General features: G+C 68.3%; 36 protein-coding genes (1 of these 36 running past the window's edge). 12 read left to right on the top strand and 24 right to left on the bottom strand.

Going from position 1 to position 57,671, the window contains the following annotated elements; translation table 11 throughout:
- On the top strand, nucleotides 1-1,889 hold the 3' portion of the coding sequence (locus VEC57_15750) for an AAA family ATPase (protein HYC00588.1). It extends 865 nt beyond the left edge of the window; 1,889 of the gene's 2,754 nt are visible here — the last part of the coding sequence; its start codon lies off the left edge, out of view; the stop codon is at nucleotides 1,887-1,889.
- A 15-nt stretch (nucleotides 1,890-1,904) separates the two neighbouring features.
- On the opposite strand, the gene VEC57_15745 is transcribed toward VEC57_15750, so the two are convergent.
- From VEC57_15745 to VEC57_15735, 3 genes are all read right to left on the bottom strand, one after another.
- Nucleotides 1,905-6,542 (bottom strand): glycosyltransferase, encoded by a 4,638-nt coding sequence (locus VEC57_15745; protein ID HYC00587.1) that lies wholly within the window; start codon nucleotides 6,540-6,542, stop codon nucleotides 1,905-1,907.
- A 22-nt stretch (nucleotides 6,543-6,564) separates the two neighbouring features.
- Nucleotides 6,565-7,470, bottom strand: a complete 906-nt coding sequence (locus tag VEC57_15740) for a hypothetical protein (protein HYC00586.1) — start codon at nucleotides 7,468-7,470, stop codon at nucleotides 6,565-6,567.
- Between the two features lie 190 nt (nucleotides 7,471-7,660).
- Complete coding sequence (locus tag VEC57_15735; GenBank protein ID HYC00585.1) at nucleotides 7,661-9,064, bottom strand: hypothetical protein; 1,404 nt, start codon at nucleotides 9,062-9,064, stop codon at nucleotides 7,661-7,663.
- Nucleotides 9,065-9,313: 249 nt separating this feature from the next.
- Between VEC57_15735 and rapA the strand changes: the two genes are divergently transcribed.
- Nucleotides 9,314-12,274 (top strand): RNA polymerase-associated protein RapA, encoded by a 2,961-nt coding sequence (gene rapA / locus VEC57_15730; GenBank protein ID HYC00584.1) that lies wholly within the window; start codon nucleotides 9,314-9,316, stop codon nucleotides 12,272-12,274.
- A 120-nt stretch (nucleotides 12,275-12,394) separates the two neighbouring features.
- Here the strand turns inward: rapA and VEC57_15725 are convergent, their stop codons facing one another.
- From VEC57_15725 to VEC57_15690, 8 genes are all read right to left on the bottom strand, one after another.
- Nucleotides 12,395-13,693, bottom strand: a complete 1,299-nt coding sequence (locus VEC57_15725; protein ID HYC00583.1) for a DUF1329 domain-containing protein — start codon at nucleotides 13,691-13,693, stop codon at nucleotides 12,395-12,397.
- A gap of 201 nt (nucleotides 13,694-13,894) precedes the next feature.
- The gene (locus VEC57_15720; protein ID HYC00582.1) at nucleotides 13,895-14,194 is read right to left on the bottom strand and encodes a hypothetical protein; all 300 of its coding nucleotides are present in this window, start codon (nucleotides 14,192-14,194) and stop codon (nucleotides 13,895-13,897) included.
- A gap of 30 nt (nucleotides 14,195-14,224) precedes the next feature.
- Nucleotides 14,225-14,440, bottom strand: coding sequence for a hypothetical protein (locus VEC57_15715; GenBank protein HYC00581.1), 216 nt, complete (start codon nucleotides 14,438-14,440; stop codon nucleotides 14,225-14,227).
- 114 nt (nucleotides 14,441-14,554) lie between these two features.
- The gene (locus VEC57_15710) at nucleotides 14,555-15,634 is read right to left on the bottom strand and encodes a DUF1566 domain-containing protein (GenBank protein HYC00580.1); all 1,080 of its coding nucleotides are present in this window, start codon (nucleotides 15,632-15,634) and stop codon (nucleotides 14,555-14,557) included.
- Between the two features lie 44 nt (nucleotides 15,635-15,678).
- Complete coding sequence (locus tag VEC57_15705; protein ID HYC00579.1) at nucleotides 15,679-17,811, bottom strand: hypothetical protein; 2,133 nt, start codon at nucleotides 17,809-17,811, stop codon at nucleotides 15,679-15,681.
- A 23-nt stretch (nucleotides 17,812-17,834) separates the two neighbouring features.
- Nucleotides 17,835-19,013, bottom strand: coding sequence for a nuclear transport factor 2 family protein (locus VEC57_15700; GenBank protein ID HYC00578.1), 1,179 nt, complete (start codon nucleotides 19,011-19,013; stop codon nucleotides 17,835-17,837).
- Nucleotides 19,014-19,027: 14 nt separating this feature from the next.
- Nucleotides 19,028-23,473, bottom strand: coding sequence for a transglutaminase-like domain-containing protein (locus VEC57_15695; GenBank protein HYC00577.1), 4,446 nt, complete (start codon nucleotides 23,471-23,473; stop codon nucleotides 19,028-19,030).
- 69 nt (nucleotides 23,474-23,542) lie between these two features.
- Nucleotides 23,543-24,376 carry a TIGR03619 family F420-dependent LLM class oxidoreductase gene (locus VEC57_15690; GenBank protein HYC00576.1) on the bottom strand — a complete coding sequence of 278 codons (834 nt, stop codon included), beginning with the start codon at nucleotides 24,374-24,376 and terminating at the stop codon, nucleotides 23,543-23,545.
- Nucleotides 24,377-24,537: 161 nt separating this feature from the next.
- Here VEC57_15690 and VEC57_15685 point away from each other — a divergent pair, with 161 nt between their 5' ends.
- Entirely contained in the window at nucleotides 24,538-28,059 is a 3,522-nt protein-coding gene (locus VEC57_15685; protein HYC00575.1) for a G8 domain-containing protein, read from the top strand.
- 173 nt (nucleotides 28,060-28,232) lie between these two features.
- Here the strand turns inward: VEC57_15685 and VEC57_15680 are convergent, their stop codons facing one another.
- The gene (locus tag VEC57_15680) at nucleotides 28,233-29,573 is read right to left on the bottom strand and encodes a hypothetical protein (GenBank protein HYC00574.1); all 1,341 of its coding nucleotides are present in this window, start codon (nucleotides 29,571-29,573) and stop codon (nucleotides 28,233-28,235) included.
- A gap of 161 nt (nucleotides 29,574-29,734) precedes the next feature.
- Nucleotides 29,735-31,774: a (Fe-S)-binding protein gene (locus VEC57_15675; protein ID HYC00573.1), complete on the bottom strand. Its 2,040-nt coding sequence runs from the start codon at nucleotides 31,772-31,774 to the stop codon at nucleotides 29,735-29,737.
- 145 nt (nucleotides 31,775-31,919) lie between these two features.
- On the opposite strand from VEC57_15675, the gene VEC57_15670 reads away from it, so the two are divergent.
- Both VEC57_15670 and VEC57_15665 read left to right on the top strand, forming a co-directional pair.
- Complete coding sequence (locus VEC57_15670) at nucleotides 31,920-32,522, top strand: DUF192 domain-containing protein (protein HYC00572.1); 603 nt, start codon at nucleotides 31,920-31,922, stop codon at nucleotides 32,520-32,522.
- A gap of 64 nt (nucleotides 32,523-32,586) precedes the next feature.
- Nucleotides 32,587-33,981 (top strand): cytochrome P450, encoded by a 1,395-nt coding sequence (locus tag VEC57_15665; protein ID HYC00571.1) that lies wholly within the window; start codon nucleotides 32,587-32,589, stop codon nucleotides 33,979-33,981.
- Nucleotides 33,982-34,014: 33 nt separating this feature from the next.
- Here the strand turns inward: VEC57_15665 and VEC57_15660 are convergent, their stop codons facing one another.
- Both VEC57_15660 and VEC57_15655 read right to left on the bottom strand, forming a co-directional pair.
- Nucleotides 34,015-34,542 carry a hypothetical protein gene (locus VEC57_15660; GenBank protein ID HYC00570.1) on the bottom strand — a complete coding sequence of 176 codons (528 nt, stop codon included), beginning with the start codon at nucleotides 34,540-34,542 and terminating at the stop codon, nucleotides 34,015-34,017.
- A 239-nt stretch (nucleotides 34,543-34,781) separates the two neighbouring features.
- Nucleotides 34,782-37,622, bottom strand: coding sequence for an ELWxxDGT repeat protein (locus VEC57_15655; protein HYC00569.1), 2,841 nt, complete (start codon nucleotides 37,620-37,622; stop codon nucleotides 34,782-34,784).
- 338 nt (nucleotides 37,623-37,960) lie between these two features.
- Between VEC57_15655 and VEC57_15650 the strand changes: the two genes are divergently transcribed.
- Nucleotides 37,961-39,775, top strand: a complete 1,815-nt coding sequence (locus VEC57_15650) for a pentapeptide repeat-containing protein (GenBank protein ID HYC00568.1) — start codon at nucleotides 37,961-37,963, stop codon at nucleotides 39,773-39,775.
- Between the two features lie 137 nt (nucleotides 39,776-39,912).
- On the opposite strand, the gene VEC57_15645 is transcribed toward VEC57_15650, so the two are convergent.
- Nucleotides 39,913-40,401, bottom strand: coding sequence for a hypothetical protein (locus VEC57_15645; protein HYC00567.1), 489 nt, complete (start codon nucleotides 40,399-40,401; stop codon nucleotides 39,913-39,915).
- A gap of 125 nt (nucleotides 40,402-40,526) precedes the next feature.
- Nucleotides 40,527-43,403 carry a choice-of-anchor Q domain-containing protein gene (locus VEC57_15640; GenBank protein HYC00566.1) on the bottom strand — a complete coding sequence of 959 codons (2,877 nt, stop codon included), beginning with the start codon at nucleotides 43,401-43,403 and terminating at the stop codon, nucleotides 40,527-40,529.
- Between the two features lie 240 nt (nucleotides 43,404-43,643).
- On the opposite strand from VEC57_15640, the gene VEC57_15635 reads away from it, so the two are divergent.
- Nucleotides 43,644-46,241, top strand: coding sequence for an ABC transporter permease (locus VEC57_15635; GenBank protein ID HYC00565.1), 2,598 nt, complete (start codon nucleotides 43,644-43,646; stop codon nucleotides 46,239-46,241).
- Between the two features lie 105 nt (nucleotides 46,242-46,346).
- Nucleotides 46,347-47,387, top strand: a complete 1,041-nt coding sequence (locus tag VEC57_15630; protein ID HYC00564.1) for a 3-oxoacyl-[acyl-carrier-protein] synthase III C-terminal domain-containing protein — start codon at nucleotides 46,347-46,349, stop codon at nucleotides 47,385-47,387.
- A 21-nt stretch (nucleotides 47,388-47,408) separates the two neighbouring features.
- Here the strand turns inward: VEC57_15630 and VEC57_15625 are convergent, their stop codons facing one another.
- The 3 genes from VEC57_15625 to VEC57_15615 all read right to left on the bottom strand — a co-directional run bounded on the left by VEC57_15625 (nucleotide 47,409) and on the right by VEC57_15615 (nucleotide 51,023).
- Nucleotides 47,409-48,113 carry an ABC transporter ATP-binding protein gene (locus tag VEC57_15625; GenBank protein HYC00563.1) on the bottom strand — a complete coding sequence of 235 codons (705 nt, stop codon included), beginning with the start codon at nucleotides 48,111-48,113 and terminating at the stop codon, nucleotides 47,409-47,411.
- A 1-nt stretch (nucleotide 48,114) separates the two neighbouring features.
- The gene (locus VEC57_15620) at nucleotides 48,115-48,663 is read right to left on the bottom strand and encodes a PadR family transcriptional regulator (protein HYC00562.1); all 549 of its coding nucleotides are present in this window, start codon (nucleotides 48,661-48,663) and stop codon (nucleotides 48,115-48,117) included.
- 386 nt (nucleotides 48,664-49,049) lie between these two features.
- Nucleotides 49,050-51,023 (bottom strand): hypothetical protein, encoded by a 1,974-nt coding sequence (locus tag VEC57_15615; protein HYC00561.1) that lies wholly within the window; start codon nucleotides 51,021-51,023, stop codon nucleotides 49,050-49,052.
- Nucleotides 51,024-51,308: 285 nt separating this feature from the next.
- Here VEC57_15615 and VEC57_15610 point away from each other — a divergent pair, with 285 nt between their 5' ends.
- The 4 genes from VEC57_15610 to VEC57_15595 all read left to right on the top strand — a co-directional run bounded on the left by VEC57_15610 (nucleotide 51,309) and on the right by VEC57_15595 (nucleotide 55,036).
- A complete protein-coding gene (locus tag VEC57_15610) occupies nucleotides 51,309-52,664 on the top strand; it encodes a carboxyl transferase domain-containing protein (GenBank protein HYC00560.1) in 1,356 nt (451 codons plus the stop codon).
- 215 nt (nucleotides 52,665-52,879) lie between these two features.
- On the top strand, nucleotides 52,880-54,244 hold the full coding sequence (locus tag VEC57_15605) for a hypothetical protein (protein HYC00559.1): 1,365 nt from the start codon (nucleotides 52,880-52,882) through the stop codon (nucleotides 54,242-54,244).
- A gap of 133 nt (nucleotides 54,245-54,377) precedes the next feature.
- Complete coding sequence (locus VEC57_15600) at nucleotides 54,378-54,584, top strand: hypothetical protein (GenBank protein HYC00558.1); 207 nt, start codon at nucleotides 54,378-54,380, stop codon at nucleotides 54,582-54,584.
- Between the two features lie 203 nt (nucleotides 54,585-54,787).
- Nucleotides 54,788-55,036, top strand: coding sequence for a hypothetical protein (locus VEC57_15595; GenBank protein ID HYC00557.1), 249 nt, complete (start codon nucleotides 54,788-54,790; stop codon nucleotides 55,034-55,036).
- Nucleotides 55,037-55,276: 240 nt separating this feature from the next.
- Here VEC57_15595 and VEC57_15590 read toward each other — a convergent pair whose 3' ends face one another.
- The 4 genes from VEC57_15590 to VEC57_15575 all read right to left on the bottom strand — a co-directional run.
- The gene (locus VEC57_15590; protein HYC00556.1) at nucleotides 55,277-55,918 is read right to left on the bottom strand and encodes a GNA1162 family protein; all 642 of its coding nucleotides are present in this window, start codon (nucleotides 55,916-55,918) and stop codon (nucleotides 55,277-55,279) included.
- A gap of 8 nt (nucleotides 55,919-55,926) precedes the next feature.
- Nucleotides 55,927-56,367, bottom strand: coding sequence for a DUF4810 domain-containing protein (locus VEC57_15585; protein HYC00555.1), 441 nt, complete (start codon nucleotides 56,365-56,367; stop codon nucleotides 55,927-55,929).
- Complete coding sequence (locus VEC57_15580) at nucleotides 56,367-57,041, bottom strand: CsgG/HfaB family protein (protein ID HYC00554.1); 675 nt, start codon at nucleotides 57,039-57,041, stop codon at nucleotides 56,367-56,369. Before VEC57_15580 ends, VEC57_15585 begins: the two co-directional genes overlap by 1 nt.
- A 199-nt stretch (nucleotides 57,042-57,240) precedes the next feature.
- Nucleotides 57,241-57,671: murein L,D-transpeptidase catalytic domain family protein (locus VEC57_15575; GenBank protein HYC00553.1), on the bottom strand; the 431-nt coding region annotated here is incomplete at its 5' end.

The following is a 57,671-nucleotide window of genomic DNA, read 5'->3' as shown; positions in this document are numbered from 1 at the left end:
ACCCCTCGGCCCTGGAAGATGCCGAAGCCGCCGCGATCGTCGCCGTGTCGGGCGGGCGCCTGCGCTTCTCGCATCCGCTGCTGCGCAGCGCTGCCTACCACCGCGCCGGCGCGCCGCAGCGCCGCGCCGCCCATCGCGCGCTTTCGGCGATCGTCGAAGGCGATCGAAGAGCATGGCACCTGGCCGAGAGCGCGGCAGGCGCCGACGAGGAAGCCGCCGCGGCCCTGTCCGATGCAGCCGCACGCGCTTCGGCGCGGCGCGGATACGTCGAAGCCTCGTTGGCGTACGAGCGTGCCGCCGCCCTGTCGATCGACAAGGAGCTGCAGGCGCGGCGCCTTCTGCGCGCCTGCAATGCGCGCATCGCCGCCGGCCAGCTCCAGCGCGCGCTGGCGCTGCTGGACGCCGCCGTCGCGCTCGGCACCGGCGTCGGCTTCAGCCCGCGCACGCTGCACACGCGCAGCCTGTTGCTGCTGGGCGTGGGCGAGGTCGACACGGCGCTCTCGCTGCTGCGTACGCTGGCCGAAGCGGCCGAGACGGCGGCAGACGCGCCGATGGCGGCGTTCGTCACGGCCGATGCCGGCATGGCGGCGTTGCTGGCCGGCGACGTGCGCGAGCTGCTGCGGCTCGGTGGCCGGGCTGCCGAGCTGCTCGGCCAAGGCGGCGATGCGCTCGTCAAGGCGCAGGTCGGCGCGTGCCTGGCGGCCGGGCTGATCTTCCGCGGCCGCATGGCCGAAGGGCGCGCGGTTCTCGAGCGCGTCGAGCGCGACGTGCTCGACGTGCACGACCAGGAGCTGGCGCTGCGGACGCACTCGATGATCACCCATCTGCGAACGGCGCTGGAGTGCTACGAGCAGGCGCACGAGCACGCGGCGGCGGTTCTGGACTCGCTCGAGAGCATCTCCGCGCATGCCGCGCGCTCTGCGCCGCTCGGGCACGCGGCCGACGCCGCGCACAGGCTGGGCCTGTGGGATCTTGCCGAGCGGCAGTCCGATGAGGCCATCATGATCGGCGAGGAGACCGCCAACGGCGATGCGCTGCCGCGCGCGCTCATCGTGCGGGCACGCATCGCCGCCGCGCGCGGCGACGAGGAACGGGCACGCGCGTGCATCGAGCGGGCCCGGCGGCTGACCGATGGGCACGGCAATCGGACGATGCAGTCGTACGTGCTGACCGCGCTCGGGCTTCTGGAGCTGAGCATGGGCCGCGCCGACAGCGCCATCTCGGTGCTCGAGCAGGTCGAGGAGGTGGCCGTCGAGCGTGCGGGCCTGCTTCACCCGAGCATCCTTCCGTGGCGCCCGGATCTGGTCGAAGCGCTCGTGCTGACGGGACGCGTTGCCGATGCCGTCGCGGTCACCGAGAAGCTGCGGCTCGAAGCCGAGGAGACCGGGAGCGCGGTCGGCGCTGCGCTTGCGGCAAGATGCGAAGGAATGATCGCTGGCGACGGCTTCGAGGCGTGTTTCGAACGCGCCCTGGCTCTGGAAGCGCAGCGGCCGATGCCCTTCGAGCGGGCGCGCACGCTGCTGCTGTATGGCTCGCGACTGCATCGGGCGCGGCGGCGCATGCAGGCACGGCGATGCCTGAAGGAAGCCGACGGGATTTTCGAGAGGCTCGGCGCCCGGCCGTGGCGTGAACGGACGGCCGCGGAGCTGCGCGCGGCCGGTGCGCGGCGCCGCGGCGGCGCGACGGCAGCATCGGCCGAGCTGACCGAGCAGGAGCTGCGCGTGGCAACCGCTCTGGCGCGTGGCCTTACCATTCGCCAAGCCGCGGCCGCTTTGTTCCTCAGCCCGAAGACCGTCGACTCCCACCTCCAGCAGGTCTACGCCAAGCTCGACATCCACTCGCGAGCCCGCCTGGCGCTGATCGCCGCCCAGCGCGGCTGGCTCAGCTGATCTCGGTCTCGCCCGCTACGGCTTCCGACGCGGCGGCCAGGAAACCGCATTCTCCGGATTGGACCCCAGAGCTGCGAGGCGGACCTTCATCGTCTGGGCAATGCGGCGGCGGTCGTAGCGTTCGAGGATCTCGGCGCGTGCGCGCCCGCCGATGCGGCGCGCCTCCTCGCGATGCGTGTAGACGTGGCGCATCAGACTGCGCAGGTGCTCGACCGACGGCGCGGCCCACCGCTGGCCGCGGAACAGGCCCGGACGCGCCCATCCCTCCTCGGGCAGGTCCACCAGCTCGAAGTCGATGAGATAGGAGTTGCCGGCGTTCATGAACTCGGTGTTGCCGCTCCAGCCCGTGCCGATCGTGGGCAGCCCGCACGCCATCGCCTCCATGTACGGCCTTCCCCATCCCTCGCCGCGCGACGGCAGCACGAACGCATCGGCCGCAGCATAGAGAGCCGGCATCTTCTTCGGCGACAGCGCCAGCGGCAGCACCACGATGCGCGCCGTGGCCGCAGGGTCGCGGCCGAGCGCATCGCGCAGGTACGACAGCACCGCCGGCGCCGGATCGCCCGGCATGCCGGCGGCGCTCGTGCTGATCGCCAGCACCAGCGTGACGTCGTCGCTGGCCGCGAACTCGTCGCCGAACGCGCGCAGCAGGACGTCCCAGCCTTTTCGCGGGCTCCACGCGAAGACCGACAGGAACACGAAGCCGCGAGCGTCCGGGATCAGCAGAGGCTCGGCAGCGGCGCCGTACAGATCGGCATCGATGGCTTCGGGAATCACCACCAGCCTGCCGGCATCGACGCCCGCGGCAGCGAACGTCTGCGCGTTGAAGCGGCTCGGCACCCACACCTCATCCATCGCGTTGCAGCGCTCGACGCGGTCCTGCGGCAGCGAATCGGTCTCGAACATGGTCCGGCCGACATTGGCCAGCGCCTGGGGATGGCGCCAGAAGCGGATCGCCTGATGCTGGATGACGTGCACGAAGTCGGACGGCAGCCCTGCGCGTGCCAGCTCGGCAATGCGCGCGACCTCGTCTCCCGGCAGATCCGATGGCACGTGCCGCCACGGATACGCGTTCACGTAGACGTCGACGCCGGCCTCATCGAGCGCCAGCACGTAATCGCGCGCCTCGTTGGCGTATCCGCTGCGATCGAATACGGGCGCGGACCACAGCACCGCCGGCTCCCGCGCGCTGCGGACGCGGCCTGCCGGCGGCATCTGCCACGCTGCCGCGCGCGCGGCGATGACGTCGCTGCCGTCTTCCTCGCACCGTGCTTCATCGTCGCACCACAGGCTCGGCGCCCATCGCTCCAGAAACGCAGCCGCGGCCTCGCGCTCCAGGCGTGGCCCCGGCCGCGCACGCTCGTCGTGAACCAGCGTGCTGCGCGGGCAGTAGACGATCTCCAGACCGAGCTCGCGCATGCGCTGGCACAACGCCGCATCGGCATGGGTTCCTTCGAGCGCTTCGTCGAAGCCGCCGACGGCCAGCAGGCTCTTGCGGCGGATCAGCATGCCGGTGCCGGCGACGGCGCTGACGGCACGCGCTTGCCCGGCAGCCGGCGCCGCAGGCTCGGCTCCGCGATGGATCGGATACGGCAGAAGATCGGGCCCGTAGACCAGCCCCGCGTGCAGCAGCGTACCGTCGCGCGCCACGAGTCTGCTTCCGACCACTGCGGTGCCCGAGCTGGCGCGCAGCTCTTCGACCAGAGCGTCGGCCCATCCCGGCTGCGGCCACACGTCGTCATCGACGAAGACCAGGTGCTCGCCGGCGGCCGCGCCCGCGCCGGCGTTGCGTGCCGTGGCATCACTGGCGGTCTCGGAGACCGAGACGACGCGCACCGCCGCGGCAACCGCGCTCGCGATTGGCAGTGCGACGCTGCCGCACATCACCACGACCAGCTCGAAGGCAAGACGCGGGGAGTTCGTCTCGATGCGCCGCACACACGCGGCTGCACGGTCGGCACCGCCGCGCGCCACGAGGATCACCGATATCGACGGCGCTTGGGCCACGGGCGACCGCGCCTCAGCCGCCGGCGTCTGCACCTCGGCCGCGGGCGACGGCGCCTCGGCCGCCGGCGTCTGCACCTCGGCCGCGGGCGACGGCGCCTTCGACCGTGCGACCTCGATGCCGCTTTGCTGCAGCCGCTCGATGACGATGTCCGCGACCTTGCCGTGCCGGAACCGGTCCAGCACCGACTGGCGCGCAAGAGCGCCTCGACGTGCCGCCGCGTCGCGGTTCTCGAAGACCGTGCGCATCAGCGTGCGCAGATGATCGAGCGACGGCTCGGCCCACAGCGTCTGCTCGGGCGTGTGGAAGTGCACCGGCAGGCTCGGATCGTTGTGCGGCACGAGCGTGTATTCGATGAGATACGAGTTGTGCTCGTCCATGAAGTCGGTGTTGCCGCTCCACCCCGTGCCGATGGTGGGCAGCCCCGACGCCATCGCCTCCATGTACGGGCGCCCCCAGCCTTCTCCTCGAGACGGCAGGACGAACGCGTCGGCGCTGCGATAGAGGCGCGGCATCGTGGCGCCGTCGACCGTGCCCGGGCACAACACGACGCGCGGCGCCCGCGCCGGGTCGCCGGTGTGCTCGCGAATGAAGTCGGTCAGCTCCCTCAGCGGCGAGCGCAGCGAGGGCGACACTCGCAGCAGCAGCGTGACGTCCTCCTCGCAGCGGAACTCGTCGAGATACGCTTGCAGCAGCAGCTTCCATCCCTTGCGCGGTCCGAGCAGGAAGACGGAGAGGAACACGAACCCGGTCACGTTCTCGACGGCCAGCGGGGCCACCGACGGCCCGTACATGCGCTCGTCGATCGTCTCCGGAATCACGAACACGCGCTCGGCGTCCACGCCCGAACGCACGAATGCCTCCAGGTTGAAGCGGCTCGGCACCCAGATCTGGTCCATCTGATTGCAGCGCGGCACCCAGCCGTTCGGAATGCGGTCGGTTTCGTTCATCGTACGGCCGATGGCGATATGTTCCTGCGCCTGCCGGCGAAAGAAGATCGCCGGCCGCGAGACGATGCTGACGAAGCTCTGCGGCGCGCGCTCGACCAGGAACGGATCGAAATCGACGACTTCATCGAGCGAGCTGGGATTGCCGTGGGCGAACGGGCTCGCCAGCGTCTGCACGCCTGCCCGCTCCAACGCCGTCAGAAAGCCGCGCGTGCTCTCGGCGTATCCGCTAGGACCGAAGACGTAGCCCGACCACAAGAGCGCAGGCCTGCCCTGCACGCGCGAGCGCAGCTGCAGGCCCGGCGGCCGCTCGGCAACGGAACGATCGAGCTGGATGGCCTCGAGCGCCGGCGACCACTTGTCGCCGAAGTAGCGGCGGTCGGAGGCGGCGGTAGCGTCATCGACGTCGGTTGCCGCGGCGCGCACGACGCCCTCCGAGCAGCACAGCACGGGGCGGCCGTGCGCGCGCAGCCGCAGGCACAGGTCGGCATCGAAGCTGCGCACGCGCAGCCGCTCGTCGAACCCGGCCATCTCGATGAAGCGCGAGCGCTCCATGACCATGCCGTCGACGCCGACGGCCGGCACGCCGCTGACCGCGCCGACCGGCGCCTGGCGCAGCGGGAACGGCTCGTGGCGATACGGCAGTGCGACCGCATCGATGCCCTGGCCGTATTCGGCCGAAACGGCCGCATCCAGCGCCGCCGCGTGCAGAGCGGCGTCTGCGTGCAATGCGCCGTCCGCCTGCAACGCCTGGCCCGCCTCCCTTTTCGGCCCGACGGCGCCCGCGCGCGGATTGGTCTGCAGCGCCTGGATCATCGCGGTCAGCCATCCCGGCTGAGGAACGGTGCCCGCATCGAGGAAGGCGATGTAGCGGCCGCGCGCCGCGCGCACGGCGGCATTCAAGTCGCTCGGGGTCTTGCCCTCGGCCACCACCACCTGCAGCGACAGGCGCTGCGCCTCTTCGCCAAGCGCCGCCATCGTCGCATCGGTCGCGCCGACCGGTCGCACGATCACCGAACACACCGGGATCCAGGCGGCCGCTTCCGCGTAAACGGCATTCACGAAGATCCGCGGCGCCAGCGACTCTTCGAGCTCCTCGACGCGCAGGCCCCTCTGGTGCACCAGCGGCAGCGGCTTGTCCGGCGTCGCATGCTCGAGGTCGAGGCGCAGGCCCGTCACCTCGCAGCCGCTGTGCCGCAGCAGCTCGATCACGCCGCGACGCGTGAAGCCGCGCACACCGTGCGCGCTGCCCGCAGTGCCGCCCGCCGCGCCGCCCTGCGCGCTGGTCGATGCCAGCGCCAGAGCGCGTGCATGAGCGGCAGACGGTGCTTCCACAATCAGATGTCCGCCCGGAACCAGGAGCCGCAGCGCCGAAGCAAGCGCGAGCGCCGGGTCGGCGGCGCGCTCGAGCAGGTCACTTGCAATGATGCAGTCGAAGGAGCCCGGGGGAAGGCGGGAGGTGTCGGCCGCCGCGACGACCTCGTCGCAGTGCTCCCGGGCCTGGCGCACCAGCGTGGCGTCGCCGACGACGCCGATGACGTGGCGGTCGGGCCTGCGCAGCTTCAGCAGCAACGCGGCGACGCCGCGGCCGCAGCCGAGATGGAGGATGCGGCGCGCGCAGGAAGGGACGAGATCCGCCACGCGGGCCAGGTCTGGATCGCGCGCGGCCGAAGGAGCGGCGCGCGGCGGCGTCAACGTCACGCGAGCTCGTTGCCGGCGCCGCTCAGTTCACGACCAGAAAGCCGAAATTGACGGGCACCTTGGCTCTTCCCGAAAGAACGACGGTGAAGCCACCATCGGCAACTTCGACGTGCTTGAGACGCCGACCGCCGATGGGATCGCTCGACAGCGTCACCAGCACGATGCTGCTGGCGCTGACGCTGCGATGATCGACGGCCACACGGTCGGCACCGGCAGGAACCGTTCCCTTGCCGGCGCTCGAGAACGACGCGCGGCCGCGAACGTCGAGAGCCAGACCGTCGACGCTCGAGTTGCGCGCCAGGATGCCGGGCATGTTCGGGTCCATCGCGAAGCCGACGACGCCGGCCAGGTTGCCCGGGTCGTTGGGGTCGCCGGAGAATCCGGCCAGGCCGATGATGCCCGAGACGGGCATCTCTTCGTTCGGGTCGATGGCCAGATCGCCGCCGGTCTGGCCGAGCACACCAAAGCCGTGCAACGAGCGCCCGCCGACGCCGATGGCTTCGATGGATGCGCCGTACACGCCGATCTGGATGGGGGAGTTGGGGTCGGACAGGAACGGCGTTCCGGTCTGTCCGAGGACGCCGATGCTGCTGGCCGAGTTGCCTTCGACGCCGATGCTGCTGCCGCCATCGCCGCGCAGGGCCGAAGTGAACGTGAAGTCGGGCGGCGAGTTCGGGTCAACCGTATCGTGGGTGACCACTAGACCCGGCACCTGCCCGGGCACCCGCAGCGTGGTGATGCTGCTGCCGCTGTTGACGCGGCCGATCAGGAGAGCCGAACCATCGGCGGCGTGTGCGGCCCTGGGCTCGCCGGCCACGCGACCGACTGCCGCCGCGCCGGCAATGAGCAGGCCGCCGCGCAGGATCTCGCGACGCGTGCTGCGGGCCTCGATCTGGTCCTGTTCGTCCTGCGGCGTCTGGCGCTTCATCGGTTCCCTCCGGGCGCAGCGGCCCCGTGCACAAGCCCCCTGAGACAGAGACGCCCGGACCCGGACGTCCAGTGCGGACCTTATGCGGCGTCCCAATGACCGTCAATACGCCGACCGCGCTGTTTGGTTGCTGAACCGCCGCTCAGGACGCCATCTGCCGCGCGCCTCGCAAAAGCACAGGCAGCTTGCGCTATGGCGCAGCGCTCACGCGCACGGTCACGGTCGCAGTGGCCGGCTCGAAGTCGGTGCCGCTGGCATCCGCGATCGTGACTGCGAAATCGGCGGCCACCGGCGCCTGCGCCGGCGCCCGATAGCGGCAGCGTACCAGCGTCAGCGGTGCATCGAGGCCTTCGAGACTGACGAAGCCGATGGTCAACGTGTCGTTGCTCTCGAGGTCGTTGTAGGCGCGGTTGTTGCCCACGCGCGAGCGGCAATCGACGTCGCCGAAGCTGCCGACGAACTCGCCGGGCGAGCCCTCGTAGCCCACGTCGAACTGCAGGGCGCCCAGCGGTGCACTCGCCTGCGTCAGGTCGAAGTAGATCGTGTACAGCTCGGAATCCGGGACGGCCAGGGTCGTGCTCGTGCTGGAGGTGGTCGTGCTGACGACCGTCGTCGGCGGCGCCGGCTCGACTTCGGGCTCCACGTCGACCTGGATCGGATTGAAGTCGGGATCGGCGGCATCCTCGACGACGATGCCGAAATCCTCTTTTACCGGCGCTTCGGATCCGTACGCGAATCTGCAGGTCGCCAGCCGCACCGGCGCCTGCACGCCCTGCAGGCTGACGAAGCCCATGCGCAGCGTCTTGTTGACGTCGTCGTCGTTGAACGACACCAGCGAGCCGGGAACGTGACTGTTGCATTGCGGCGCGCCGGCGGTGCCCACGAAGGTGCCTTTGGCCGAGGAGTAGTCGACGGCGATCTGCAGCGCGCCGATCAGCCCGCTGGCGGACGCGATGTCGAAGTCGACCACCAGCTCCTTGCCGGCAACGAGCGTGGTGGTTGTCGAGGGCGGGTTGGTGGTGGGAGTGGAAGTCGTCGTCGTGTACCCGTGCAGCGTCGAGGACGAGGTGGAGGTGGTCGTCGTGGAGGCGCACGGCAGGACGTGGCGGCAATTCTCATCGACGCAATCGACGCTGCCGTTGCCGTCGTCGTCGACGCCGTTGAGGCACTGCTCGCAGGCGCTGCGGTCGTCGGCGAGCGCGACGCAGATCGGCGGGAATGGATCGCAGCGATCGGCGCAGCCGCAGAGCGAGCTCGTCACGCGCTGAACGTTGGCGGGGTCGACGCCGCGAAATGCGCAGGAGAAGAGCGAGGCCGCCTCGGGGACGATGCATCCGAGAATCGTCACTTGCAGCGCGCCGTCCTGCTCGCCTGCCAGGATGCGGCATCCGGCCGCGACCAGCGCCTCGTCGAGCATGCACGCCTCGGCGGGCGCGCCTGCCACGTGCTCGGGGCCGACCTGCACGCGCACCGTCAGCGTGCGACAACCTCCGTTGCCATTGCTTCCGAAGAAGACGGTGGTCGTCGAGCCTGTACCTCCATTGCAACTGGCCAGCATCACGAGAGCTGTGGCCGCCGCGGTCGCTCGAAGCATGTCGCCCCCCTCCGACGGCACCCCAAGCTTGCTCCGCGATCCCCGGCACCGGCGGGTCGGAGCGAAGTGCCGCATGTGAGGTGGATATGGCCCGTCGGTCCGACCCGCGTCAACTCCGGCATGCACCATCAGCCAGTCTGGATGATGCGATCTTGCGAACTCGAAGGTCCTCGTCGAAAACCTCACGCTGCGCGACCGTTGCCGGCGTCCATTCGCGGTGGGCGTGCGCGGCGCGTGCCAAGGCAGAACGTGAACGGCGACACCGCCAGACGCATCGTGCGCGGCCAGCGATGGATGAACGATGCCGAGCCGGAGCTCGGGCTCGGCATCGTCGTCGACTGCGATGACCGCAGCGTGCTGCTTCACTTCGATGCGGCCGGCGAAAGCCGCCGCTACATGCTGCGCTCGGCCCCGCTGCGACGCGTGCGCTTCGGCGCCGGCGACACGATCCGCGACGACGGCGGCGGCGTCCACAGGGTCGAGGCGGTCGAGGAACGCGAGGGCCTGCTGCACTACCGCTGCCGAAACGGCGAGGTGCCCGAGCACCGCCTCTCCTCGCAGATGGTCCTGACCGGGCCACGCGAGCGCCTGCTGGCGGCACGCGTCGATCCGGCAAGGACGTTCGAGCTGCGCGCCGAGACGCTGGCGCGACAGCACGACATCCGGCGCAGCGGCGTGCGCGGTCTGGTCGGCCCGCGCGTGGAGCTTCTGCCTCACCAGTTCTTCGTCGCCGACGAGGTCACCCGCCGCCTTCTGCCGCGCGTTCTGCTCGCCGATGAAACCGGCCTCGGCAAGACCATCGAAGCCGGCCTCGTGCTGAGCCGCCTCGTTCTCAACGGACGCGTGGCTCGGGCGCTCGTCCTGGTGCCGGATGCACTGACTCACCAATGGCTGGTCGAGCTGCGGCGCCGTTTCCAGCTGCGCTTTGCCGTCTTCGACGAGGAACGCTGCCAGGCGATCGAGACGAGCACGCCCGGCGCCAATCCCTTCGCCGAGGAGCAGCTCGTGCTGGCGGGCATTTCGCTGGTGGAACGGAACGAAGTGCGCGTGGCGCAGGCCGCCGACGCCGGCTGGGACATCGTGATCGTCGACGAAGCGCACCATCTGGAATGGACGCGCGAGCAAGCGAGCGCCGGCTACCGCGCCGTGGAGAGGATCACCGCCGCGACCGCAGGGCTCCTGCTGCTGACGGCGACGCCCGAGCAGCTCGGCGAGGAGGGACATTTCGCGCGCCTGCGGCTCCTCGATCCACACCGGTACGCCGATTTCGAATGCTGGCTGGCCGAATCGAGCGGGTATCGCGAGGTCGCTTCCGTGGCCTCCGATCTGATCGTAGGGACCGCGCTTTCTTCCTCGGCGGTGCAACGACTGGCGCAGACGCTGGGCGCCGACGAGCGCGACGTAGCGGCACGCATCGCCGATCCTGCGCTGCGCCGGCGACTGCTCGAGGAGCTCATCGACCGGCATGGACCGGGCCGGGTGATGTTTCGCAACACGCGCGCCGCCGTCGGCGGCTTTCCTGCCCGCGAAGTCCTGCGCATCCCCCTGGGCCGCGGCGGCGCCGAGCGGCACGAAAGCGCGCACGGTGCAGTGCCGGACGCGCTCACAGCACGGCTCCAGGCCGAGCTCGCCAGCGACCTCGCGAGCACGGCCGCGCCAGACGCTGTGCCCGACGCCCAGCGCGCCATCGGCCTTGCCGGCACAACCGCCGGCAGCGCCGGCCTCGGCGACGATCCGCGCATCGACTGGCTGCTCGAGCTGCTGTCGTCGCCGGAAGCGCGCAAGGTCGTGGTGATCTGCCGGAGCGCGTCCAAGGCCGAGAGCATCGATGCCGCCATCGCCGCGCGCGTTCGCGTCGCGACCGCCCTGTTCCACGAGGGACTGACGCTGCTGCAACGCGACCGCAACGCCGCGTGGTTCGCGCAGGCCGACGGCGCCCGCCTGCTCGTGTGCTCGGAGCTCGGCAGCGAAGGCCGCAACTTCCAGCATGCGCAGCACCTGGTGCTGTTCGACGTGCCGCTCGACCCCGACCTGGTCGAGCAGCGCATCGGACGGCTCGACCGCATCGGTCAGCGAGGGGTCGTGCGGGTCTATGTTCCCTACGTTGCCGGGTCCGGGCAGGAAGTGCTGGTACGGTGGCTGGACGAGGGCGTCGACGCATTCCGGCGGCCGACGCTGATCGCGCATCCGCTGCTCGAACGGTTCGGCGAGCGGGTCTCGGCGCTGGCGCTGGCGGCTCCGGCCATGGATCCGGAGCGTTTGCGTGCAGACACCGACGAACTGGTGGCGCAGACCGCCGAGGCTGCGGCGTCGCTTCTCGAACGTGTCGAGCAGGGGCGCGACCGGCTGCTGGAGATGGCATCGCTGCGGCGCGACGTTGCCGAGCCGCTGCTCGCCGCCATTCGCAGCATCGATGCCGATGAAGCCTTCGAGGAATGGTTCCTTCGCCTCCTCGAGCACTTCCGCATCTATTCCGAAGAGATCGCACCGCGCGCGTACCTCCTGAACCCGGATGCAATGCACAGCCCGGAGTTTCCCGGCCTCGAGCGCGGCGAGACCGCGCTGACGTTCGACCGTCACACGGCGCTGGTGCGCGAGGATCTGCAGTTCGCCACCATGGATCATCCGCTGCTGGGAGACGCGATGGAGCTGCTCGTTGCCTCCGAGGCCGGCAACGCCTGCTTCGTCCTCCTCGAGGAGGATGCGCCGCCGCGCCTGTATCTGGAGGCGGTGTTCGTGCTGGAGGCGGCGGCACCGCCGCGCCTGCACGTCGACCGCTTCCTGGCGCCGTCGCCCGTGCGCGTGCTCGTCGACCAGCATCGCAACGTGCCGGCGCCGGAGGAGGATCCGATGACGCCTGCCCTCGCCGCCGCCCGAGCCGACGGCCGCGCCAGCTGGCTGAGCGCGCAGAAGGCGACGTTGGCGCCACTGATCGGCCGGCTCTACCTGCGCTGCGAGCAGCTGGCGGAGGAGAGCGCAGCCAGGCTGCGGCAGGCCGCGCAGGAAGCGATGAACGAGCAGCTATCGGCGGAGCTGGCGCGCCTGACGGCGCTGGCCGCGGTCAATGATCACGTGCGCCGCGAAGAGCACGCGGCACTGGAACAGCAACGCCGCGAGCTGGCCCAGGCCATCGATGCCGCGCGCATTCGCCTGGATGCCCTGCGCCTGCTGTGGCGCGGCCCGGTACGCGACGGCGCGCCGCGGCTGTGACTTGCAGGCGTTCGCGAGCGACGCACCTGGCGCGATAGCCGCGTCCGGCTGCCCTAGACGCGCGAGAGCCCGCCGTCACCCATGGCGAAGGCGTTTCGCGATCATCGCGGCTGGACGCGGCTACCCGCGCCCAGCCGCGATGATCGCCGCGACGTCGAAAAAGCCTTCGTTGGTCCCTTCCTTCTCGCCCAGGTTCACGTACCAGCCCTGCTCGCCGGGGAAGCGGTGGCTCGGCAAGGCGCAGAAGGTGCCGTGCTCGAGCTGCATGTCGATCATCGTGATCGACGGCCGGTAGCCGTACTCCCAGTCCATGGCGTAGCGCGCGCCTCGCAGCGGCTCCTTGGCGAAGCGGTAGTTGTTCACCCACATCTTCCAGAGCTGCCCGCCCGCATCGTACATGTCGGTGAACGGAATCCGCTGCGTCTCCTTGTCCAGGTAGATGACGCGCTTGGAGTACGCGTACTGCGGCAGCTTCGAGACACCCTCGATGATCCAGACCTCGCGCGGCTCCCATTTGTCGTCGTGCAGGAAATCTCCCGACGGCTCGCCCCATACCACCGGAAGGCGCTCGGCGTGCATCGTGCCGAGAACGGTCTTCTCGCCGAGGTACTTCCATTTCATCCAGGCGATGTTGCCCTGATAGCCCTCGTAGCTGTCGGCATCGGTGTCCTGTCCGAAGAGCGCATCCGAGCGCTGCGCCGACGACAGACGCCGCACGCGGCGAAGCTGCGGCAGGTACAGCCAGGTGTCGTCCTGCCGTGCCGGATCGAGATAACGCGTGAACGTGAAGCCCGTACCCTTGAGGTCGAACGGCTCGATCAGCGGGTACAGCGCTTCCTTGAACCGCGCGGCGTCGCGATTGGGCATGGCCGGCTTGGGATCGACGACGAGACGTCCCGTGAAATAGAGGCGGCGGATGTGATCGATGAGGAAGTGCCGCTCCACCCGCAGCGGATTGCCGTCCTCTCCGAGCGCTCCGGTGTCGCAGTCGAAGTTGCGGATGTCGGAGTCGTCGATGCCGATGGCCGTGGAGAAGTTGAACATCAGCTTGTCGGCGATGCGCGGGTCCTTCTCGTCGACGGACGGGAATGGCATGCCGGCCACGTAGTTCTCGAGCCGCAGGCCGTCGGGCGACAGCACGACCTGGTCGGAGAACTTCTCGGTGGCCTCCTGATAGGGCGGCGGGTGGGCGATCTTCTTGTAGGCAACGACCGGCAGATTGGCGCCGCGCTCGACGGCCCAGCGAAGGCCGGGGCCCAGGAACTCCTCGTACTCGTGCACGTTGTGCCGGGTGACGACGGTGCCCGGACGCGGCGGTTCGGAAGCGGCGTTGACGACCGATGCGGTGAGCAGCGCCAGGGACAGACTCGATGTGAGCAGCCACAGGCTGCGGCGCCGGAATGAGCCGATGCACTCCATGACCCCTCCTGGCAGCGCGGACACCCCGAGCGGATACGATTGCGGCCGCGGCGAGCCCGGTCCCCGGTGCCGAAGCGCTGCTGGAGCCACACAATATTCGCCTGCAGGGCGCCTCACAAGACCGCCGTGCCGCTGTGCGTCGCTACGCGGTGCGGGCGCGGTGGGTGCGGTGCGATGCGGACCGAGACGGCCGAGAGAGCCCTACTGCGGCGTGCGCTCCGGGAGCACGCAGAACGCGCCATCGCTGAAGCCCATCTCCCGGACGCCGAACGCGCGGTTGAAGCGCGCGCGATGGTTCTCCCAGGCGATCAGCGAGGCGACCTCGACGATCTCGGCTTCGCTCAGATGCCGGCGCAGCCGCTGGCGCAGGTCCTCGGAGACATCGGCCGGCGTCGAGGTCATGGCCACGGCAAGGTCGAGCACGGCGCGCTCGACTTCGTCGAACAGCGGGCTGTCCTGGTAGCGGGGCAGCGCCGCCAGCTTCTCATCGGTGATGCCCATCTCCCTGCCGACGGCAGAGCCGATATCGATTCAAAAGGGACAGCCCACCAGAGCCGACGCCTTGATCGCACCGAGCGTCTTCAGGCGCGGGTCGACCTTGCTGCTCAGCAGCACGGCCAGCTCGTAGGCGTAGACCGCGAAGGCGACCTTGCCGTGGTGGGCCAGAACACGGCGCAGATCCGCCCGGTTGCGGCTGGCCTTCTGGAAGACGCGTCTGTAGATCCGCAGCTTCTCGCGCAGCTTCATGCGTGCCACCTCTCTTTCCCCTCCACGAACCAGCCCGCGTTTTGGATACGTCAGGTCTCGAATTTTCGTTTTCTACTCCGGTGGGTGGACCCGGACGTCATGGGATTTCGACGTTCAGTCGGGGCCACGGACGGCCCGCACGGCGCGGCGGCTGGTCTTCGAGAAGTCTTCGGCCTTGCCGCGCGAGAAGCTGACGGCCCAGGCCAGGCTGTCGTTGGCGATGCTGGTCGTGGAGGACCAGTACTCGTCGGCGACCGTGCAGCTGCAGCTGGTGGGCACGCAGTCGGAGACGCAGGCCGAGTCGAAGGCGGGATGCACCGACGGGTCGCTGCGGCTGAAGTCGATGAGGCTGTCGAGCTCGCGGCGATTGGGAATGCGCCAGTCGTTGTGTCCGGCGTAGCCGGCGCCGCCGTTCTCGTTGTTCACGCGCTCGATCCAGTCCCAGATCGTGCCCGAATCCAGGCTCGACCAGGCATAGGTGGTATCGGCGCTGTGGTCGCCGCTGATCTCGAAGCCTTTCTTCTCCCACATCAGCCCGGTGTTGGTGTCGGTGATGGTGCCGTCGCCGTTGTCGACGAACGCGAGCGCGCCGCCCGTCTGCAGCGCGCCGTCATCGGGAACCGGCTGATCGGGCATGCCAAAGGTGTCGGTCTGGTACGAGACGGTCTGACCCGTGGCCGGGTAGACGCTTCGCCCGGTGCATTCGCTGAGGTCGTAGAGCAGGCACGACGGACGGCAGGAGATCGTGCCGCCAAGGTATCCAAAATCGGCGCAGGTAACGCCGCCGAGCTCGGCCCCGTCGCAGGTCTCACGGCCATTGAGCTCGCCATCGCCGCACGTGGGCAGCGTTCCGGTCGCCAGCAGCGAGGCGATCGTGCTGGTATCGTCGACGATCTCCTCCTGGATCGTGTCGCCGTCGCCGAAGGTGGGACAGTTGCTGCCGCCGATCAGCTCGATGGCGGTCCACTTGCGGTCGAAGGACGTGTCGCACTTGGTGAAGTCGGTGGCCGTGCCCTTCTTGACCGACTTCGACACCGTCTTGAGGCGGCAGGCGCCGTAGGCGCGCGAAGCGTCGAGCTTCTTGACCTGACAGGAGATGGCCGGGTCGGTGTCGGCGCGCGCATCGGGGCGCGGCAGCAGGAGCGCCACGATGGCGCCGCTCACCAGCAATGGAAGCAACCTGGAATCGCGCATCGAAACCTCCCTACGAAAACCGCCCGTGAGCCCGTCGTCGCGGCTCACGGCAGCGTGGTCGTGGTGGTCGTGGTCGTCGTCGTCGTCGACGGCCCGGCCACTGCGGCGGCGGCCGGACAGTTCGGCGTCAGGGCGTGACCGACGGCGGTGCGCAGGATCGCCAGCGCATCCTGCGCAGTGACGGTCCCGCTGCCATTGAAGTCGCACAGCGCCAGCGCGCAGGTGGCCGTTCCCACCGCGGTGCGCAGCGCGCCCAAAGCATCACTGGCGGTGATCGTTCCGCTGCCGTTGAAGTCGCCGCACAGCTGCTCGGGCAGCGTCGTCGTGGTGGTCGTGGCCGTGCACTGCGGAATCGCCGTTCCGGCGCACTGGCCGCCGGCGCAGACGTCGTTCTCGGTGCACTCGTCGCCGTCGTCGCACGAATCGGTGTTGGGCGTGTGCGTGCACCCTGCGACCGCGCTGCAGGAGTCGTCGGAGCAGGGGTTGGTGTCGGCGCAGGCGGTGTCATTCGGCGAATGCGTGCAGGCGTCGGCAGCTTCGTCGCAGCCGTCGAGCGTGCAGGCATGCGCGTCGACGCAGCTGCGCGAGCCGGCGATGCAGCCTTCGCTCGTGCTGCAGATTTCGTCCCCGTTGCAGAAGGATTCATCCGCGCATGCGGCATGGTTGGCGACGTGCGTGCAGGAATCGCTGAGCTCATCGCACGCATCGATCGTGCACGGCACGTGGTCGTCGCAATCGACAACGGGTGCGCCGTCGACCGACTCGCTGGCCAGGCAGCCTTCGTTCTCGTCGCAGATCTCGCTGCCGTTGCAGTACAGGCCGTCGTCACACGCCGAGTCGTCCCGCGCATGCAGGCACTCGTCGAGCTCCTCGCTGCACGCGTCTTCCGTGCACGTCACGCCATCGTCGCACTGCGGGACGTCGACCGTGCTGCACCCCTCGATGACGTTGCAGATCTCGTGGCCGTTGCAGAAGAGGCCGTCATCGGGCGCGAACAGCGCGTGCAGCGCAAGCGCGGTGGCGTAGGCATCGCCCTCGTTCCAGCACCCGCTCCCCTGCTGCTCGTCGGCCAGATACTGATGGGCGGGGTCGAGCACCGAGGGCGTCGTGCGTCCGCCCGCCTTCAGAGCCAGTACCGCCAGGGCCGTTTCGTAGACGGTGCTGCCGCCGTCCTGCCCGAAGCCGCCGCCGTCGTGCTGGCGATCCTCGATCCAATCGAGCGCCTCGGCCACGATGGCCGGGGCGACGAACGCACCGCCGAGTCGGGCCAGCGTGCGCACGACCTGCGCGGTAATGCCGAGCTGCCCCGACTCGCCGCGCCGTAGCCCCCAGCTCCCGTCGCCGTTCTGCGCCGCGGCCAGGTAGGCGAGCGCGGCCGTGATGCGAGCGGTGTCGAAGCCGGCGCTCTGGAACCGTACTTCGAGCGAGTAGGTGTTGGGGCTTCCCGAGAGGCTCTGGAGTCGCAACGTGTACGTTCCAGCCTGCGACGGCAGGCCGCCGAGCGACGTCGGCGAGCTGATGTTGCTGAGATCGGCCTGCAGGGTGCCCGAGCTCGGCGTATCGATGAACAGCCGCACGCTGCCGGTGACCTGGCGCACCAGAAGGGCAAGCCCGCTGGCGCCGGCCGGAAACTCGAACGAATGCTGGCTTTGCGTCGGAGCCGTGACGACCGCTCCGGCAATGGTCAGCGCAAGCGGCATGTCCGCCGCGCGCAGCGCATCGATGGCCAGCGCGGTGGTCAATGAGTCGGTGCCGAATACCTCGGTGACTCCCCAGCCGCCCTCGGGATGATTGGGCTCGCTCGGGTTTCCGCCCGACGATCCGTTCTGGTTCGCCAGCAGCGTCGCAAGATCGCCGTCCTCGGTGATCCCGGCGGCCAGCAGCGACGCCAGTCGGCGGGCGCGAAAGTCGTTGTTGGTGGCGGACTGGTTGGCCAGACCGTCGACGCCATTGGCGTACGTCTGCGAATCCGTCCGGCCTATCGCGCGCAGCGTGTCCAGCACGGCGGCGGTGTCGCGCAGGCCGGTGCCGTCCAGCGCGCCCCACGTTCCCGATCCGGCGCCGCCGCCCTCGGCCTGCAGGTCGGCCAGGCACTCGACGCCATCGCCGATGATGTCGGCGCGGGCGATCGAAACAGTGCCCATCACGCAGGTGGCGAGCGCTGCAATGAAGGCCATCGAGGCCGCTGTCGACAGCCGTTTCAGAACCCTACCTCCGAAATGCGCCAGGCGCCGCCCTCGCGGGCCAGCCGCATCGTGCGCGACGTCACCGCAGGCTGCGCATTGCTCGCCGTCACCAGAACGTCGGCCGAAGCCGCCTCGCCGCCGAACGACGTGCGCACCACCTCGATCGTCAGCTCGCCGAGCGCAGAGAATGCGCTCTCGAGCTGGCGGACGGCGGCCTCATGATCGGCGTCGCCCGCGCCCTGATCCCACTTGCGGCGCAGGTCGTGGCTGATGACGAGGAGCTGCATGAGGCGCGCGGCGTCGCGTGCGTTCCAGGCCCGCTGCCAGGCGTTGACGATCTCGGCGATGGATCGGGAAGCTTCCTGCACGGCCGGCGGCGGCACCGACGGCGAAGCGGTAGCAACGAAGGTCTTGCCGGGCAGCGTCACGACCTCGGCGGTTCCGGCGGCCGCACGCGTCTGCGGGCCTGCCGACTTCTCATGGATCTGCAGCGATCGCTCGATGACGGGCGCGTAGACGCTGGCGGGATAGCGCTCCACGATCTCGGCCAGAGCGGCGGCCTCGCGCGATCCCGCGTCGGCGAAGCCGGAATGGAGGAAGCGCGCCGACGCCTCGTTCTGCAGCATCCTCCAGACCTGCGCATCGGTGCCGGAAGGCGCGCGCATGCGGATGGCGATGGTGTTCGTGAACAGCCGCTGCGACGGAGCGACGTTCACCACCTCGGCACGCACCTGGTAGGTCCCTGGCTGATCGAAAGCGTAGAAGTACGGCAGGTCGCTGTCCTCGTGGGTGACGACGTGGAAGAGCACGCGAACCTTGATCGTGAACGCATCGCCGGGCGCCAGCGGCGCCTCCGGGACGTGCGTGTGCTTGATGCCGATGTCGGGGCCGACGTAGCGACGCGGCTCTTCGCCCTGGCGGCCGATCCACGGCAGCACCGCGCCGGTGGCCGCATCGGTGGTGCGTCGGACGACGATCGGCGCCGCGGTCTCATTGGCCACCCGCACCGACAGCAGCACGGGCTCGCCCAGCGTGTATTCGGCGCGATCGGAGGTCAGCGTGAGCGTCAACGCGGCGGCCGGAGCGGCCGGTGTCACCGCCGCTGCCGTCGCGGCGGCGGGCATGGCGAGCAGGGCGAACGCGGCGGTGATCCGCTGGATCGCGCGCGTGCGGTGCCGTGCTCTCCGCATCATGCTCATCGACCCGCTCACGGATGGTCCAGGTTGCGGATCTTCCGCAGGCTGATGTCGGAGAACGTCAGCGGCCCGACGTTGCAGCCGCCGCCGTCCATCAAGGCGGTGTCGGTGTGGGCGCCCTTGAAGAGGTGGCCGAGCTCGTGCGATCCCACGTCCGGCTCGTTGCATGCCGGGCCCGGCGACTCCTTGGTCGCCTCCAGGAAGACGCTTGCGCCCTGGCCGTTCAGCTCGTCGACCTGGCCGAAGGTCGTGCTTCCGGCTCCGTCGCCGTCCTCCTCGGTCTGCATCTGATAGGCGCCGAGGAAGTAGACCGTCCAGAAGTCCTTGTCGGCTTCATACGCGGCAGCGTCGAAGTCGTAGGTCGCCAGCAGCAGCGACTTCTCGTCGGCGCCGTCGGGCGTGTTGGCCACGAATGCCACCGAGCTGTTATTGTCGCCGATGTCGAACGTCGGCCGCACGTATGCGTAGGCGAAGACGTTCTTGCTGCCATCGTCGCTGTCCTGGATCTTGCCGATGCTGGCCATCGCCACGTCCTCGCCGTCGTCGCCGTCCTGCGAGGTGCCGTCGTTGCCGTTGTAGTCGTCGTCGTCGACGAGCGTGAATGCGCCGGCGGTCGGGATGGTCATGCCCAGGTTGTTGACCGTCACCTTCATGTTCATGCCGTCGGTGTTGCCGACCACGCGAAACGCGTTCATGCCCCGGCGCAGCAGGCCGTTGGCGAAACGGTTGGTTGCCGAGGGCGTCTCCGTGAAGTTCTGGTCGGTGGTCACCGTGCTGGTGCCGTTGCCGTTGTTGGTCACCGCCGTGATGCTTCCGGTGATCCTGTTGCTGGCCACGTTGCCCATCGAATCCCGCTCGACGTGCACGCGCCGCCACACCGTGAGGCGCTCGGATGCCAGCGGCATGAGGCGGGCGTTCATCGTGGCGCCCTGCTCGTCCGTGTTGGCCTCGGCAATCGCGTCGGTGAGGTTGTCGATCATCTTCTTGTTCGTGCTGGCGAAGATCTTGAAGTTGTCGCCCGGCTGCATGGTCGTCGTGAAATCGACCCACACCTCGTTGCTGCCGGTCGTGGCCGGATCCTGATCGCTGAGCATCCCCTCGGCCGGCGTGCCCATCGCCTCGCCGTGGTTGGCGTCGATCAAGCCCGTGGGATCGGCGACGTCGAACGAAACCAGGTTCACCTTCATCTTGCCCGCAGGCACGGCCATGCTGAGCGTGGCACGTACCTTGACGCGATTGCCGCGGTCGGCTGCGTCCTTGGTGGGTTTGCCCGCGAAGATGCGCCGCCCGCCGGGCTTGTCCGGATGCGCGTTGCCGGTCAGCGCCGCTCCGCCGGTATCCAGCAGCGCAACGTCGGTAACCTCGACCACGTGCAGGTCCATGTCCTCGCTGCGATCGATCTGGCCGTCGGGCGCCGTGACGATGAAGCGAACGTGGTAGCTGCCGGCATTGATGTAGCTGCCGCCGTTGTTCTTGCCGTCGAACGTGGCGGTGAGGATGCCCGAGCTGTTCGGCTCGGTCTGCGTCTTGATCTCGGCACCGTTGGCGACCTTCATCTGCACCTGCTGCGGCGTGAAGCCGACCGGCAGGATGAGGTATCGAATGCTGGCGGGGTCCGGATCGCCGGCCACCGGCGGGCCGGTGTAGCCGCGTGCCATGTACTGGTCGCTGAGGAAGTCGATGATCTGCACGTCGAAGACCGTGAATGCCAGCGTCTCTCCCGTTCCCCAGCCGGCATGAAAGACGAAGTTGCCCGGCGGGTACTGGAAGTGCGGAATGTAGGTCTCGCTGACCGTGACCTCTTCTTCCTCCGGATCGCAATAGTAGACGGTGTAGTCGACCTCGAATGACGATGGCGTCACGCCCATCGGCCCGCCGTTGGCGCCCGGGTACGGGAAGTACGAGTTCGGTTCAGGTGACAGGATGACGGCGATGATGTTGCAGACGTCCCGGCCGAACACGGCGAAGAACAGCTGCCACGTCGATGACCAGGAATCGACGGTGGCGCCGCCGCTCTGGCCGCCGCTGATGATGTAGCCGGCCGCTCCGGTATCCGGATCCATGTCGATGTAGCCGGTGCCGGTCCAGTTCAGATAGGTGATCTGCGTGCGCGGGATCGTGACCTCGTGTCCCTGCGCCAGCGCGCCGTTGACGGCGGCGACGACGGGGGCCGGCTGCGACATGGCCGGGCAGTCGGTGGCGATGCTGGTGACGATTCGACAGATCTCGATGCCCATGTCGCTGGCCAGCTCGAGAATCTTGATGGTCGAAACCGCTTCCTCTCCATAGAGATCTTCAAAGACACGATTCTCGCCGATGGAGGCGTCGGCGCCGGTCAGGACGAAGTACGGCTTTTCCTTGCTCTCGTCGCCGTCGATCGCGAACGGGCCGATGATCTTGCGATCGGCATCGACGATCAGGCCCTTCCATTCCCACGCCACGGGAATCTGGCTGAAGTTGTAGAAGACCTGCACGACGTTTTCGACGATGGCTTCGGAAACCGCCGTCTGCACCACCATCTGCTGCGTCTGCGCCACCTGCAGGCCGGCGCGATCGACGCGGTCGAGGTAGTTCATCGCGGTGCGGTAGAGCTTCTCGCCTGTGAGACCGTCGGTGTCGGGCAGCTCTTCGTCGTCCGGCGGCACCAGCGCCTCGTCGGGGACGCGCCACGTGTCGATGCCGATGCCCTGGTAGGTGCCCGCCGTGATGAAATTCTGCACGAGCGGCACGACATTGCTCTCGCCGGCGGGCGTCAGGAAGTGCATGTCCGAGTTGTGCAGCACGCCTGCGCCGATGCTCGTGCCCGTGGCGACCGCCGCTCCTTCGACGCGCAGCACGGGCTTCAGCGCGATCAGGTTGGGCGGCGTTGCGTACAGATCGCCGTAGGTCTCGATCGTCTCCGCATCGCCCGCGGTTGCCGGATCGTAGGATATCGTCACGCGACGGCTGGCGATCGCCGGCAGGTCGAGCGTGTGGTCGAGGAGCGTCGTGTTGCCGTTGCGGATGTGGAAGCGGATGCGGTGGCGCTCCGCCTGCGCGATCGCGGCGAACTCGCTGGCGGCCGCGAGCTGCTCGAAGGGCAGCGAGGCTGGCAGGATGCCCGACTCGTCGGGAACGATGGTGGCGGTGCGGAAGACGTCGTCGGGAAAGGTCAAATCCTTGCGCTCGGTGGCGACGTAGTCGGCGATGTTCTGCAGGTAGAGCTCCACCGGGCTTGGCTCGTGGAACGTCGAGATGTACCCGTCAATGAACTCCTGCGCGTCGAAGCCCATCTCCGAAGGAATGTCGACCGCGTCGGTGTACTCGAGCGACTTGAAGCTCGGATCCAGCGGCACCCACGCCATCCCGGTGTCGTCGTTGCCGATGCCGCGGTAGTTGCCGTAGGGCAGATAGGCGATCACCCACACGTGCTCGAACCCTATGGCGACGACTTCGCCGTTGTCGGTGAACGGGGTCGGCTGCATGCCGGCGGTCGCGAGAATGTTGGCGGCGGTGAAGCCGTCGGTGACGCCAAGCCAGTTCATCACCCGGTCCGCCGGCATCAGCACCTGGCCCGAGACGTAGCGCGCAGGCACGCCCGAAGCGCGAAGGAGCGCGATCAGTGCCGATGCGATGTCGTAGTCGTTGCCGCCTTTGACCAGGATCGTCTCGCGCGAGCCCTTGCGCGATCCCGTGTACGGCTCGAACCGCATGTTGTCGCGCACGTGGCGGTACATCGCCAGCGGCGTCTGCAGCTCAGCGGCCAGTTCCTCGACTTCCTCGGTCAGCTGAACGTCGATGGTGGCCGCCAGGTCGGCGGCCGTCGGCGGCGCGCTGACGCGGGGGATGGAGCGCTGCTCCGCCACCGCGGCTCGAGCGTGCGATATGTCGCGGGGCTCGGCGGTCTGCTTCATCGCCGCGTACGGCAGCGAGTTGCCGCTGAGGAAACGGGGGGCATCCTTGGCCTTGTGGCGACGCAGGTAGCGGCGCGCAGCCTTCACGGCTGCCGCAAGGTCCTCATCGCGTCCGGCCGCGCGCTTTCCGGCCGCGGCATCGACAGCATCGAGGTGCGCGGTCAGGACCTCGAGATTCTTCTCGTAGTCGGCGACGGTGGCGTAGTGGCGCTCGAGGATGAAGTCGGGCAGGCCCGCTTCCTTGATCCTGCTTTCGGTCGCGACGAACGCCTCCTGCAACGCCTCGTCGAGGTCCCCGAGGTTGCCGGCGTGCTCGCGCAGCGCCTTGCGCTCGGCGTCGATGGCCGCACCCTGGGCCACCCTGTTCGCAAGCGCGTCGAGAAGGTCCTTGATTCGTTGAGCTTCTGCCGCAAGGGCCTTTTGCGGCGCAAAGCGCGCGGCAGGGGGCGGGCCCTGCGCGTGAACGTCGGGAAACGGCGTCGCCAGCGACAGGACGGCGCACAATCCCGCCGTCCACAGCGCTCGGGCGAGGCCGGAGACGACGTTCGGGAATGAAGGAGGCATGAAGGCGGCCAGCTTTAGGACGCTGGGGCCGGTGTCGTCAACCGTTTTCCGCTCGCGGTGACGGCCGCGCTACCCTTGCGCCAGCGCCGGCAGCACGTGCGCCGCGAGAACCTCCGCATCGCGCGCGAAGGCGGCGGCGTCGGGATAGCGAGGCGTGCCGTGGATGATTCCGGTCGCGCCGGCTGCGACGAATCCGCGCGCGAGCGCGGCGGCGGCCGAAGGATCGGCCAGCGGCAGGCTCGTGAGCACGACGATCCGCGGCGGCGGCTTGCCCGCCTCGGCGAACATGCGTCTCAGCTCGGCCACCGGCGCTACAAGCGACTCGGGATCGGCGGTCATCGGCATCCAGCCGTCGCCGAAGCGCGCGGCGCGCCGAAGAGCATGCGGAGGTGCGCCGCCGACGAGGATCGGCGGCCGCGCCGGCCGCGGCAGGAACAGGAATGGCTGCCCGTTCGATTCGGCTTCGTCGGCCGCGAAGCAGCGCGTGAGAAACTCGAGCGTCGCGTCGCTGACGCGCCCGCGCTCGGCAAAGGGGATGCCGACGGCGCGGAACTCCGCGTGCATCCATCCAACGCCTACCCCGAGCATCAGCCGCTCGCCGGACAGCTCCTGCACCGTCGCGACGACCTTGGCAGTCGGCAGCGGCGGCCGATACGGCAGGACGAGCACTCCCGTGCCCAGGCGGATGCGCCTGGTGATGCCCGCGATCCAGGCCAGCGTCGATAGCGGGTCGAGGTAGCGGCCGCCGGAGCCCTCGGCGTCATCCGGCGGGATCGCGATGTGATCGCCGACCCACAGCTCGTCGATGCCGGCAGCCTCGGCCGCCAGCGCGCACGCGCGCACCACGTCCGGCATCGACTGCGGCCCCATCGTTCGCAGATGCATTCCGAGCGAGCACGTCATGGCGCCGGATGCTGCTCCCGCGCCGGCGCAGCCGCAAGCGCGGCGGGACGACGGACGACGCGGCCGCCTGAACATGCGTTTCAAGGAACAGCCGACGCTGCGTTGACTGCCGATGCGACATCACGTGTAACGACAGCGCACGATCGAGGGGGATCATCGCGATGCTTGATCGACGGATTCATGGCGTGCTCTGCGCCGCGCTGCTCGTAGCGCTGTGGTGCTCGGCGGCTACAGCCGCAACCTCGGCATGCGAGGCTGCGATCGCACGCAGCGGCGCGCGCTACCTGGACGGCCGCAGCCGCGTCCTTGCGGCGTGCCGCGATCGCGCGCTCGCTTCCGGCAACGCGGTGGCCGCCGCCGAGTGCGAAGGCGACGCCGCCGTTGTCAGCGCGCTCGACGAGTTCGAGGAGCGAGCACGAGCGACGATCGCCCATGCGTGCGGCGGCGACGATCAAACGTGTGGCGGCAGCGACGACGTGCCGCTGTCCGCAACTGGATGGGAAGAGGGAGCCTGCCCCGGCCTTGCCGGCGCAGGCTGCAACGGCGCCATTGCCGATTGCACCGGAATCGCCGACTGCGTCACTTGTTCCCTCGACGCGGTCGGCACACCGGCCGCGGATTCGCTCGCCGACGATGCCGGTGAGGCGCTGCTGCGCTGCCAGCGAACGCTCGTCTCCAGCGTCGATCGATATCTTCGCGCATCGGCGCGTGCGCTGCAGAAATGCCAGGCGGCCGTAGCCTCCGGCATCGCCGCCGGGCCGTGCCCGACGCCGGGCGACGGCCGCGCGGAGCCGCGACTTACGAAGGCGCGGGCAAAGCTCGTCCGCAACGTGTGCAAGAGCTGCGGCGGCGGCGACCGTCGGTGCGATGTCGACGTTCTCGGCATCGCCGGCAGCGGTGCCGACGACGATTTCACTGCCGCAACCATCGGCTTCTCTCCCGACTGCAGCGACGTCGCACCGCCGAGCACCGGTCAGTCGTGCGCGCGCAGCGTCTCCACGCTCGGCGACATCGCCGAGTGCGTGCAGTGCACGGCGCAGTTCGGCGCCGAATGCGCCAGCCTGCTGGCTCTACCGGCGGCCGGTGAGTATCCGCAAGCGTGCCGCGGCGGCGACTGCCCGCAGTGCCTGCGCTGGTCGGATCCGGCGACGTGGGGCGGAGCCAAGCCCGCGCCGGGTGAAGAGGTCGTCATCCCGCAGGGGACGAGCATCCTGCTCGACGAGGACACGCCCGACCTCGGCGGTCTCACCATCGACGGCTCTCTTGTCTTCGACCGCACCGACCTCTCGCTCACCGCCGACTGGATCATGGTGCACGGCGAGCTGCGCGTGGGTACCGAGGATCGTCCGTTCGAGCAGCAGGCGATCATCACGCTGGATGCAGCCGATCCCGATGCAAGCGTGATGGGCATGGGGACGCGCGGCATCATGGTCATGGGCGGCGCGCTCGAGCTGCACGGCCGCCCTCCGCAAGTGGCGTGGACCAGGCTGGCCGCGCATGCTCCCGGCGGCGCCACTGTATTGCAGCTCGAGGAGGACCCGGGCTGGAGCGCCGGCGACCAGATCGTCGTCGCTCCCACCGACTGGTTCGGCGCGTCCGCCACCGAGTCGTTCACCATCGCAGCCGCTGCCGCGACGAGCGTGGAGCTGAACGCTCCGCTGTCGGCGCCGCGATGGGGCCTGCTGCAGTATGCAACCGCCGACGGCATGAGCCTCAGCCCCGCCGGCCTGGTCACGCCGCCGGCAGCGCCGACGCCGGTCGTTTTGGACGAACGCGCCGAAGTCGCCAACCTCACGCGCAACATCGTCATTCAAGCGCCCGACGATGCGCTGTGGCAGACCCAAGGCTTCGGAGCGCACGTGATGATCATGGGAACGGGCGCACAGGCTCACGTCTCGGGTGTGCAGATCCGGCGCGGAGGCCAGCGCGGACGCCTCGGCCGCTATCCTTTTCACTGGCACCGCCTGAGCTACAGCAGCACGACCTTCGTCGGCGACGCCTCCGGCCAGTACATTCGGGACTCGAGCATCCATCAGTCTGCCAACCGTGGCATCGTCATCCACGCGACCAACGGCGTCGTCGTGCAGAACAACGTTCTCTACGACATCCGCGGCCACGCCGTCTTCACCGAGGATGCCGTCGAGCGCCGCAACACGATCGCCGGCAATCTGACGCTGCACGTGCGCAATCCCCTGGAAGGCGACGCGCTCAAGCTGCACGAAATCCGAGAGGACGGCGGATCGAGCGGCTACTGGATCGCCAACCCGGACAACGTCGTCACCGGCAACACCGCCGCCGACAGTCAGGGGCACGGCTTCTGGCTGGCGTTCCCGAATCAGCCTCACGGCGACAGCTCGGGCGTGCCGATGCGGCCGAGCCGCATGCTGTTCGGCGTTTTTGAAGACAACACCGCCCATACCAGCGGCTTCGAAGGGCTGATGTTCGACCGCGTCGAGTCCGACGACGCCGGCACGACGATCGACTTCCAGTACCAGTCCACGACCGACGGGCAGGATCCGACGTGGAACTCGAACACGCTGCGCCGGTTCGCCATCACCCGCTTCACCGCGTGGAAGAACCGCCGCGGCGGGATCTGGGACCGGGTGGCGTGGCCGGATTTCACCGAAATCGTTTCGGCCGATAATTGCGGTCGCTTCTTTGCCGGTTCGGGAGCCGACGGCGTCATCGAGCGGTCGCTCATCGTCGGCACGAGCCTGAACGCCGCCACGCCGCGCCCGAGCGTCCATTTCCCGGACACTCTCGGCGGCAACGAGACACCTACGGCCTTTGCCACCTACCACAGCGCCTTCGACATGCGGCGCAACGTGATCGTCGGCTTCCCGCTGGTGCCGGGCACGCGCAGCGGCGCGTTCGCCACCGAGGACTACTACATCCGTCCGGTGGACAAGGGCCAGATGCGCAACTTCGACAACCTCCTCATTCAATCGCATCCCGGCTTCCGGTCACTCCCCGTGCTGAGCCACTACGTGCTGGCCGGGGCGTTATGGGATCCGCACGGGAGCTGGGGACCGGCCGGAAGCTACTTCGTGTATGACACACCTTTCTTCACGTATGGCCAGACGGTCACGCCGGTGGAGCCGGCCGGCCAGACCGGCGGAGTCAGCGTGCCGGGGCCGTTCTATGGGGTCCTCGAGTTCGTCGTGAACAACGACCGTCCCTACTACTCGCCGCTGATGGCCATCGAGGCGACGCGGCTCGATCCGATGACGCTGACGGAGGTCGCCGCATGGAGCGTCGACGAGGCGCTGGACGAGAGCTGGCTGCTCGCACCGATGCGCCACTTCGCCGCGCACCGCGACGGCATCTACCGGCTGGAATTTCCGAGTTCGCCGATGCCGCAGGACATCGAGCTGCGCTTCGAGAACATGCTCGAGATCACCGACACGCTCGTGCTGGCAGTGCAGTTCGACGGTGAAACCACGCCCGAAGCGGTGTGGACGCTCGGATCGGGCGGCTTCCGGCTCTATGAACAGCAGGCGTCACTGGCTGCGGTGATGGCGTCGGCTGGAGAGGCGTGGTGGCAGGACGCGGACAACGATCTGGTATGGGTCAAGCTGCGCGGCGGCTCCTGGCAGTTCTGGGACCAGAGCGGACAGCTGGCGGCGCCAACCAGCGACGAGTTGCTGTACGAGACGACGGTGCTGCACATCGATACGGACTGACGAGGCGGTCCAAATACATCCAGCTGGGCCCGCCGAGGTGCTCCGGAACGCGAGGCGGCCGGCATGGCGGCCCGGTTTAGCTGATACGCGGCATCATCGTGCGGGCGCCGCCGATGGCGGCGGCCGCCCGGCTTGCCGTACGCGAAGGGGTCGGCGCGACGCGCGCCGCCGCCTCAGAACGTCAGCCGATCGAAGTCATTCCATTGCACAGTGATGCCGTCGCCCATCGCCTCCCAGTTCGGGACGTTCAGCGTTCGCGGCTCGCCGCCGCCGCGCGACAGGAGCTGGAAGGAGATCGTGCCGTCGGGCGGCGTGCTTGCGCGGACGAAGACGTCGGCGCCCTGGAGGAACGGCAGCGCACTGATGACCGGGTCCTCGATCAGATCGGTCTGACCGTTGCGGTTGACGTCGAATGCGAAGTAGCCGTTGACCTGTTTGCTGGCAGGGCAGAGCTCGGCCGTGACGATGTTGAGGCCGTCGACCAGAAGCTGATCGCTCTCGCCCGGCTGGTCACCCCACAGTTCCTTGTAACGGATGCTGACCCAGGACGAGCTGCCGGGACGGTTGCCGGCGTACTGCTCGAATGCCGTGGACGCGAGCAGCCGCAGCGTGTGATCGCTGCGAACGAAGGGTTCATAGTAGATGTGCAGCGTCGGCAGCGCATCCCGCACCAACGCGAACTCGTAGCGCTGCCGGCGCGCGACGGAGACGGGGCCCCACTTGCCGCCGCCGCGCGAACCGTCGGTGATGTCGATGGATGCAACCGGCGACTCGGTCGTCCGCACGCCGTTCTCGTCGACCGGCCAGATCTCGACCGTGGCGCCGGCCAACCCGGAGTTCTGCGGGAATTCCAGCGCCTTGCCCGAGATCTCGATGCGGGACTGGCGGCGAATGCTGCGCCGCGGAGTGCGGCCGGTGAGGAACTCGAAATACTCGATGAAAGCCTCCGAGGACGTGCAGACCTGTACGTGCGTCTGGTTCGGGATGGTGACGTTCTCGGCGCCTTCCATGTGCCGATCGGGGTTGCCCCGGCCCGCCCAGACCGCCAGCGTCGGTACGCCCGGGTGCTCGCTCTGGCCATCGACGTTGATGTAGTGGCCGACGTCGGCGCGGCGCGCCTCGCCGAGCTCCTCGTCGGTCAGGTAGTCGCGCATGACCGAGGTTCCGAGCGAGTGCGCAACCACATCGACCTGCGCCTTGCCGCTGCGCGCCTTGAGCTCGGCAATCGCCGCGTCGATCTGTGCGTGCACCTCGCTCTTGTCGGCCACGGCGCGCGTCGAGTCGTAGTCGACCTGGTCGATCCAGCTTGCGGGATAGCGGTTGCTTTCGAAGCGCATCGCCTGCGATTCGAACTGCGCGCCCGAGCCTTCGATGCCGTGAACGAACAGGATCGGGTTGTAGGGGAATGGGCGCGCCTCGGCGGCGACGGCGGCGAAAACCGTCGCGCCGACGGCCAGGCAGCTCAGCAGAAACCGGTGCGCACGGCGCCCGGGCAACAGCTTGGAACCGCTCATCGGTCTCCTCCTTTTCGGCCTACATTTCTGTAGATAAAAAGGAGGCTGACACGGCCGCGAGCGGGCCGTCAATGAGGCGCCGAGAATTCCCGCCTCAGCCGAGGAACGCCGCCGCGACCTTCACCGGCCGGGCGCTCGGCAAGGACCGGCCAACCGATTCCTCAGCCCGGCAAGGCCTCCGCGGCCAGCTCGAGGACGTCCTTATTGCGGACCTGCTCTTCCTTCTCCTTGGCCTTCACGCCGTCGCTGAGCATCGTCATGCAGTAGGGGCACGAGGAGGCGATCGTCTTGGCCTCGGTGTTCAGGAGCTGCTCGACGCGCAGCACGTTGACGCGCTGGTCGGGCGCCTCTTCCACCCACATCCGACCGCCGCCGGCGCCGCAGCACATGCCGAAGGCCTTGTGACGGTCGGGCTCGCGCAGATCCACGCCCGAGAGAGCCTCCAGGATCCGGCGCGGCGCATCGTAGACGCCGTTGTAGCGGCCGAGGTAGCAGGAATCGTGGAAGACCACCGAACCCACGGCGTTGCCGTTGAGGTTGAGCTTCTTGCGCTCGATCAGGTCGGCGATGACTTCGGTGGCATGCTGCACCTCGTAGTTGCCGCCGAACTGCGGAAATTCGTTCTTGATCGTGTTGAAGCAGTGCGGGCAGTTGGTGATGACCTTCTTGACCTCGGCGCCCGTCAGCACCTCCACGGCCATCGCCGCCATCGACTGATACAGATACTCGTTGCCGAGACGCCGCGCGGTGTCGCCGTTGCAAGGCTCGTCGCGGCCCAGGATCGCAAACGAGATGTTGGCCGCCTTGAGCAGCTTGGCCACCGCCTGCGTGATCTTCTTGGCGCGATCGTCAAACGAGCCCGCGCAGCCGACGAAGAACAGGTACTCCGCGTCCGGATTCTCGGCGAGCGTCGGGATGTCCAGGCCCTCGGCCCAGTCGGCGCGCTTGTCGGCGCCGATTCCCCACGGATTGCTCTGGCGCTCCATGCCCTGGAACACGCGCGTAAGCTCGGCCGGGAACCGTGCCTCTTCCTGCACGAGATGGCGGCGCATGTCGACGATCTTGTCGACGTACTCGATGTTGACCGGACACGCCTCTTCGCACGCGCGGCAGGTCACGCACGACCACAGCACCTCGTCGTGGATGATCTCGCCTGCGCCTTCGACCTCGCCCGTGGCCACCTTCTGCATGAAGTTCGGATCGGTCACCGACTCGGGATGGGCGTAGAGGAAGTCGCGCAGGTTCAGGAGGAACTGACGCGGCGCCAGGCGCTTTCCGGTGGCGGTGGCCGGACAGTGCGAGGAGCAACGGCCGCACTCGGTGCACGAGTACATGTCGAGCACCTGCTTCCAGTCGAAGTGACGCATCTCGGAGGTGCCGTAGATGGCGTTCTCGCTCTCGAGGTCCTGCTTGGACAGGCGCCCGAACGGCTCGAGCTTGCTGAAGAAGACGTTCGGAATCGAGGTGATGACGTGGAAGTGCTTGGACTTGGGCAGCAGGTTGACGAACACCAGAATGACGAGGTTATGGATCCACCACGCCGCGTTGCTCGCCGCGGTAGCGGCTGCCGGCGTCGCGAAAACGCCGGACAGTGCGTAGGAGACGGGCGACCACATCTTCTCGGCCTCGGTCTCGGCCTCGCCGGCCAGGAAGACGAAGCGGCCGGCGTCGTAGACGAGACCGCTCGTGCAGATCGTCGTGATGAAGACCAGGATGAGATAGGCCTCCCAGTGCGAATGGTTTCGCAGCCGCGTCTCGGCGGGCAGGAATCCCATCAATCGCAGCGGCTTGGTCACCAGCCAGCGAGTGAGCAGGATCATCGCGCAGATCGCGACGATCAGCTCCATGACGTCCTTGGCCAGGATGATCGGCCCGCCGATGCCGGTGGCGCCAAGCAGCGGCAGGTGGAAGTCGGGGAACCAGCCGCGCGCGAACATGTGCACGACCTGGTAGCCGAGAATGAGGAAGCCCCAGAAGACCAGGGCATGGATGACGCCCGGCGTGATGTCGTGGCGCGGGCCCTTGAAGAATTTGAACTGCCCGATGGCGTACTTCAGGGTGCGCCGGATCCGCTCGGGGACGTTGTCCCAACGCGCTGCCGGTCGCAGGTGCTGCAGGACCGCGAACCGCTGGTAGCACTGGTAGACGAGGTAGCCGACCAGGCCGACGAACGCGATGGTCCAGATGATGGTGCTGAGCATGAATCCTCCCGGTCCCGGTCCCTGCATCCGCCCCGCGGCGCCCATCGCCGCCGGTGCTCGTGTCAGGGCCGGGGCGGATTTAACCGGGGAAGGTCCTGCCTTGCAATCCGGCACGATGCGCAGGGAGACCCGCAAAAACAGCGGCTTGGACAAGCGAATCGCACCCGCATCGCCGCTGCGGAGACTGGCGTCGCCTCCGGCCGGCCTCCTGCGCCAGCGGCCACGCCGCATCGCCGGTAGCGGCTGCCGCGCGGATTTTCGCGAGCGCATCGCCGGCGCCTTCGTTCTGGCTGCCGCGCTGCTCATCTCGACGGCCGCTGGCTGCTCCCGCGCCGAGGGGCCGCAGGTCGTCGTCCATGGCGCGCAGGGCGACGCCGTCGTGCGCGTCGAACTGGCGCTGACGCGCGACGATCAGGCGCGCGGCCTGATGTGGCGCAAGGAGCTGGCGGCCGACGCAGGAATGCTGTTCGTTTTCGACAAGGACGAGGAGCGCAGCTTCTGGATGCGCAACACTCCGCTGCCGCTGGACATCCTCTACATCCGCAGCGACGGCGTCATCGACTCGATCGCGGCCAACACCAGGCCGTACTCCGAAGAGTCGATCCCCTCCAAGGGGCCGGCGCGCTATGTGCTCGAGGTCAACGCCGGCTGGTCCAAGCGGCACGGCGTCAAGCCGGGCGACAAGGTGACGCTGCCGCCGCAGGCACGGCCGGACGCGCACGAAGCCGGCAGGGCGCCGGCGCCGTAGCCTGCGGCCTCACCCGCAGCGCGGGCCTGTGGCATTGACGCGCGGGCAGACGGATAGTTCGCCCGTGCAAGCCGCGCCCTCCTACCGGGCCGCATCGCCGACGGCCCGCCCTCGCCGCGCGCCGGGGCCGCCCGGCATCCTCGGCATCGACAACGTCCGTCAGATGGAGCAGCGGCCGCTCGCGGCAATGATGGAGCTGCGCCAGACCTACGGCGACGTTGCGCGCGTGCGCCTGTTCGGTCTGGAAGCGATGCTGATCTCGCATCCGGAGGGCGTGCGGCACGTCCTGCAGGAACGCCACACCATCTACACCAAGAACAACCACGACTATAAGCTGCTGGCGCGCGTGCTCGGACAAGGCCTGGTCACGAGCGACGGCGCCCTGTGGAAGCAGCAGCGGCGTCTGATCCAGCCGGCCTTCCACAAGGAGCGCGTTCGCGGCTTCGCCTCGCTCATGGCGCGCGAAGCCGAGGCGTCCGCCGAGCGCCTGCTGCGGGCGGCGCACGCCGCCACAGTCGTCGACGTCGTGGCGGAGGCCAAGCGAACGGCTCTCGACATCGTCGTCCAGGCCCTGATCGGCGTGGACGCCGATGAGAGAAGCGCCGCGTTCGGCGACACGTTCAGCCACCTCAACGAACTCGTCACGCGCCAGTTCACCAGCATCCTCGGCCGCTTTCCGTGGATCCCGACGCACGGCAACCGCGCGCTGCGAAAGGCCAAGCTCGAGATGGATCGCATGGTCGAAGGAATCATCGCGCGCCGTCGCGCTGCCGGCATCGAAGGCAACGACCTGCTCGGCATGCTGCTGGCTTCGCGGGATGAAGACACCGGCAAGGGCATGAGCGACGAGCAGCTTCGAGACGAAGTCACCACGCTGCTGGCCGCCGGCCACGAGACGACGGCGATGACTTTGGGGTGGACGGTCTACCTGCTCGGCCGACATCCGGAGTGGGCGCACCGCGTTGCAGAAGAGGCCGACGCCGTGCTCGGCGGCCGCGCGGCGACCTACGAGGACCTCGAGAAGCTCGAGATCACGCGGCGGGTGATCGAGGAATCGCTGCGCATCTATCCGCCGGCGTGGGCGGTCTCGCGCACGCCGAGCGAGGAGGACGAGATCGACGGCTATCGCGTGCCGAGGGGGGCGCTGGTGTTCCTCAGCCAGTGGGTCACGCACCGGCACCCGGATTTCTGGCCCGACGCCGAACGCTTCGATCCCGACCGCTTCGCGCCCGAAGCCGCCGCTGCGCGCCCTCGCTTCGCGCACTTCCCGTTCCTGATGGGACCGCGCATGTGCATCGGCTTTGCGTTCGCGGCCATGGAGGCGCGCATCGTGCTGGCGACCTGGCTGTCGCGGCTGCGCCTGCCGCTGGCCGACTCGCGCGTGGTCGAGCCCGAGCCGCTCGTGACGATTCAGCCCAGAGGCGGCGTTCAGGTCAGGCCGGCCGGCCGCGCCGCCTGAGCGGCGGCGGCCGGCCAGACTCGCTTCCGAGCGCTACGGCGACACTCCGCAATCGGCCTGGAACTTTCCCAGCGGCGGCGTGGCGACGTCCACGCGCGCAAGCTTGAGCTTGCATGCGCCAATGATGCCCTTGGTCAGCGAGTGGATGACGATTCCGCGCCCCTTCATCTTGCCCTTCTCGTTCGTCGCCACCGAATGGAAGAGGAACTGAAACGGGAATGGCCCGGACATCGGTTCGCTGCCGAACGTTGCGAATGGGTTCAGGCTGACGGCGATCTTTTCGGGCTTTTCGAGCTCGGCAACCGCCACGCCGCACAGCGGTTGCGCATCCAGGGGCGCTTCGACCGCTGCCATCTCGGCGGCCACGAAGCCGGGCCCCGCCGCCACGATCCGAAGCAGGACATCGATCTTGATCTTTTCATCGGGATGGCCTTCGAACCGGCACTTGGCCTGCCCCTGCCACGTTCCAGTCAGCGGTGAAGACGAGCTGCCGCCTGCAACAGCCGGCGCTGCCCACAGCAGCACCGCGGCGGCGCCCCACGCAATCGACGTTCTTCGCATCGTGCGACTCCTTTTTTTGTTCGTGGACGGAATCGTCCGACGGCGACGTTAGCAGGCGGGCGGCGAGGGTAGCCAGACCGAGCGGGCCGGCGGCGGAGTGCCTGCCGCCGGCCCATCACCGGGAACAGCTTCCCGGACCTCTGGTAACTCCCCCCAGAGATGGAACGCGGCCTCGGCCGCGAGCTTGCGCTGCCAGCCGCACGGCCGAGCCGGCGCTGGAACTCGAACCGGTGCCCGCTTCAGTTGCCGCAGCGAAGCGAACGGGGCGTGCCCTGGCACGGCAGGTCCATGCCGGTCAGGCAATCGCCGTCTTCGTCGCCGCCGACGATGATGGCAAGAGTGACCGCCGGCTGCCCGGCAGCATCGACCAGCTCGACCTCGTTGCCGGTGACGGTCACGCGCGCCTCGTCCTCGCGCAGGTTGATGACGACGGATCGCAGGCCGCTGGCCGCATCGACGGCACCCTCGTCGTCGCGGAACCGGTAGACCGACCCGTGGCCGCCCACATCTTCGAACGCTTCCGCAGGGATCTCGGCCGCGAACAGCCCCTGGCCCGCATCGCCCATCACCGTCAGCGACAGCCCGCCTTCGTCGGGCGCAGAGGCAAAGCCGCTGAGCGGTAGCGTCGTCTTGATCTTCAACGTATCGGCGCCGTCGCGCAGCGTCGCCTTGAGCAACGTGCGGCCGAGCGCGCTCGGCTCTCCGGCCGTGCAGCTTCCCTGCTGGCACGTGTCGCCGATGCTGCAGATGTCGGAGTCGTCGCAGCCGCTGCCGTCGTTGGTATGGGCGTCGGCCGGGCAGTCGTTGGAGACGCCGTCACAGGATTCGGCCACGTCGCATTGCGCATCGGCCGCCGCGCGACAGACCTGCGTGCTCTTGAGGTCGGCGCAGGCGGCCGACGTGCCGTCGCAGTAGTCGTCGGCATCGCAGACGCCCGCGGCGTCGCGGCAGGGCGTGTCGCTGGCGGCGAACGCATCGGCCGGGCAGTCGCGGCTGACTCCATCGCAGACTTCGATCTCGTCGCACGCGCCGGAGATGCCGCGGCAGAGCGTGCCCTGCGGCAGCAGCGCATCTTGCGGACACTCGCGCGAAGTTCCGGTGCATTGCTCGGTCGGATCGCAGTCGCCGAGACCGTAGCGGCACGATACCTCCGGCCCGGCAAAGCCGTCCTCGGGACACGTGGGCGATGACCCGGTGCACGTCTCGGCAACGTCGCACGCGTCGGCCACGCTGCGGCAGACCGTCTGGTCGGAGGCGAAGGCGTCGGCCGGGCATTGCCCGCTTGTGCCGGTGCATTTCTCGACGAGGTCGCAGTCGCCGGCGGAAGCGCGGCACTCGGTGTCGGAACTGGCGAAGCCGTCGGCCGGACACGTGGTGGAGGAGCCAGTGCACGTCTCGGCAACGTCGCACTGGCCGCTTGCAGCACGGCAGACCGAGCCTGCCGTGGCAACGGTGCAGGTCGACGTGCAACAGGAGGCGGCGCCAGGGTCGCACGTCTCGGTGGGATCGACGAGCGAGTCGCCGCACAGCGACAATGCCCACAGCTCCACGCCTTCGGTGCCCGGGTTGGCGTTGAACAGCAGACGCGTGCCGAGCGGGGTCAGCCATCGCGGTTCCGAGCTGCCGGTTCCGGAGCGGATGTCGGCCACGCGCACCGTTCCTTCGCTGGTGCCATCGGTCATCCAGAGCTCGACGCCGGAGGCCGCGTCGGCGGCGGTGAAGAAGAGCCTGCCCTGATGAAGGACGAACTGGCTCGGGTTCGACCAGCTCGATCCGGCGTAGATGTCCTTGAGGAGAACCGTGCCTTCGGGCGTTCCGTCGGTGCGCCACAGCTCGGTGCCGAGGGAGGGCGTCTGGGCGGCGAAGATCACGAGGTCGCCGAGGGGCATGAATCCGTGCGGCAGCGATGAGGCGGTGCCGGGATTGATGTCCTTGACCAGGACCGTGCCTTCGGGCGTTCCGTCGCTCTTCCACAGCTCGCGGCCGGTCGTGCCGCCGTTGGCGCCGAACCACATCGTGTCGCCGATGACGGTCAGCTCATGGACGCTGGCGCTGTCGGTCCCCGGGTTGATGTCCTTGAAAAGCTGCGTGCCCGCCGGCGTCCCATCGGTGGTCCAGATCTCTTCGCCGTAGGCGGCGGCTCCATCGTACGCGGTGAAGAACGTCCTGCCGGCGAACTCCACGAACTCGTCCGGGCTGCTGCCGCTGGAGCCGGCGCGGATATCCTTGAGCAGGAATGTTCCGGCCGCCGTGCCGTCGCTCACCCATGGCTCGCCGCCGGTGCCCGAGGTGATCGCGTCGAAGAACAGCTTCCCCTGCGACTCGGCCATGTTGAAGATGGACGTGCCGAGCGGTCCAACGCTCATGTCCTCGACCATCACGGTGCCATCGGGTGTGCCGTCGCTCACCCACAACTCCTGCGCGAAGGCCGTGGTGGTCGCCTTGAAGAAGAGCTTCTCTCCCACCACCGTCATGTCGACGGGGTCCGAGCCTTCGGTTCCGACCTCGATGTCCTTCAACAGAAAGGTTTCGGCGCCGTCGGTCATCCACAGCTCGCGTCCGGTGATCTGATCGGTCGCGGTAAAGACGATCGAGTCGCCGAAACGAATGAGGTCCTGCGGGCTCGACGCCAGGTTGCCCAGGGCGATGTCGGCGTGCAGGACGGTGCCGGCCGCCGTCCCATCGCTCTTCCAGAGCTCGCGGCTGCTGGCCGCATCCGAGGCGGCAAAGAAAACCTCGCCCGCCAGCGGCGTCAGGTATTCGGGAAACGACTGGCTGCTGCCCGTGTAGATCTCCTTGACGCGATAGGCGGAGAACTGCGCATGCGCGACCACCGGCGCGGCCAGCGCCAGCACGGCGGTGAGGATGGCGCAGATCAGCGCCGCCAGCAGAAGGAAGCTCGCTGCCGGCGGCGGCGCGGCTGCGCGGAGATGGTTGGCATGCACGCCGCTCGGCCGGTCGTCCCATCGGCGACGGTTCCAGCCCGGGGCAAGGCGGGAAAGCTCGCTGGGCCTGCGTGCGAACAGCACCGGCGCGTGCCGCGCCTGGGGAGCCTCCAGCTCGGCCAGGAGCTCATCCATTTGCATTGCTCGCATAGAGCCCTCCCGGCGGACACAGCGGTCCGCCGCGGCACGAACGCCGAAGACCGCGTCGAGACTCAGGAATTGTCGGAACGGATGGGCGGCCCCGCCCTCGTCCCACCTGCGACGCTAGCCAATGTTTACAGGGGCGTAAAGAGGGTGGAAGCAAGTTTCTACATATATGTAGGAAGGCTGTACCGGCGGCTGCGCTGCCCGGCCCGCCGCGGCCACCCGGCCGGGAGACCCGGCGCCTGCATCGGGATGCGGCATGCACAGCGCACGCATCCGCCATGCCGCGAACTGGCCGTGGGCGAAGGCTCAGGCAAAGGTACCGCTTCATGGCCCTGACCCAGGAGCAGTACGCCGAGAAGCTTCTCGCGGCCGTCAACGAAGCTGCGGGCGCCGTCAGCGCCCGCTTCGTCACGTTCGTCACCGTCGGCGCCTACGTGGCGGTGACGGTGGCATCGACGACGCACGAGATGCTGCTGCGCGCTTCGAGCCTGGTCACGCTGCCGCTTCTGAACGCGCAGATCCCGATCATCGGACCCTTCGGCTTCTACAGCATCGCGCCGTGGCTGATCGTGCTGCTGCACTCGGACCTGCTCCTGCAGCTGTCGATCCTGTCGAACGAGATCGAACGCTTCGACAACGAAGCCGCCAATCTGCCCGAGCAGCAGAGAACGCTGCTGCGCCAGCGCGTCGCCAACTTCTACTACGTGCTCTATCTGACCGGGCAGGCCCCCTCGCGCTTCCTGCACCTGCTGTCGGCGCTCATCACGTGGGTAACCACCGTGGTGCTGCCGCTGGGACTGCTGCTTTGGATCCAGATCCGCTTTCTGCCGTTTCACAGCCCGCTCGACACCTGGCTCCATCGGGCCACGGTGCTGGCGGACGCGGCGCTGATCCTGTTCGTGCTGATGCCGCGCATGTTTCCGCATCTGAAATCCGCCCGGCACATGCGGCGCTGGCAATGGCTGAGGCAGGTGGTGTCGGTGCCGGCGATGATCATGGCCGCGTGCGTGGCAACGGTTTTCGTCTCGCTCTTCGTCGCCGTCATTCCCGACGAGCCCGAGCGCGGGCTGGCCTGGTTCGCGCAGAACATGCAGCTTCGCGAGCGCGTGCTGACGGCCAACGCGCTGACGCCCGAAGACATCAACGCATTGCGCGACGGGTCTCCGGACGAGCTCAAGCTGGTGCTGTCCAAGGTGACGCCGTTCCAGGCGCTGCAGGGCCGCGACTTCCGCTTTGCCGACCTCTACAACGCCGTCCTTCCCAAGCTGGACCTGCGCGCCGTGCGCGAAGAGGACGTCGAGCCGACGCCGCTGCCGGCCGACTGCTGGCAGCGGCGCGACTGCGAGGACCCGCCCGAGTGCGAGCCGATCGGCCTGGTGCGGACCCGCCTTGCCGGAGCCAACTTCTCGTGGGCCTCGATGCAGCAAGCGATGTTCGATGATGCCGTGCTCGAGGGGGCCGATCTTTCCTGGGCAAAAATCCACTATGGCTCGATGTCGGGCGCGCGGATGAACCGCGCCAACCTCTCGTCGGCGCGGCTGACCGAGGCGCGGCTGGCCGCCACCAAGCTGTGCGGCGCGGTGATGAGCGAGGCACAGATGGCCGGCACATTCGTAGCCGACGCGCATCTGCGAGGGGCGGTGCTGCGCGGCGCGAAGCTCGAGCGTGCGAACCTCGAGCGCGCCGACCTTCGCGGCGCCGACCTGTCGGAGGCCGATCTGTCCAATGCCAATCTGCGCGGCGCTCTTCTGCAGGGCGCGCTGCTGCGTGGGGCCAAGATGACTGGCGCCGTCCTGGACGATGCGGATGTCGGGATGACCGACCTTTCGGCCAGCGGCGGGGCGGCCGGCACGCCGGCGGCGGTGACGCAGTACCTCGTGGATCTGGCGTGTGCGGACCCGTCGGTCGCGCACGGAATCGCCTGGCAGGCGCTGCACAGCCAGGGGCGGGATGCTGCGGCGCTGGCGAAGGCGCTGCTCGAAGGCAGCAGCCGCGAGGGCTGCACTGGCGTCGCTGCGCTCGACGCTGAGATGCTGGAGTCGCTGAGAGAGGCGCAGCAGGAGAACTCCCGCACGTCCTGCGGCCACGACGAGGACGCCAACGCGTGCAAAGTCGCCGTCGCGCCCGGGCAGAAGGAATAGCCGTTTGTCGACACGCAGGTCCGCGGCGGCAGTCGGAGTCGGTCAGTGCCGACATCGCATCGCCGGCGAGAGCGGGCGTGGGTGCGACTTCGCGATCGATGGCCGGCGCTTCCGCGTGCCGGCTGGCAGCGATTCGACTATCCGCCGTACGCTTTGCGCGGCGCTTCCCGTGCCACCTCGGCGACGAAGCCGTCGGTAACGGTGTGGAACTGCTCCTGCAGCCGGCGGTCCAGCTCCTCGAACTGCGGCCAGAAGACGTCGTAGGCGAAGCGGCCTGGCATTCGCGCCATCACGGTGGTGTGCCGCTGGCCCGGCCGGCGGTAGGGCCGGATGCCGTGCCGCTGCAGCAGCGCCAGCAGAAGCCGGCGCGACCATTCGTTGGTCACGCGAAAGCGCATCTCGATGGGCGTATCCTCGCGCCGCGAATCGCCGTTGCGCGAGCGTGGGCCCGACCCGAACGTGCCGTCGTAGCCGGAGCCGTCGCCGGAGCGCGTTCCCTGCGCCAGCCGCGCCAGAATCCGCTCGCGAGCCCGCGCAGCCGCCAGCCTCTCGCCTTCGGTGCCCGGCCGCGCGCACAGCGCCTCGATGCGCCGGAGCTTCTCCATCAACCGCTGCCGCTCGTTCACCGCTTCCCCTCCGCCGTCGAGACGCGCGATGGTGCTGGAAGCATGGGGCGGCGGCAATGCCGCGGATGTGCTGGAGTCACGTCACCCCGGCGCGTCCCGCACGGACGGCTGCGTCCTGGCTGCGTTTACGGCTCTGGCGACGTTGCCCCGACCTCGAACGCGCCGATGTCGCATGCGCCAACGCGGTCGTAGCCGCGCTGATCCACAGCGCCCACAGGCGCGGCGGCGCACGCTGCGCCGTCCGCCGCGTCGATTGCGGCGCTCGGCGGCAGGACCGCGATCGTACGCGTCGGGCCGCCATTGTCCTGGAGACCGGCCGGATCGAGATTGATCGCCGCCGCGCTGACCTGCGTCGCTCCTCCGCACGATGCATCGGTGGAAACGCTGTGCTCGCCGAAGACGGAGACGTCGCAGCAGTTGCTGCCGCCTCCACCGACGACGATGGAGTTGAGGAGTGTGGAGAAGAAACCGCCGGTGCCGCAAAGCGCGTTGCCGGTGGAGGCGACATTATCCGCGAACGTCACGTGCGTGGCCGTGACCTGTCCCGCCGAAAGGTCATGGATCGCACCGCCCGCGCCGGTTGCCACGTTCCCGACGAACGTGCTGTTGGAGATCGACGTCGCGCCGGTGGTGTAGATGGCTCCGCCGGAACTACTGGCGAAGTTCCCACGCAGCGTGCAGCGATCGATGTTGAGAAAGCAGGCGTCGCAACGGATCGCGCCGCCCTCGTCGGCGCTTCCGTCGGCGACGGTCAGCCGGCTCAGGCTCAGCGTCGTGTCCTGATCGACGGAGAACACGCGAACCGCATCGTTGCCGCTGATCGTCACGTTCTGCCCCTCGCCGTCGATGGTCATATCGGCGGCCACCGTCGGCAGCTCATCTTGCAGCGTGATGGTTCCGCTGACGCTGAACCTGATGATGCCGCCGGCCAGCTTGTTGGCCGCGTTCATGGCCTCGCGAAGAGTGCAGTCGAGCTTGCTGCAGGTGCCGTCGTCGTGGTCGTCGAGCGTGTTCACCAGCGGATGCGGATGAATGTTGATCGTGTAGCGGATCACGTCGAACCGCTCCCAGGCGCAGGTGCCGTCGGGGCAGTCATTGGGTAGGTCCGGCGAACACGGTTGGCCGTCGTTCGCGCCGCCGTAACAAGCGCGATCATGGTTGGAAGCCTCGAGCACCACGTCCATTTCGCTGTAGGGGCTGCCGGTCTCGCCGGCATCGGGCAGGAACCGAAAGTAATACCCCCGCGGGTTGATGTCCGATTTGATCAAACGGATGACGGGGCCGTTTTCGAACGTCTTGCACGACAACGAGTTCCTGGTGATGTCGCGCAGCAGCGGGTAGTTCGTGATCCTTCCGGTCTGCGAATCGATGAGTGCCGTTTGCTGGAAGTTGGGCGCGAACAACCTTCCCTGACCTTCGGTGCATGCGAAGACACTGGGAGTGAAGACCTCGTTGGTCAGATTGTTTCCGTACAGGTGGATCCACAGCTCGGCGTCCTGGTAACCGTCGACCTGCAAATAGAAGTAGTCGAACGCGTCCTCTGGCGAGCTGTTCTCGAGGAATCTGCAGGTCGTCCCGACGCATAGCGGAAGCTGATGAATCGTCTGGCAGTGCGACTCCTGCGTCAGCTTGCATGTCGGCGAAAGATAGCTTGCGCAGGTTCCAGACAGCTCGCCGAGCCCGGTCAGCTCGGCATCGATGGCGCCGCCTGCCTCGCACTGTCCGCCGCATGCCGTACCGGTGTCGGACACGGTGACGTCCAGCTCTCCAGGCACGCCCGCGCGCACCGCCGAGAACGTGTCGACCGGGATGCCGGCGATATCGCCGCTGAAGCTTCCATTCTCTGCCGCGGTAGCCGTGACCGTCTCCAGAGTACGGTGATTCGTGATCTCCACGGTCGCGCCGGGCGCCGTCGTGCCCGGCGCTCCGGACACGGTGAAAAACCGCTGGACGGGGAACGGGTTGGATGGGTGGATCGTCGCCAAGGGCGGGCCCGCGGTGCAGGTGCCGTCGCCATTGTGCGTGCCATTTTCGTGGCAGAGGTCGGGGGCAGTGCAGTCGTATGGCTGGCCGATGCACTGGCCGGCCTGGCACGCGTCGTCCTTGGTCGTCAGGTCGCCGTCATCGCAGGATGCGCCGTCGATCATCGGCACTGCGGCAAGGCATTCCCCGGTTGTGGTGTCGCACGTGCCGCGATCGTGGCAGGCAGGCGGATCGGCGCACAGGCGCGGAAGACCCTGGCAGATCCCGTCCACGCAGCGGTCGGCGCCCGTGCAAAGGTTGCCGTCGCTGCAGGGACTGTCGTCGGGCTTGGGGGGATTGCTGCACACGCCGGTGTCGGGATTGCAGGTGCCGGCATCGTGACATCCATCGAGCGGCTCGCAGGCTGCGGGACAGCAGAGGCCCTCCTGCACCGGCGACTGGATGAGAAACGTCCGCGCATCGTTCTTCGAAATGCTGGCATCGTCGCCGAACAGGACGTGGTAGCTGTCGCCGCCGCTCACATCGAGCCGCACGCAGCCGCGCGTCCCGGTGTTCGGCGGCATCAGCGAGATCGGCGCTGCCTTGCCCGCGGCGATGGCGGTAACGCTCAGCGCACCGCTGCCGGATCTGGCGAGCCTGGCCGTTTTGACCGGGCCGTTGACGCCGGTCTTGTCTTTGTAGGCGAAGCCGGTCTTGGTCGCCTTCCAGAATGGCTTTCCGGACGGCGCAAGACCTTGCGGTAGCTGGTAGGTGGCCGTGGCCGGCACCGTGCCGTCGAGGAAGATCGTAATGCTCGCGCCGCTGGCAGTCGGATCACCGACGATGAGGTCGGGGCTGGCCGGCTCGTTGCCTTGGACGACCAGCTTGCGCTTCTCGGGCGCCGCCGGCTGCGGATCCTTGACGAGCAGCGAGGAGCCGAGGACGGTGCGGTGCGCGGCGTGCGCCGTTCCCGCAACACAACAAACGGTGACTGCGGCGACTGTGACCGCGGTAATCGCGATGCAATGCCAGGTCTTCATGGCGGACCCCCCGGGCTGCAGGCTCGGGAAAAGGTACGCCAGCGGACCGTCTCAGGGAAGCACCCTCTTCGGCCCGGCAGGACTGCGGCGAAACGCGTCCGCGGACGCGGCATCGGCGCATATTGCCATTCGAAATAATGATCGGGCCGGCGGCCGCCGCCATGACCGAAACGTCTGGGGCCGCCGCCCGTGCACCCTTAAGATGCTTCCCTGCTGTCGCGGCGGCAGCACGGAGCATCGTTGCGAAGCCTCCTCAGCCTCCTCTGGACCGTCAGCCGCCGTGAGCTGATTGCACGGCCCGTTCGCGTCGCGCTCGTGGTCGGGTCGGTGGCCACGGGCGTGGCACTGCTGACTGCAATGCGAGTGGCCACCGACAGCATCGTCGCCGGCTACATGGCCGACCTGGCGCGCATGGCCGGGAAGGCGCAGTTGCAGATCACCATCGGCACCGGCGAGGCCGGCTTCTCCGAGGATGTTCTCGAAACCGTCCGGCGGGTGCCGGAAGTCCGCCAGGCCGCCGGCATGGTGCGCGGGGCCGTCGCCTTCGCCGATGCACCGGAGCAGACGCTGGAGCTGTTCGGCATCGACGTGATGCAAAAGGACGTGCTCGACCTGTACGGCGTCGAGACGCTGGCACGGACGGCCGACGATTTCGCAATCCTCAACGACCCGCGCGCGGTCTTCCTGCCCGAGCCCGTGGCGCGCGAGCGTGGCCTGAGCCTGGAAAGTAGAGTCGTGCTGTCGGGCGTCGACGGCACGCACGAATACACGGTGCGCGGCATCTTCGCGCCCAAGGGCCTGCCCGAGGCGTTTGGCGGGCAGGTCGTGGCAATGTACCTGCCGGCCGCACAGCCCGTGGCCGGCCGGCGCGGCGACCTGACCGCATCACAGATCGATCAGATCGACGTCCGCGTCGCCGACGGCGTGACGCTGGATGCTGCCAAGGCAGCGCTGGAGCGCGCGCTTCCGCCGGAACTGGTCGTGGCCGAGCCGGCGCAGCGGCGCCTGCTCGGCGCGCAAGTCGTGGACGGTCTTCGCGCAACGCTGGTCGGCATGAGCACGCTGGCGCTGCTGGCGTCCATCTTCATCGTCTATGCATCGGCGACGACGCTCGTGCGGCAGCGCACGCCCAACATGGCCACGCTGATGACGCTGGGGGCCAAGGCGGGCGATCTGGTGCGCACCATGATCGCCGAGGCTGCGATCCTGGGCGCGGCCGGCTCCTTCGTCGGCGTCGGCATCGGGCTGCTGCTCGCGAACTTCGTCGCGGGCGATGTCGCCGCGGGCATGAGCCTCAACTATGCGATCGCATTCGACAGTCCCATTCTCAGCATCGACCCGCTGATCCTGCTCATCGTGCATCCGCTCGGCGGCACGCTGACGGCCGCAGCTTCGGCGTTCCTGCCCGCGCGAGCGCTGGCTCGTCTGGACCCGTTGGTGCTGCAGCGCGGGACCGAGAAGACGGTTTCGTCCGCGCGGCTGCCGCTTCAGCCGATTCTGCTGATCGGCGTGTCCTCGACCGCGCTCGGCGCCGCGGCGATCGGGCACGGCGTGGCCACGGTGTCGGCGCTTTGGTGCACGCTCGGCGGCGTTGCAACGGTGCTCGGCAGCGTCCTGGCGCTGGCTCCGCTGCTGCCGTGGCTCTGGTCGTCTCTGTACGCGCCGCTGACGCGGATGGGCGGAATCACCGGACAGCTTGCCGCCGAGAATCTGCGCCGCAGCAGCGATCGAAGCCTCGTCACCGCTTGCGCGGTGGCGTTGTCGATTGCCGTGGCCATCGGCGCCAGCAGCCTGGTGGTGAGCTTCCGATCCTCGGTCGCGAGCTGGTACGGCTTTGCCGGCGATGCGCTGGTGTCGGCGCGTGCCAGCGGCGGTGGCTGGCTGCCGGCGCCGGTCAGCGGCGACATCGAAGCGTCGCTCGCCGCGTTGCCGTCGGTCAGCGGCGTGGAAGTGCTGCGCGTCGCGCAGGGGCAGCTCTTTCGCGGACAGCGCATCGCCGTTGCGGCGCTGAGCCCGGGAATGCTCCTCAGCGCAGTGCGGCAGTCCGCGCAGCAGCCCGAGGACGTCGCCGGCGCGGTCGCCGCGATCAACGCCGGAACTGCGGCCGCAGTGTCCGAGAACTTCGTGCGGCACTTCGGCGTCGATGCCGGCGATGCGATCGAGGTCGCGACTCCAGGCGGCGCGCTTGCGTTGCCCGTGGTCGCCGTCGTTTCCGACTACACCTCCGACAAGGGATCGGTGATCGTTGCACGGCGCCTGTATCGCGATCGCTGGAACGACTCGCTCGTCAACTACTACTCGGTCGAGCTGGCGCCGGGAGCAACGATGTCGGATCTGCGCAGCGACGTGGGCAGATCGGCCGGTGCGACGCATGCGCTGTCGATTCTCGCGACACGCGAGATGGTCGCCCGCGTCGATGGCCTGATCGGGCAGGCCTTCGCCGACATCGACACGATCAAGCTGCTCGTCGTCTTCCTGGCTGTGGCCGGCATCGGCGACCTGATGGCCTCGTACGTGCTCGACCGCCGTCGCGAGCTGGCGTTGCTTCGCCTCGCCGGCGCCTTGGATTCGACGATCATGCGCACGATGGCCACCGAGGCCGTGTGCATCGGCGTTGCGGCCGCGCTGCTCGGCACCGCCATCGGCGCCGTTTCGGCGTGGGTATGGGTCAGCTTCAACTACCCGATCCTCGTCGGATATGTGCTGGTGCCGCGGTTCGCCTGGGACAGCGCAGCCATCTGCCTGGCGCTGTCGGTCGCCGCAGCGGCCGTCGCCGGCGTGGGCGCGGCGCGCGTCGCGCTGCTGCAGCCGGCGCTGGAGGGCGTGCGGTACGAGTAGGCACAGGGAGCGGGGCCGTCGAAGCGTGACCGCGGCACGAATAATCCGCGTCGCCGGCCGCCATGCCGGTGGAATGCGAGACGCCTCGCAAGCATGATGGCGGGCGTGAAAGACGCCGCCAATGTGCGCATTCTCGGAGTCGGCTCCGCGCTGCCGACGCGCATCGTCGGCAACGAGGAAATCGAGCGCCTGACCGGCATTGCCGCCGCCCACGTTGCCGAGCTGTTCGACGTGCGCGAGCGGCGCTGGGCCCGCCGCCACGATTGTGCGGCCCCTGCCGACGGACAGATGTGCAGCGATCTTGCCGCGCAGGCCGGCCGCCGCGCCGTCGACGACGCGGGCCTGGCGATCCAGGACATCGACCTGCTCGTCGCCGTCACCACGACACCGGATTTCGTCAATCCGACGTTCGATCATGCCGTGGCCGCCAAGCTCGGCCTCCGAGGCGTGCCGGCATTCAGCGTTCATGCGCCGTGCACCGGGTTGTTTCGCGGCAGCCTGCTCGCGGAGAGCCTGCTGCGCAGCGGCCGGGCAACCACCGCGCTGGTCGTCGCCGCCGACACGATCTCGCCGTTCTTCCGTTTCGGCGAGGAGGTCCCTCGCGATCATAAGATGAGCACCGCCCTTTACGCCGACGGCGCCGGCGCGTGGGTGATGCGCCGCACCGAGGCGCCGGCCGGGGCGGAGATGCTCGCCATTCGGCTCGTCACCAACTCATCGGAGGACACGCCGGGAATTTTGTTCCGCGGACTGATGTCGGCCACGCCGCCGTCGCCGGAGTCGGCCGCCGGGCTCGAATATCTGGGCCATCACGACTTTCGTCGCGTACTGCGCCGAGGAGGAGAGCTGGCCGCGCATGCTGCGCGGGTGATGATGGAAGAGATGGGCGTCACCCAGAGCGACGTACGATTCTTCCTGACGCACCAAGCGACCGGAAACCTGCATCGCATCGCCGCTGCGCATGGGCTTCCTGCCGAACGCGTCCCGATCAACATCGCGACGGTCGGCAACACGATCTCGGCGTCGATCCTGATCCTGCTCGACGAGCTGAAGCGCGCCGGGCGGCTCTCGCCCGGCGACCTGCTCATCCTGCACACGGCGGAGAGCTCGAGCTGGAGCTATGCGGCGATGGCGGTGCGCTGGTAGGCACCGTCGCTTCCGACCGGCTCAGGCCGCGTCGCTGCCCAGGAAGATATCCTCAGTAATCTGCCCGTCGCGCATCCGGACGATCCTGTCGCAGAAGGAACCCCATACCGGATCGTGCGTGACGACCAGCGTCGTCACGTTCAGCTCCTCGTTGATGTCCCGCAGAAGCTCGATGATCTGGCGACCATTGACGGAGTCGAGGTTCCCGGTGGGCTCGTCCGCCAGGACGACGGACGGCGAGATTGCCAGCGCCCGTGCGATCGCCACGCGCTGCATCTCACCGCCGGAAAGGTCGGCCGCGCGATGCTCGCGGCGGTGGTCCATCTTGACGAGCTCGAGCGACCGGTTGACGCGCTCGCGCTCCTGGGCCGCCGCCACACCGTCGAGCCGCAGGGGCAATGCCACGTTCTCTTCGGCCGTCAGGTAGGGCAGAAGATTGAAGAACTGAAAGATGATGCCGATTTCGCGGCGGCGCAGTACCGCGAGCTCATCGGCGCTCATTGTCGAGAGGTGGCGGTCGCCCAGACGCACCGTCCCCGAATCCGGCAGCAACAGGCCGGCCGCCAGGTGAAGGATCGTGCTCTTTCCCGAGCCGCTCGGGCCCATGATGGCGCACATCTGCCCTGCGGGAACATCGAGCGTCATGCCGCGCAGAGCGTGGACCCTGGTCGTGCCCTCGCCGAAGCTCTTGTGGACGTCGCTGAGAGTTACCGAGCGTGAGGGCACGTCAGGACTGGCGTAGCAGGCGCCGCTCGATCATGTCCAGCCAGGACAGATCGGCGCGGACCCTCATCTCGGCGCCGTCCATGATGATGCCGGTGGCATTGAGGTCCATGCCGGCCTTCTCGAGCCGGCGCCGTCGGCGGGTGACCTGCGCAAGGCGGGTCAGATAGATCCGCCGCTGCTGGACGATCATGGGATAGATCCGGTCGATGTCGGCGGTGCCGAGGAAAAGGAGCTTCAGGACCAGCTCGTCGCGAAGCGGCGTTGCGCCGTCCTGAACCGGCTGGAGCAGCCAGTCATCGAGGCTCTGTCGGCCCTTTTCCGTGATGCGGTAGACTTTGCGGTTGGGCCGCCCGTGCTGGATCTCGTCGGTCACCGTCAGCTCGCCTGCCCGCTCCAGAAGGTCGAGGATTCGGTAGAGCCGGCCATAGTTCATGGCCCAGAACTCATCGGCGATGGACTCGCATTCGCCTTTCAGGCGGTAGCCGTGAATGCCTTCGGGTTTGGAGGAGACGAGGCCGAGGACTGCGTAGCGAAGGTTGCCTGCCGACATGTTGTCACTCTCACGGGTGGGCTGAGGCGATAGAAACACGAGCGCTCGCCGTGGGTCAAGGGCGGCGAAAGGACGGCGGCGGGATTGTGTTCCGTTTGGAATACGGCGCCGGTCGGCTGAGCGGCCATGAGCTGCAAAATCGGCGGCCGGTGGACGGGTTGAGCCTGTCGACGATGGGCGCGTCCTCGATACGGTCATCCCTGGCCATGAGCGGAATCCACGCCTGCCATGGGCGCAGCCCATCCGCTCTGGTCCTGTCCGGCCATGGACGGCGCGGTGGGATGCATCGCGCCCGCAGCCGAAGGGCTTGCGGCACAATCCGGCGCACCGCTGCGGCGCCGAGACCGGACGCGGCCACCGCCGCGCCCGATCCCTGCTCGCCGCACTCAGTCCGTGTCGTTCTGCTCGAAGATGTCGTCGATGTACGTCTCGTGCCCGTCGCTTGCCGCATTGCGGTAGTTGTCGCGGTAGTCGTCCATGCCGAGGGAGACGCCGTCGGCCGAAGGCGGGTCACTCAGATAGATCGAATGCGCCGCGCCCTCGTGGTTGAACCACAGGATGTCGTTGCCGTCGGCGCGGCTGTCGTGCAGGTCCCAGAACGTTGCGCCGACCCAGCCTTCATTGTTGTTGCCGGGCGTCTTGCAGAAGCTCGAGCCCGGCGCCTCGATGTTGAACCCGCACACATCCGAGGCCGGCTGCGACGACCTGTTGGCCTGCACCCAGCACGGCATGAAGTTGGCGTACCCCTCTCGCAGCGCCAGGCCCTGGTTGTAGCAGACGGTGATCGTATGGGCGCCGCCAGCTCCCGCGGGACGGCGGTTGAGGTGAAACTCGTTGTTCACCTGATGTCCGAACTCGTGCTGCACGACGTCGCGCTGCAGGCCGTGCGAGGCGATCAGCCAGATCGTGCCGCCGGTGCTGGCGCAGCTCCAGGGCACGCCGCTGCCGTCGCCGCAGTCGTACTCGGTGTTGGGGTAGTAGAGCTTGATGGGATTGTCGCGCAGCGGATTGATGCCGCCGCGCCAGTACAGGCCCGACCACAGCTCGTAGGCGCGGAAGTAAACTTCGCCGAGTCCGTTGGCGGTGCCGCCGTCGGTGTCGGCGTACCAGTGGCCTTCGTTGTGCGAACTCGAGATGCCGAAGCGGTCGGGATTGATCCAGCGGAACTTGTTGTCGTCCTCGTCCATCGGCTCGTAGTAGCGGTTGTAGGCGCGGAACTGCATGCGAAGGTGCTGGCCGGTGTAGCCGGAGCGGCTGAAGGTCAGCGAGTAGCTGCCGTCCCACTTCACCCAGTCCTCGGCCAGCACGACCCAGCCGCTCGGGCTGTTCCACCATGCGAGCGCGCGCCATCCCCATGCCGGATGCAGCGTATGGTCGGTCCACTTGGCCGAGTAGCGGCCGGTGACCGTGTAGGTGGTGCCGCCGCGCGGGCCGAGCTCCTGCACCGCGCCAGCGGCGCGCTCGTTCGGATCGCATTGATACGTGACGCAGTCGTTGCGCGAAGGCTCGCGGCAGTCGCAGTCGCCCGGCTGCGGGCCCTTGGAGTCGGTGGGCACGAGGCGCACGCTCTCGTGGTTCGGGTCGTACACCGGATCGCGCGGAAGCGCCGGCTTGAACGTCTGGAAATCCTCGAGGTCGACCGGCAGCGCGCCGTCGACGTACTCGGTGGTTTGATGACCACCGCCATCTTCTTCGGTGGGCTGGCCCTTCAGGTACAGCTCGGCGTAGCTGGCCAGGCGGTAGCGGATGCCCTTGTCGTCGCGGGCGACGTTGGCGTACAGGTCGAAGGGAATCTCGCCGGCCGGCGCCAGGCGGCGCAGCAGCTCTTCGAGCGTGCGCTGGTCGATCCTCTTGCGCGCCAGCAGATCCTCGAACCCGACCTCCTCCTGCCCGCGGTTTTCGGGATCGAATGCGAACATCTCGCCGAGCAGCCAGACGTGCTGATTGCCGAGCGCGCGGAAGTCGACGCTGGCCTTGATGTCGACCGAAGCGCCGCGCGCCAGCAGGAAGATGCCGCGCGGCTTGCCGGACTCGACGCAGATCGACCAGGCCGGATCCATCACGGCGTTGCCGAGGACAGCTTCGGCCGTACCGATCTCGCCGCGCAGCAGGCCTTCGAGGTTCTTCATCACCACGCCCTCGGAGACCGCGTCGTAGTGACAGGCAGGGAAGCGTACGAGGACGTCGTAGGTTGGATCGTAGTTGGTGAGTCTGAGTTGGATTTTCAGGTCGCCTTTGCCGGTTGCCGCAAGATCGACGGGGCCGGAGCCGGGCGCCGCCTCCAGCACCAGGCGCACGGTGCTGGGCTGATGGGCCAGAGCGGGTGCAGCGGCTGTTGCTGTGGCTAGAAGCGCCGCCAAGAGCGCGCACTTCCATGATGCGCGGAATACGAACCGCCGGTGATCGACCATGCTTGGAACCCCCTGCCGACTCGTCGCCGGCATCCGGTGCGACGTTGATGCGCCGCTGCAGTCCTCGCCCGGGCGCTGATAGCACTGGCCGGGCGGTGGGCGCAATGGCGGCGGCTTCCTGAATACGCGGATCGCGCGCCATTCCGCGACGCTTCGAACGCGCCGAGATGGCAAACGTCGCTGCGTTGGAGGCACCGCTTGCTCTCCCACCCCGCCCCAACCATCTCTCGCGCCATGCCTCACCGCACGCCAGCCGCCGGCCGTCACACCGCCCGGCAGGCCATCGCCGCCGTGGCCGACGACTTTACCGAGCTGCCGTCACCGGCCACGCCCCACCCCGACAATCCGCTGGCATGGCCAGGCTATGACGAGCTGCGACGGCAGGCGCACGAGCGCACCGGCGAAACCGAATCGATCGTCTGCGGCACCGCCACCATCGGCGGCTCGCCCGCCATGCTGCTGTCGCTCGAGTTCGGCTTCCTCGGCGGCTCTCTCGGCGTGCGCACCGGTGACCGCATCGAAGCTGCGCACACCGCGGCCCGCGAGCGGCGACTGCCGCTTGTGACGCTCATCGCCACCGGCGGCAGCCGCTTGCAGGAGGGGATGCTCGCGCTCGGGCAGCTCCAGCGCATCGCCGCGCAGTCGGCGATGACGCGCGCCGCCGGTCTGGCGCAGATCGCCGTGGCGTGCGATCCCACTACCGGAGGCGGCTGGGCGACGCTGGGCGCCGGTGCCGACATCATTCTTGCCGAGCCGTCGGCGCAGATCGGGTTTGCGGGGTCGCGCGTGCGTCCTGCCGGCGCCGATCCTGCTGCATACAGCGCCGAAGCACAGCTCGCCGCGGGGCACATCGACGCGATCGTCGCGCCCGAGGAGCTGGCGGCCACGCTGGGACGCTGGCTGCGTCTTCTTCGGCCGCCGGCCGATGCGGCGCCGGCTGACCCTCCGCGTGCGCTTGGCAAGACGGCGCTTCCGGAGACGGGGTGGCAGGCGGTTCTCCATGCGCGGGACGCTGCCCGACCGCGCGCCCGCGACTACCTTCGTGCCTACTTCGATGGCGGCTATGAGGAGATCCGCGGCGACCGGTGCGGCGGCGTGGACGACGGCATGCTTTGCGGCTTTGGCCTGCGCGGCGGCCGCCCGATCGCCTTTGCCGCGCAGTGCGGCACCGCGACGCGGCCGGCAGGCTTTCGCACGGCTACGCGGCTGCTGCGCATGGCAAGCCGGCTCGGCATTCCGATCCTGACGCTCATCGACACGCCCGGCGCGAGCAATGACGCCGAAGCCGAGCGCGGCGGCATCGGCGCCGCCATTGCGCAGACGTATGCCGCGGTGGCCGAAGCGCGCGTGCCGATCACATCGGTCGTCATCGGCGAGGGCACGTCGGGCGGGGCGCTGGCGCTGGCAGCGCCTGGGAATCTTTGGGCGACGCCCGACAGTTACTTTACGGTGCTGGCGCCCGAAGCCGCCGCCGCCGTGCTCAAGCGCGGCGCCGAGGGCATCGCGCAAACGGCGAGCGATCTGAAGATCCGACCTCAGGACCTGCTCAAGCTCGGCATCATCCGCGGTATCGTCGACTCCGCCGATTAGTCGAGCCCGCGCGGCGCGCTCAGTGCACGCCGCGCGAGTCATCGCCGTACCATGGCCACGCGCCGCAACGCGCACGCGCCTGGCCGCATTCGCGACGCACGGCACGATGCGCGCCCGACCACGCGACCTGCCTGCTCCCCCTGCTGCTCTACCTCGATAACCGTATTCGCGCCCCGCCTTGCATCAGCCGACAAAGCCCCGCAGAACGCCCGCCCATGACGCATACAGCTCTGTCGCGCATCACCGCCCTCGCCATTCTCCTTGCCGCCACCTCCGCCTCCGCCCACGACGGCTTTGTCGGCGCGAACCATGCCGGCTCGGTTGCCGACTGCACGTTCGGCTCAGGCTGCAGCTCGGCCGCCGGCAATGCCGACAGCGCGTGCGCGTCCTCGACCGGCGCCCAGTTCGTGTCGGTTGCCGGCTTCGGCTTCGATCTGCCGGCCAGCGCAACCTCCATCGACGGCTTTGCGGTCGAGCCCAAGATCGCCGACCTCGGCTGCCAGGGCACGATCCAGCTCGTCAAGGACGGCACTCCGGTCGGCACTCCCAAGTCGCTGCCCTCCTACTACGCCAACAGCTGCGATCTGACACAGTACTTCTATCTCGGCGCGGCCGACGATGGCTGGGGCACGACCTGGACGCTGGCCGACGTCGAGGATGCGGACTTCGGCGTGCGCATCGACAGCAACGGCTGCTCCGGCGTTGCCGTCGATACGGTGCGTGTGACGGTCTTCTTCACCATCGGCACCGAGGTGTGCAACGACGGCTACGTCACCGGCGGGGAAACCTGCGAGGACGGCAATACCGCGGGCGGCGACGGCTGCTCCGCCGACTGCCGCGCGGAGGTCGCCCTGAACGACGATCAGCAGGACTGCGTCAACGCCGTCAACAAGGGCATGGCCGGCATCTTCAAGACGGCCAACAAAGCCTACAACAAGTGCCTGAAGGCCTACGCCAAGGATGGCTCGGACTTTCTGGCCTGCGCCGGCGCGCCCAAGCCGCAGGCCAAGATTCAAAAGGCCATCGAGAAGGTCGCCGCGCTGGCCGAGCCATGCGACGCCAGCGCCCCGCACTTCGGCTACACCGACGCCGCGCAGGCGGCATCGTTCACGCGGCTCATTTCGGAGCTCATCTACGACAACCTGGTCGACGATTTCCCCGAAGATTTCGTCGTCGGAGACAAGGCGGCATTCGCATGCCAGTCCGCAGTGCTGACCGCCCAGCAGGCGGTGACCGGCGGCGTGTTCAACAGCTTCAACAAGTGCAAGAAGGCGGCGCTGCTCGGCAAGAAGGTCACGCAGGCCACGACGGGCGAGGAACTGGCAGGCTGCCTGACTCCGCAGGAAGAGGACGCGGAAGCCGGACTGCTCGGCGCGCTGGACGGCAAGTGCGCGGGACAGCCGCTCGATGAGCTGATCAACGGCACGTGCACGCCCTCGGCCAGCAACCAAGCACGTGCCGAATGCCTGACGGCCGTTGGTCGTTGCTTCGCTTGCTCGGCCGTCGTCGTCGCCGATGGCCTGGACGTCGACTGCGATATCTTCGACAACGGGGCGGACGACGAGAGCTGTCCGGAGTAGGCGCAGCGGCAAAAGGATTGCGCTCACCGGGCGCCTCGGCGGCCGAGTGAGCGCGGCTGACGCACCGGCGGTGGCGGCTCACGGCCCGTTCCAGGTCCCGGAGCCTGTAGCTGCGCCCCTTGATGTCCAGGACGTGGCTATTGTGCAGCAGCCGGTCCAGGATCGCGGCGGCCAGCACCTCGTCGCCGGCCAGGATCTCAGGCCACTCGCGAATCCCCTTGTTCGTCGTGATCAGGATGCTGCCGCGCTGGTAGCGGTGGGACACCAGGCGAAAGAACAGGCTGGCCTCCTGGCGCGTCATCGGATCGAAGCCGACCTCGTCGATGACCAGCAGCGATGACGAGAGATACTTCTTTCGCCGAAGGCGGGAGGGACTTAAGTTCGCGTCGCGCCGCAGCGCGGCCATCAGCTCGTCGAGCCGGCAGAAGCTGACACCGAAGCCGCACTCGACGGCACGCACCGCAAGCGCGATGGCCAAGTGCGTCTTTCCCAGGCCGGGCGGCCCCTGGATCAGCAGCGTGCGGTTCTCGCGGATCCACTGGCATGTTCCAACGTCTCGATCCGGCTGCGTTCGATGGACGGTTGGAAGCTGAAGTCGAAGCTGCCGATGGTCTGACCGGTGGGCAGGCGCTGATGCGAGGTTCGGACACGCCGCTCCTCACGCCAAGCGAGCTCGGACTCGAGCACCTGGTCGAGAAACCGATGCGGCGCCAGCTCGGCTTTGCAAACTGGCTGTCGCCTTACGCGATAGCGTGTCGCGCTACTACCAGCACGATCTTGCTGTCGATCTGAGAGACGTAGCGGTGCCCCCGACGAGCAGTCGGACGTGGTGATGAACGTGCCCTTTCGTGCCCGATGGCCCCGTAGTACGCCCGGCGAACTTCTGAAGATCCGAGCGCCCAATTGAGCTCAGGCAACCAGCACGGACGTGCGAGAGGACCAGACAGCGGCCGGCAGCGTCTCCTCCCGAAGAGCCCCACCGCCGGGCTTGCCTGCTGCGGAGCCATCTTGGGCAGCCGTCTCCTTCCACCCCTACCGTCCGCGCGAATCGCTGGCATACGCGGGATGCCGCGGCCCCGGCGGCAACCCAGTCTGCTGGTGTGTCAGTAGCGCGAAGTTGGCAGGGCGTGACAGTAGCCGCGCCTGATCCGTGGACGAATCAATGATCTGTTCGACCACGGCCACGATGAGGTCGGCAACGAGGTTGCCACTGCCGCCGGACTGCTGGACCAATCGGACCTTGCCTTGCCAGATCTGGATGCCCGTGTCGGCATCCAATAGGCGTGCTTCCGCGGCCACGATCGTATTCGAGCTGAGGACGACATACTTCTGCCCCCACTCCGTAATCGTCACGTAAAGCACCGAGTCTGCGCCGAACACTTCGCCTAGTTTCTGCACCGGCACGCTGTGCATCTCGCCGGGCGTCGGCAGCCCGTTCTCCTTGAGGAACGCGTCCACGACGCCGACAGGGAAGACGTAGTATCCCGCCTCGGCCAGCGGCATGCTGACGGTAGAAAGATAGGAGTATGGAGCCTCGACCGCGACCGTCTGATTCATCGGCGGAAGCACGAGAATGCTCTTGGGCTGGTGCGTACGAAAGGCTGAATAGTCTGGCGGCCTAATGCAGCCGGAGACCAAGGCCAACACCGACATGATCACGAATGCGTGCTTCATCTCGGAGCTCACTGGTTGTGCGGTGCAGGCGTCGATGCCGTAGCAGTGGCCACCGGAGCGGACGTAACCATCGCTGCGGGGCCGGCGCCGGCCAGCCTCGCCATCAGTCCGTCAACGAACACCGCCGACTCGGGATACGCGGTCCGCTCTGCATCGAACTGACGCCGAGCTTCATCGACGCTGCCCTCCAGGTAGTAGAGGTATCCAAGATGTGCGTGAACGCCCGGCGGCACGCGCTTGCCCTCCGCGAGCGTGCGCTGGACGTCGGCAGCCAGCTTTGCGCAGTGGGTTGCCGTGTCGCTTCCGTCGGGACGCGCAAGCGACCGGTAGAGCACGTCCTCGTAGCCGCCCCAGCGGTACATGGCTTGCGGTTGGCACGCGCTGGTCGCCGCGCCGGCCAGAAGCATGAGCAGCGCAGTCCGCAGCCGCCGCGCGATTGACGGGGACATCACGTCGGCGACCATGAACCGTTTTCGAGGCCTTCGACGAGCCGATTGACGGCCTCGCGAATCGCGAGGTCCAGGACTTTGCCGTTCAGGGTTGCATCGTAGCCGGCGGTGCTGCCGAACCCGGCGATCTCGCGATTGCTGAGCGCGTACTCGCCCGCCCCGAAAGCCGAGTAGAGCACCTGGGAAGTACGAACGTCGACGATGTTGAGCACGACCTTGGCGTAGGCGGTCTGCTTGGCGCCTGCGCCGAGCAGACCGAACGCCTGCACGTCCCCGGTATTCCGTCGCCCGAATTCTGTGACGTCGCCGGTGACCGCGACCTCGGCGCCGGTGAGCTGCTGCCTTCTCCCGGAAACGTCGGCCTCGAAGGCGATCTCGTCCATGTTGGCGCGATCGACCAGCGTGAAACGACCGGTCTGCTGGAGATGTCCCATCAAGGCGGTCTTGGCCTGGCTGCCCAGGCGATCGGTCCCGTCGGAGAAGATGCCCTGCATGTACGTCGACCGGTTCTGGAACTTGCCGATGACGAGCTTGTATCTAGGGCCGCTGTAGGCGGTGCCGTGCGATGCGACGGCAGGCGGGGCGAGGCTTCGATGCGATTCGGTTGCGCAGCCACTGACGGCGACGGCAGCGGCTACGGAGAGCGCAAGGTTGAGCAGAAGGATCGGTCGCATGGCCAGCTCCGAGCGTTGGATTGGGGCGTTAAGCCGGGCGGACCGTGCCGAAGCAAGACAGAGGCGACCTGTAAGGTGACGTTTGCCACTCCAGACGGAGGCTACCGGTCGAGTCTTCCTTGGCGATGAACGGTCCGATCCCATCGCGGCGAAATGTGCCGGCGGTGCCCGTCGCCGGAAACTGCCGACGCCGCAGCTGCTAGATCGCGAACCGCCCGTCGTAGTGCGACAGCAACGGGGAACCATCCTTCAGTTTTGCAATGATCGCTTCATAGTACTTGTGATCGACAGACGGGCAGCCCCAGCTTCGGCCGCAGATCTTTGAGGTAGCGTCCTCCACGTAGTCGCTGGAATGCATAACGATCCCGCGCGAACGAGCGTTGTTGTTGGTCGGGCTGAGACCGTCCAGCCGCATCGAGAAGCCCGCGCTTCCGTTGTAGGTTTCCGCACATCGGAAAAGCCCCAAACAGCTCACGTGGGAGTTCGTTACGTAAGCTTCCCTGAATAGGACACACTCGATAAGTAGACTTTCCGACGGCCCGGGAGGGGTCATGAGGAAGTCGAAATTCAGCGAGGAACAGATCGTCGCGATCGTGAAAGAGGCCGAGGCCGGCGTCGATATTGCGGCCT

It is taken from the genome of Candidatus Limnocylindrales bacterium (genome assembly GCA_035626395.1).
Taxonomy (GTDB): Bacteria; Desulfobacterota; Binatia; order UBA1149; family CAITLU01; genus DASPNH01.
Note: the sequence above shows the minus strand (reverse complement) of the source record. Positions and strands in the feature narration are given on the sequence as shown.

Coding starts and splice junctions, on each gene's coding strand:
- VEC57_15740 (HYC00586.1), bottom strand. CDS start 7,470: ATGAAGCGCCAGACGCCGCAGGACGAACAGGACCAGATCGAGGCCCGC.
- VEC57_15735 (HYC00585.1), bottom strand. CDS start 9,064: ATGCTTCGAGCGACCGCGGCGGCCACAGCTCTCGTGATGCTGGCCAGT.
- VEC57_15725 (HYC00583.1), bottom strand. CDS start 13,693: ATGGAGTGCATCGGCTCATTCCGGCGCCGCAGCCTGTGGCTGCTCACA.
- VEC57_15720 (HYC00582.1), bottom strand. CDS start 14,194: ATGGGCATCACCGATGAGAAGCTGGCGGCGCTGCCCCGCTACCAGGAC.
- VEC57_15715 (HYC00581.1), bottom strand. CDS start 14,440: ATGAAGCTGCGCGAGAAGCTGCGGATCTACAGACGCGTCTTCCAGAAG.
- VEC57_15710 (HYC00580.1), bottom strand. CDS start 15,634: ATGCGCGATTCCAGGTTGCTTCCATTGCTGGTGAGCGGCGCCATCGTG.
- VEC57_15705 (HYC00579.1), bottom strand. CDS start 17,811: ATGGCCTTCATTGCAGCGCTCGCCACCTGCGTGATGGGCACTGTTTCG.
- VEC57_15700 (HYC00578.1), bottom strand. CDS start 19,013: ATGATGCGGAGAGCACGGCACCGCACGCGCGCGATCCAGCGGATCACC.
- VEC57_15695 (HYC00577.1), bottom strand. CDS start 23,473: ATGCCTCCTTCATTCCCGAACGTCGTCTCCGGCCTCGCCCGAGCGCTG.
- VEC57_15690 (HYC00576.1), bottom strand. CDS start 24,376: ATGACGTGCTCGCTCGGAATGCATCTGCGAACGATGGGGCCGCAGTCG.
- VEC57_15685 (HYC00575.1), top strand. CDS start 24,538: ATGCTTGATCGACGGATTCATGGCGTGCTCTGCGCCGCGCTGCTCGTA.
- VEC57_15680 (HYC00574.1), bottom strand. CDS start 29,573: ATGAGCGGTTCCAAGCTGTTGCCCGGGCGCCGTGCGCACCGGTTTCTG.
- VEC57_15675 (HYC00573.1), bottom strand. CDS start 31,774: ATGCTCAGCACCATCATCTGGACCATCGCGTTCGTCGGCCTGGTCGGC.
- VEC57_15660 (HYC00570.1), bottom strand. CDS start 34,542: ATGCGAAGAACGTCGATTGCGTGGGGCGCCGCCGCGGTGCTGCTGTGG.
- VEC57_15655 (HYC00569.1), bottom strand. CDS start 37,622: ATGGATGAGCTCCTGGCCGAGCTGGAGGCTCCCCAGGCGCGGCACGCG.
- VEC57_15650 (HYC00568.1), top strand. CDS start 37,961: ATGGCCCTGACCCAGGAGCAGTACGCCGAGAAGCTTCTCGCGGCCGTC.
- VEC57_15640 (HYC00566.1), bottom strand. CDS start 43,403: ATGAAGACCTGGCATTGCATCGCGATTACCGCGGTCACAGTCGCCGCA.
- VEC57_15620 (HYC00562.1), bottom strand. CDS start 48,663: ATGTCGGCAGGCAACCTTCGCTACGCAGTCCTCGGCCTCGTCTCCTCC.
- VEC57_15610 (HYC00560.1), top strand. CDS start 51,309: ATGCCTCACCGCACGCCAGCCGCCGGCCGTCACACCGCCCGGCAGGCC.
- VEC57_15605 (HYC00559.1), top strand. CDS start 52,880: ATGACGCATACAGCTCTGTCGCGCATCACCGCCCTCGCCATTCTCCTT.
- VEC57_15595 (HYC00557.1), top strand. CDS start 54,788: ATGTTCCAACGTCTCGATCCGGCTGCGTTCGATGGACGGTTGGAAGCT.
- VEC57_15590 (HYC00556.1), bottom strand. CDS start 55,918: ATGAAGCACGCATTCGTGATCATGTCGGTGTTGGCCTTGGTCTCCGGC.
- VEC57_15585 (HYC00555.1), bottom strand. CDS start 56,367: ATGTCCCCGTCAATCGCGCGGCGGCTGCGGACTGCGCTGCTCATGCTT.
- VEC57_15580 (HYC00554.1), bottom strand. CDS start 57,041: ATGCGACCGATCCTTCTGCTCAACCTTGCGCTCTCCGTAGCCGCTGCC.